Raw genomic sequence first — 57,671 nt, 5'->3', positions numbered from 1 at the left:
ACGTCCGGAAAAACCACAGGAACCTACTTTCGACGAGGAAGCATAGTTCCGGTGTTACAAACTGTTGATAACTGAAATTAGATAAAACAGGAAAGCAGTCTCCTTTTGGAGGCTGCTTTCTTATTTTAATCTTAATGTGAAATAAGTATGCGACTGGCAGGCGGTTACGGGCAATTGATTATATTTGCCGCCTATGTCACATATCGCTATTACGATACAGGTAGGACCGGAGCAAACCGACCTGTTGATTGCACAGTTGTCTGCTGCTGGTTTTGAAGGGTTTGAAGAACAGCCTGATCTCCTGATTGCCTACATTCCCGAAGCTGATTTTAATGAAGTTGTATTGAAAGATGTATTAGCGCCATACGGTGTCGCCTATACGCAGGAAACGATTCAGCAGGTCAACTGGAATGCGCTTTGGGAGAGCAATTTTGAACCGGTGCAGGTAGATGATTTCTGTGGCATCAGGGCTGCTTTTCACCCGCCCTTTTCACCCACGCCTACTTACGAAATAGTGATCACGCCTAAAATGGCTTTTGGTACGGGGCATCATGCCACTACTTCTTCCATGATCAAACTGATGCAGGGCTTGTCTTTCACGGGTAAAAGCGTGTTCGATTTCGGCACTGGTACCGGCATCCTCGCCATCCTGGCGGAAATGATGGGCGCTGCGAAGCTGGATGCAATTGATTATGATGAGTGGGCAGTGAATAACACGATGGAGAATATTGCTGCCAACAACACCCATAAAATACGTGTATGGCAGGCTGATAGCCTGGATGCTGTTACAGCTACCTACGATATTGTTCTTGCCAATATCAACTGCAATGTGCTGCTGCACTTTATGGCAGATATGCATCGCCTGCTGCAACCGGGCGGCATCCTGTTGCTGAGCGGGATATTGCCTTCCGATGAAGAACAGATCCTGGCGGCGGCAATTCCGGTGGGCTTCTCTCTACAGAAAAAAATTGAAAAAGATAACTGGCTGGCGATGCAGTTTGTGGCTTAGTGTGGATGATACATTAAAAAAAATATATAAAAAGTGTTGATAATCCAACTTTTGTGTTATAAACTTTTCTAATATTCCCTTAATTTTAACGCAGAATTTGTTATCTTAGCATTCCTAACTTATAGTGATGACAGAATTTTTATTGCTTATATGCGCTTATCTGATAGGATCTGTTCCTACAGCTGTTTGGGTAAGTAAAGGTGTTTTCGGCATGGATATCAGGGAGTATGGAAGTGGTAATGCCGGAGCTACCAACACATTCAGGGTTCTCGGACCTAAAGCTGGTACATTTGTGATGGTGGTGGATATGATGAAAGGCGTATTGGCAGTGCGGTTGGCCTACCTGGTACCTTATTATCACGATCCCGAACACCTGACACAGCTGGTTAATTTACAGATAGGACTGGGGCTTTCCGCAGTGGTAGGTCACATTTTTCCGATATGGGCAAACTTCAGGGGTGGTAAGGGAATTGCCACACTGTTTGGTTTGGTGCTGGCTATACAACCTTTAGTAGCACTGTGCTGTGTGGGCGTTTTCCTGATGATCCTCTTTTTAACCAGGTATGTATCATTGAGTTCTATCATTGCCAGTATCGCATTTCCGATATTGATCCTTTACATTTTCAATGAGCCTGAGATCTTTTACCGCATCTTTGCGATAGCAGTGGCATTGATGGTGGTATTAACCCATCAGAAGAACATTACACGGCTGTTGAAAGGCAGCGAGAGTAAAGTGCCCTTATTTAAGAACAGGAAAGAGAAAAACTAATTGTAGCTATAGACGTGAAGCATAAACCAGAAAGCAGGGCTCTTTAAAGTGTGCATGCTTTTTGCTTTATGCTTTTCGCATTTTAATAAATGATTCACCCATGAAAAAGATCGGATTCCTCTTTCCTGTATGCATTGGTTTAATAGCATCGTGTTCGCGCGTACCTATTACCGGCCGTAGCCAGTTAAACCTCCTCCCTGAAAGCACCATGCAATCTATGGCACTCCAGGAGTATCAAACATTTTTATCTTCCAATAAGGTCGTATCGCAGGGTACCAGCAAGGATGCGGATATGGTGAAGCGTGTTGGCCAACGTATCTCAGCGGCAGTTACGCGATATATGACCCAGCATAATATGGGCAATGAGGTAGCGAGTTACAAGTGGGAATTTAACCTGGTGAATAATAAGGAAGTGAATGCCTGGTGCATGCCGGGTGGTAAAGTAGTGGTGTACACCGGGTTATTGCCGGTAACACAGAACGAAACAGCACTGGCCTGTGTAATGGGACATGAAATAGCGCATGCCATTGCGCGTCATGGTAACGAGCGTATGAGTCAGGGCTTACTGGCGCAGGGTATACAGGTAGCCGGTTCCGTGGCATTGGGTAAAAATCCCACTGCAGTAAACATCTTTAACCAGGCAGTAGGCGTAGGCGGAAACGTAGGTATGCTGGCTTTTTCCCGTTCAAATGAGCTGGAAGCAGATCACCTGGGCATAATATTTATGGCGATGGCAGGATACAATCCGCAGGAAGCCGTTCCTTTCTGGCAGCGTATGGCCAATATGAGCACTGGTCAGAAGCCACCTGAATTCCTCAGCACGCACCCCAGCGATGCTACCCGCGTACAAAAATTACAACAGCTGATGCCGGAAGCGATGAAGTATTATACACCGGTGAAATAATATAAATATTTAGGGATTTACGGATTTTTTGATTTTGATATTTGAAATGCAGCGAAGATTATTAAATATTATAAATATCAGTCTTCGCTGCATTTCAAATATCAAAATCAAAAAATCCGTAAATCCCTAAATATTTATATCTATTACTTTCTTATTCTTCTGCACTTTGGTCTTCTCTGGTACATGTGCCAGTATTTCCTTCTTAAAGGCCTCAATAAGCGCCTGTTTTATGAAATGGCGATGTGTAACCAGACTGATCTCTCTTACTGGCTCAGGGGCCTTGAAATAGCGCACCATGTTAAGCTGGCGTGCAGACAGGTCCTGCAGGGAAAGTTCCGGTAAAATGGTATATCCTTCATTGAGGTCCACCATTCTTTTCAATGTTTCCACACTGCCGGTATTGTATTCGAGATTTTTGTGTTCCCCCATGGTGAATTTGTCGTTGCAGATATTCAGTACCTGGTTGCGCATACAGTGGCCTTCATTCAGCAACCATACGTCTTTGAGTTCCAGTTCTTCTGCCCGTACTATTTTCTTTTCATACAAGGGGTTACTTTTAGCCGTGTATACCACAAAGGATTCGTAGAACAGCGGATGTTCTTCCAAATGCGGATTATTCAGAGGAGTGGCCAGCAGACCGCAATCCAGCAACTCCTGTTTTAATTGTTGAATGATTTGTTCGGTAGGATATTCCCAGATTTCCAGCTTTACTTTCGGGTATTTTTTCATGAAGCCCGTCAGGATGCGGGGGAGGAGGTAAGGCGCCAGGGTAGGGATAATACCCACTTTAAGCGTTCCCTGTACTTCTTTCTTCTGGTCTGCAATTATTTCACGGATACGGGCATTTTCTTTCAGGATGATCCTTGCCTGTGAAATTACTGCGATGCCTATTTCTGTAGGTACTACCGGTAATTTACTCCGGTCAAATAATTTAATACCCAGTTCATCTTCCAACTTCTGTATCTGCATACTCAGTGTGGGCTGCGTTACAAAGCACTTTTCCGCCGCCATCACAAAACTTCTGTATGTTTCTACCGCAACAATGTACTCCAATTGAACTGTCGTCATTTCCCAATAATTAATCTGGTAAAGGTATTGAGAAAATCTATAGGAAAAAAGACCATGATATAGAGAACACCAGATTAACCGGATTTACGATTTTTTGATTTACGAATTTAGGGGATTTGAAATGCAGCGGAGATATATGACAATCTCCGCTGCATTTCAAATCCCCTAAATTCGTAAATCAAAAAATCGTAAATATTAGAATATTCTGTACCTGTACTTGATCTTCTCTGTATTGCTATACAGCTCCCGGATGTTAATAGAGGCTTGTATTTCCTGGACAGCATCCGTTTTCAGGCTGCGGAATTCCGCTTGCTTGGTATCGATGATGCTTTTGTCGGCGAGGCCGTTGTCCTGTGCAATTTTCAGGGAGTTATTCACTTTGCTGTAGTAAGAGTCGAGCAGTGTGAAGTATTCATTGTAAAGATTTTCGAAACGTTTTGTTTGCAGCACCAGGTCTTCCAGCTGATTGTTTACTTCTTTCAGGTTTGGATTCTCTCGCAGCAGGGATTCATAATCGATCCGTTTGCCTTTGGTATATTTCACTTCCAGCTGGTTGAAATATTCCACTACTTTTTCTTTCTTGAATTCGAAGAAGTATTCGTTCATGGTTTGGCTCAACGGCTTATTTCCTTTCTGTGGCGCCGGGAACTTCATGGAAGTAGCGGAAAACGACAGGTGATCGAACAGGTTGTCCTGTAAAAGGCTCAACTGATCTTTATTAAAGTTCAGGCCATATTCGAATTTCTGATTGGCGTCATTCAATGCCGTGTAATACACTACATATTTGTTGAGCTCTTTTTCGAAGTCCTGTAATGACTTCTGATTGATCTGTTTATTATTTACGCTTACACTGTGCAGGAAGTTCATGACAGAGTTGGCAATGGCCAGCGGTGGCGTAAGAGAGGTAAAGCTCTGGAAAATAGGGCTGTTAATAATAGATTTTGTGGATTCTACTATTTTAGAATTTTTTTCTCCCTTATCACCTTTATTTTTCAAGATAATTTTCTGTACCAGTTCTACGATGCGATCGCTCAATGAAAATCCCAATGCTTTACTTTCGGGGTTATTCAGGGAGGTGATAAATACATCGAGATTATTGGTCGTGGTACGTGATTTCAGATCGATGATCTTTTTATTCAGCAAATAATACGTTTCGCTGGCATTAACGATATTATTTTTGATCAATTCGTACTTACTGATATTATCTATCTCTTTACCCTGCAATAATGCCTGGATTGCATTGGAGTTCTGTTTATCGTTATCGGTGATTCTTTGCATTTCTTCCACAATTTTCTGGATAGTAGTATCCTGGGTTTTAATTGTGGGGGCAGTAATAGCTTTCAATTCAGGATCCTGCGCTTGTGCAGCCTGAAAGGTCAATAAAAAGAGGAATGGCGCTGGTAGCACTTTCATCCATTTAGATGACCAGGATTTTTCTGCGGACTGTACTAACGGTAATGACTCAATTTGCTTAGTGTTCAAGCTTTTACCATGCTTCATTTCCGTCGGTAGGTGTTTTAACATGTGCCTTTTGATTTTTGTTAACAAAAATTTATGAAAAAATGATGCCAAAAACTTCAGGGCGTAAAGATAAATAATTAATAACAGTTAAAATTAAATCATGATAAGTGGTGCTGTCGTGTATTTGCACAATATATTTTGAATTATCAGCAGGTAAATTACCTTTGCTCCCAAATTTGATCCACTTTCATGCTGAATAACAAAAAGATAGTGGTTGTATTACCGGCCTACAACGCAGCACTTACGCTGGAAAAAACATTCCGGGAAATCCCTTTTGAAATTGTTGATGATGTTGTACTGGTAGATGATGCCAGTAAAGATGAAACCCTTGCGGTAGGAAAACAATTGGGTATTAAACACCTGATCCGCCATGATGCCAACAAAGGTTATGGTGGTAACCAGAAGTCCTGTTATAACAAGGCGCTGGAGCTGGGAGCTGATATTGTAGTGATGTTACATCCTGATTATCAGTATACTCCAAAGCTTATTGTTGCCATGTGCAGTATTATTGCAAATGATGTATATCCGGTGGTATTTGGTTCCCGTATCCTGGGTAAAGGCGCCTTGAAAGGTGGCATGCCGATGTATAAGTATATATTTAATCGTTTCTTAACATTGACACAGAATATCCTGATCGGACAAAAGTTGAGTGAATATCATACCGGCTACAGAACTTTTTCTGCGGAAGTATTGCGCAACATCAATTATATGGCCGATAACGATGATTTTGTTTTTGATAATGAAATGGTATCGCAGATATTCATGAAAGGGTATGATATTGCAGAAGTAACCTGTCCTACTAAATATTTCGACGAAGCTTCCAGTATCAATTTCAAGCGTAGTGCGATTTATGGCCTGGGCGTATTGCGGGTATCATTGCAACACCGGTTGCATATGTGGGGAATTGTAAAAGGGAAGATCTATTAAAATTCGTATAGCCAGTGAGTTTAGCGCAACAATATAATTTAGCCAGCAGGTACCTGCGGTATTATTTTACCGCCGGAAACCGTCATGATGTACACTCTCCTTTCGTATTTGCGTTGATAGAAGACGTATTACGGGATAAGAAGCAACATGCCGCCTTTGGCGAAATAGAACAGCTGCGCAAACAATTGCTGAACAGCCAGGAAACCCTGCAGGTAACGGATCTGGGCGCCGGCTCGCTGATTTCAGCCGGTAATGAGCGTAAAGTGAGCGACATTACCCGCTACGCTGCGAAACAGCCTAAATTCGGGCAGTTATTTTACCGGCTGATCCAATACCTGCAACCTAAAAGAATCCTGGAACTGGGCACCTCTATGGGGCTTTCTACTGCCTATATGGCAAAAGCAGCACCCGATGCAACGGTGTATACTATTGAAGGTTGTCCTAATATAGCCGCCCGCGCCGCAAAAAACTTTGCATCGCTTCACCTCCGTAATATTATCCAGATCACCGGCAACTTCGACACAGTATTACCGGATGTATTAAAGCAAATACAGTTACCCGACTGGGTTTATATTGATGGAAACCACCGCAAAGAGCCTACCCTGGCTTATTTTGAGCAATGCCTGCAATTTGCGGATGAATACTCTCTCTTCATTTTTGATGATATTCACTGGACACCGGATATGGAAGCGGCCTGGCATACTATCCAGGACCATCCGCAGGTAACGATGACCATCGACCTGTTTTACATCGGGCTGGTATTTTTCCGCAAAGATTTTAAGATTAAACAACATTTTACGCTGAAATACTAGGCGGGAAGGTAGTATATTGGGTATAAAATCCCCCGTTATGCGTTACCTGAAACTTTTTATTTTATGTTGCCTGCTGGCCGGTGGTTTGCAAGCCATGGCACAGGTCCAGGACCTGAGTGCCTACAGCCAGGAGTTATATATCCGCAAGGGTGATACCCTGCGCTACCGCCTGCTCATGCCTGCCAATTACGATATTCATAAGAAGTATCCCCTGATCGTTTTCCTGCATGGTTCAGGTGAAAGAGGATGGGATAACAATGCACAGCTGTTGCACGGTGGAGAAATGTTCCTGAAGGATAGTATCCGGACCAATTACCCTGCCTTTGTACTGTTCCCGCAATGCCCCGGCAATACCATCTGGGCGCCCATGCAAATGGAGCGCGACAGTACTGGCAAAGTTATCAAGGCCGATTTTCCACTGGATGGACCACCCACCAAGCCCACCGCTTTATTGACAACATTGCTGGATAGTCTCCGGACAACCGGTAAGATCGATACCAAACGTATTTATATTGGCGGTTTGTCGCTGGGTGGCATGGGAACATTTTACATGATCTCGAAACATCCGGAAATGTTTGCAGCAGCGTTCCCCATCTGTGGTGGCGGTAACGTAGCAAAGGCAGGACGTTTTGCAAAGAAAGTACCTGTATGGATCTTCCACGGAGGCGCTGATCAGGTGGTGCCTGTAGAAGGATCCCGCGCCTACAATGAAAAATTAAAAGCACTGGGCTCCGAAGTAAAGTATACCGAATATCCCGGTGTAGGACATAATAGCTGGGATAACATGTTTGTGGAACCGGGGTTTTTTCAGTGGCTGTTTCAGCACAAAAAGAATTAAATATTTACGGATTTTTTGATTTACGGATTTAGGAATTTGAAATGCAGTGAAGAGATATCGGTAACCCGGGGTTTTAACCCCGGGAAGCAAGACAATCTCCGCTGCATTTCAAATTCCTAAATCCGTAAATCAAAAAATCCGTAAATATTTATCTCTATCTGTTTCCTCCCAGTGCACGATACAATGACACCATTCCCTGGTATACATTTCTTCTGGTGGTTACTAATGCCAGTTCTGCTTCCAATACACTTTTTTGCGCAGTGATCACTTCCAGGTAGTTAGCATAGCCTGTCGTGAAAAGTATGTTGGCCGTTGATACCGCTTCGCGGAGTACCAACACCTCTTTTGTTTTGAGGGAAAATGCCTGTTGCTGATTCTCCACTTTACTTAAAGCAGTCGCTACTTCCTGGTAGCCATTTACGATGGCTTGCTGATAATCATAAAAGGCGGTGTATGCACCTGCTTTACTGATGTTGTATTGCGCCTGTATTTGTTTTTTGTTGAAGATAGGCGCCGTGATATTGCCCAGTGCGCCCCAGGCGATAGATGCGGGGGACTTGAACAACAAACCGGCTTTGAATGCATTGAATCCTGCATAAGGCGTAATGGTTACGGCGGGCAGGAATGCAGCCCTGGCGGCCTGTACATCGGCTTTGGCGGCGGTGAGCTCCAGCTCGGCGCGCTGTACATCCGGTCTGTGTAGCAACAGACTGGCAGGTATACCATTTTTGATGGCATCCGGTAATGGCTGCTCATCCTTTATCACACTACGGACGATAGGCTGCGGCATTCTACCCATCAGGGCATTCAGCTGGTTTTCGAGTGCGGTAATCTCCTGCCTCACACCATATTCCAGCGCCTGTGTGCTCAGTAATTGCGCGGTGAACTGTTGTACAGCCAGCTCGGTGGCGCGTCCGCCTTCTTTTTGAATGGTTACAGTAGCCACCGCAGATTCCTGCAATTTGATGTTGCGCTGAATGATAGCGAGTTCACTATCCATGGCAACCAGTTCATAATATAAACCGGTTACGCCGGCTACTACTTGTGTGGAGAGCAGCCTGCGCCCCTGGCTGCTGGCCAGAAAGCGCGCGTAGGTAGCTTTTCGCTGTTGTTTTAATTTACCCCAGAGGTCAATTTCCCAGGAGCTTCTCAGCCCTGCAAAATATTCTGGCGTAGGACCGGGGATGCGCTGGTCTTTATTAATATTCGGCGACAGGTTGGTATCATAATTACCAACGCCATTCAGCGTATAATCCGCATAGCGGTCTACCCCGCCGGAGAGGGAAAGATTCACTGAGGGCAGCCAGGCATTCTTTGCCATCATGAGGTTGGCCTGTGCGGCAGCCACACGCTGGGCTGCCGATAACAGGTCATAATTATTGTGCAGGGCACTGTCTATCAGACCACCCAGGTAAGGATCGCTGAATATTGGTGCGAAGCCGGCAAGCGATAAAGTATCGTCTGCACTCCCGGTTGCCACGGGAACGGCTACACGTTCCGGCAGTACCATCTCCTTTTGCGTGGAGCAGGCAGTTGCTACGATAGCCAGGCAGGCGTATAAAGCGTATTGATATATTCGTTTATTCATTGGTGTAAGCTTTAAGTTCAACGGTTTTTTTTCTGGTCATACTGGCAAACAGCACATACAATCCGGGTATGATCACCACACCGAAAATGGTTCCTATCAACATACCACCAGCGGCGGCAGTACCGATGGAACGGTTGCCCATAGCGCCTGCACCGGAAGCGATACACAACGGGATCAACCCGGCGATAAAGGCGAAGGATGTCATCAGGATAGGCCGCAACCTGGAAACAGCTCCTTCTTTGGCGGCTTCCAGCACGGAAGCGCCGTGTTTGTTCCGCAGGATGGCAAATTCCACGATGAGGATTGCATTTTTTCCTAGCAGACCGATAAGCATTACCAAAGCTACCTGTGCGTAAATGTTATTTTCAAGTCCTAATAAACGAAGCGACAGGAAAGCGCCGAAGATCCCTGCCGGTAATGACAGGAGCACCGGTAAAGGCAGCAGGAAGCTTTCATATTGGGCAGCCAGCAACAGGTACACGAATACAAGTACCACCATAAAGATGTAAATGGCCTGGTTGCCGGACAGGATCTGTTCACGGGTCATACCACTCCATTCGTAACTAAAGCCACGCGGCAGTTCTTTCGCCGCCACTTCCTGAACGGCATCAATAGCCTGGCTGCTGCTGAAGCCGGATGCCGCGTCTCCATTGATCATGGCGGCGGTATACATGTTATATCGCGTTAGCTGTTCAGGACCGTATACGCGTTCCAGTTTCACGAAATCAGAATAGGATACCATCTCGCCCCGGTCATTCTTCACATGTAATCGTAAGAGGTCATCCGGTTTGGTCCTGTACCTGGGGTCTGCCTGTACCATTACTTTATACATCTGTCCGAACCGGATAAAGTTGGAGGCATAAAAGCTACCCATCAATGTTTGCAGGTTGCTCATGGCGTTTTCGATACTGACTCCTTTTTTCGCTGCCATGGCCTGGTCTACATGGATCATGTATTGCGGGAATTCCGCATCGAAGCTGGTGAAGGCACTGCCTATCTCCGGTCTTTGTTTCAGGGCTTCGATAAATTTATTGGTGACCTGGGCGGTTTGCCGTAAGTCGCCACTGCCGCTGCGATCCAGCAGACGTAATTCAAAACCGCTGGAGTTACCGAAACCGGGAACAGTAGGCGGTGGGAAGAATTCTATGCTTGCATCCGCGATGTTTGCCGTTAGTTTTTGCAGGCGCTCAATAATATCCTGTACAGATGCTTCCCGGTCGTCCCATGGTTTCAGGTTTACCATGCCCATGCCGTAAGAAGCACCGGCTACTTCATTCACCAGGCTGTAACCCGCCAGGGTGGATACTGATTCTACCTCACCCAGTTCAGCAGCAATAGCCTGTACCTGGTCGAGCACTTTTTCCGTACGTTCAACGGTGGCACCCGGAGGGGTGGTCACGTTGACGTAGATCATGCCCTGGTCTTCCGTAGGAATGAAGCCGGAAGGCAGGATAGCACTGACTCCCCAGGTAGCGGCAAAAAAGAAAAGCAGGCAGGCGAGGGTAATAATCCTTCTTCCTGCGATAAAGCTGATCAGCTTTGCATATTTATTTTCAGTAGCTGCATAGCCTTTGTTGAAACCATTGAAGAAGCGTTGCATCAGCGTCTTTTTAGGCGCTTTGCCGTGATTGTTCTTCAACATGATGGCACAGAGTGCAGGCGTTAACGTTACCGCATTAATACCGGAGATCACAATGGCAATAGCCAGTGTTAAAGAGAACTGCCTGTAGAATACACCCACCGGACCTGATAAAAATGCTACCGGGATAAATACGGCAGACATTACCAGGGTAATAGCCACCAGCGCGCCGCTGATCTCTTTCATGGCGGCGATGGTAGCTTCCATCGGCGGGAGGTGTTCTTCACTCATTTTTACATGGACGGCCTCCACCACCACAATCGCATTATCTACCACAATACCGATGGCCAGCACCAACGCAAACAGGGTCAGGAGGTTGATGGAGAAGCCCATCATCTGCATAAAAGCCAGCGTACCAATCAATGCTACCGGCACTGCCAACGCAGGAATAAGCGTAGAACGGAAATCCTGTAAGAAGATAAATACCACGATAAACACCAGGATGAACGCTTCAAATAAGGTGACTACTACCTCATGAATAGAAGCGTCCAGGAAGCGGGATACATCGTAGTTAAAGTTAAACGTCATGCCGGGAGGAAAAGAAGTCGCCTTCATTTCTTCCATCTTCATCTTCACATTATTAATAACCTCGCGGGCATTGGAGCCGGGCCTTTGTTTGAGCATGATAGAGGCAGATGGCTTACCATCTGTTTTAGATACCATGCTGTAGGTCAGCGAGCCGAATTCTACATCCGCCACATCTTTGAGATGTAATACAGAGCCGTCGTTTCCTGCGCGCAATACAATTTGCTGGTATTGTTCCGGCTCAAAGAACTTACCGGTATAGCGCAATACATATTGTAACAGTTGTGGGTCTTTGTCGGAGCTTTCGCCGGTTTTACCAGGCGCCGCTTCTATATTTTGTTTGCGGATAGCCTGGATCACTTCATCGGCGGATACGCTGTAAGCCAGCATGCGATCGGGTTTCAGCCACACACGCATAGCGTATTCCTTGGCGCCCATAATTTCTGCACGGCCTACACCATCGATACGTTTCAATTCCTGTAATACGTTGATGTCGGCAAAGTTGTAGATGAATTGTTCATCCAGCGTGGTGTCTTCACTCATCACGTTGAGGTACAGTAACATACTGTTTACCTCTTTCTCCGTGGTAACACCTGCCTTGATCACTTCTTCGGGCAACTCATCAATGATTGTAGCCACGCGGTTTTGCACGTTTACAGCTGCCTGGTCGGGATCAGTACCTACCTGGAAGAATACCTGTATAACGGTGATCCCATCGTTACTGGAAACGGACGACATATACGTCATGCCGGGTACCCCGTTGATAGCGCGTTCCAGCGGTGTGGAAACGGCTTTGGCGGATACTTCCGCATTCGCGCCGGTATATTTGGCGGTAACAGTAACGGAAGGGGGTACGATATCCGGGAACTGGGTTACGGGCAGTGTAAACAGCGCCAGTAAGCCTACCAATGTGATAATAAGCGATATGACCAGTGATAACACCGGTCGTTTTATAAAAATTTCAAACATCAGTTCTGATTTCAGCTAATAAGCAGGGTGATTATAAATTCAATAAACTATCCATCGGCACCATGCGTGGGGCTATCCGGATACCATCGCGGATATTACGCACACCTTCACATACAATGCGTTCACCTGGTTCGAGACCGGATTCAACGATGTAGAAATGTGAGAAGCGGGCCTGCGGAACAAAGTTTCTCATCTTCACATTGTTGGCTGCATCTACGATGAAAACATAGTTTTTATCCTGCATTTCAAACACTGCTTTTTGTGGAATGATCACGGCGTTATCCATATCGGTTGTGAGGCGAACCTTTCCGCTGGCGCCATGTTTAAGCAATTTGGCCGGATTGGGAAAACGGGCGCGGAACGCAATAGAGCCGGTGTTTTCCTCAAATTCACCTTCCATGGTTTCTATCTTTCCTGCATAATTATAATCACTGCCATCAGCGAGAATCAGCTGCACATGGTTATAGCTGTTATCTCCGCTGGATACGGCTTTACTATACTGCAAATATTCTGTTTCTGATACATTGAAATAAGCATATACATCCCGTGTATCCGATACCGTAGTAAGCAAGGTGCCCTCGTTGATCAGGCTTCCTTTCTTCAGGGGAATACGGTCTATGATGCCATCGAAAGGTGCGCGGATACTGGTGTATGACAGGCGCATTGCCGCATTGCTTTCAGCGGAGCGGGCTTCATCTATTTTTGCATGAGCGGCTGCGAGGCGGGCAGTGGCCACTTCGAGTTCGGAAGCAGCGATCACTTTTTTCTCTACCAGCATTTTTACACGCTCCAGTTCCAGTTCAGCAGATTTTGATTCGGCTACAACGCTGCTCAGTACTGCTTTTGCTTTGGCCAGTTCTGCACGGTATTCCGCATCATTGATACCGAAAAGCAGTTGTCCTTTTTTTACCTCCTGTCCTTCATCAATAAATATTTTATCCAGGAAACCATTTACGCGGGCACGTATTTCTACATTTTGTACCGCCTGTATATCCGTTACATAGGAGCGGTGCAGCAATGTATCCATGGCTACCAGCTTTGTTACGGGTAATGATTTCAGCTCTTCATTGTTTAAACTTTCTCCTTTGGTGGCGCATCCAGCCATAAAAAGAGCGATCAGTGATGTAAGAATCCCTGTATATTGACGCATAGAAATAACATATTACTCCCGGTAGCACCGGGAAAAGTGAATACAACACAAAGCGATCCCCTTCCCGCTATGGTAGCGGAAATGGTGGTCATCTTTCTAAAAAATTAAATTAAAAAAACGGGTGGTGGAGCATACTCAGAACGGGGTAAACCGGAAGAGGAAGGTATAGTAGGCTGGCAGAAATGCTTTCTGCTGGCCATACTCGCCGGTTTTGTTCTCCTGTATATAACAACTTTGCGCAAAGTTATAACTATCAATATAAGCAACGCGTGTAGCAAGACTGAATTGCTGGGAAGAAGCAGTCAGGTAATAACGTGTTTTACGCCGGTGCTTAGTAGTGTGTATTACTTCCGGTACATCTGCATCATCTGCTTCTACCTGAACGGGGATTCTTGTCAACAGGTTTTGCAGGTAATCCTGCGTTGCCATTTCGAGCGTAATCTCGTGCAACATCAGGTGACGATGGGCCGCAAAAGCGGGCACTATAGTGCTTCCCAGCTGTGTTAACAGCAGGATGCAGACATAGGTCCATCGTTTCCATATATGTTTGCGCTCGCTCATGAAGATGCAAAAGTAATTTTTTATTGCGTTTTCTGGTGATAAGTTTTTGTTATCATTTTGTTTAAATTGATGACCGGTAAAAAGAAAAAGGGTTGACCTTTTGGGGTCAACCCTACCACGCTGCACAGGATTGAATTGTTAACTATTTAATTGCCTGCATGGCAGATTTTGCTGCATTGATGGTAGCATCCAGTTCTTCGGTGGTGAGTGCATTGCACATGAACCAGCTTTCGAAGGCGGATGGCGGCAGATAAACACCACGTTCCAGCATGGCATGGAAGAAGTGTCTGAATAATTCGTTATTGGCTGCGGAAGCACCCGTAAAATCGATAATAGGATATTCGGTAAAGTGTACGCTCAACATAGACCCCAGGTTATTGATCTGGTGTACGAGTCCGGCGGCGCCAAATGCTTCCCGGAGGCCATTCACGAGGTAGCTGGCTTTTTCTTGCAGCTGCTGGTAAATAACAGGATTGTCGTTCAGTGTTTTCAGCAATGTATAACCGGCAATCATCGCAATGGGATTACCACTTAAAGTGCCTGCCTGGTATACTTTTCCGGCGGGAGCCAGGTGTTCCATGATTTCTCTCGGACCGGCTACTGCGCCTACAGGCATGCCGCCGCCAATGATCTTACCAAAGGTCACCAGGTCTGCTTTAATACCCAATAATTCCTGGGCGCCGCCTCTTGCCAACCGGAAACCGGTCATCACTTCATCGAAGATGAGGAGGATACCATTTTCATTGCATATTTCACGCAATCCTTCCAGGAAGCCCGGCTGTGGCAGGATACAGCCCATGTTACCGGCTACAGGTTCTACGATAATGGCTGCAATCTGATCCGGGTTGTCTGCTATCAGCTGTGCTACAGCAGGCAGGTTATTATAAGGTGCAGCCAGCGTATCATCGGCCACACTGGCCGTTACGCCGGGTACAGACTGGATGCCCAGCGTGGCAACACCGCTGCCGGCGCTTACCAGGAAAGCATCCGCATGCCCATGATAACAACCTTCAAATTTGATGAACTTATTACGGCCGGTATAACCTCTTGCCAGCCTGATGGCTGTCATGCAGGCTTCCGTGCCGGAATTCACCATCCGTATCATATCGATGTTGGGCACCATGCCCACAATCAGTTCTGCTATTTTTGTTTCCAGTTCTGTAGGTGCGCCAAAAGAAGTGGAGTAGGTGGCGTATTCCTGGATAGCTTTTACCACCGGCTCATAAGCATGGCCGAGGATCATGGGGCCCCAGGAGTTGATGTAGTCTATATATTTGTTGCCATCTACATCATACATATATGCGCCCTGCGCACGTTGCATAAATACGGGTGTGCCGCCTACGCTTTTAAATGCACGTACGGGAGAGTTAACACCGCCGGGGATTACCAGCTTTGCTTTCCCGAATAACATTTCACTTTTGCTGTACATCCTGGATTAGTTTGAAAATTTGTGATTTAAAGATTTAGCAATTTTACGGCATCTTTTGCAAAGTAAGTAGCGATCAGATCCGCGCCTGCGCGTTTAATGCTGGTCATGCTTTCGAGGATCGCTTTATTTTCATCGAGCCAGCCCATTTTTGCCGCTGCCTTGATCATGGCATATTCGCCACTTACATGGTAAGCACTAACGGGGATGGTTGTACGATCTTTCAGGATACGCATAATATCAAGGTAAGCCATCGCAGGCTTTACCATTACGATATCCGCACCTTCTTCAATATCCATTAATGTTTCCTTGATAGCTTCGCGGGAGTTGGCGTAGTCCATCTGGTATGTTTTTTTATCGCCGAAGCCGGGAGAAGAATCCAGCGCATCACGGAATGGACCGTAAAAACAGGATGCATATTTGGCGCTGTAAGCCATAATACCTGTTTTATCGAAACCATTTTCTTCCAGGATGTTACGGATCGCCAGGATGCGGCCATCCATCATATCGCTGGGGGCCACAAAGTCGGCGCCCGCCTGTGCATGACTGAGACTCATACGTGCCAGCACTTCTACGGTAGGATCGTTTACGATTTCCGTACCATCCACAATACCGTCATGACCATAAGAAGAATACGGGTCAAGGGCTACGTCTGTCATCACCACCATTTCCGGAATCGCATTTTTGATACCGCGGATAGTGCGCTGCATCAGTCCATCCGGATTAACGGCTTCTGTTCCTTTATTATCTTTAACACTATCCGGTGCTTTCACAAACAATAAAACACTTTTGATCCCCATGCTCCACAATTCCTTTGCCTCTTTAATAGTGAGGTCTAAAGAATACCTGAAATATCCGGGCATAGAACTGATCTCTTCCTGCACATTCTCTCCTTCCGTAACAAATAAAGGCGCAATAAAATCGCTTGGCTTTAATACGGTTTCTGCTACCATTGCACGAATGGCGGGAGACACTCTTAAAATTCGGTTCCTTCTTATCATGATGTATTTACGAATTTTGTGATTTACGAATTTTGCGATTTTGTTTTGACTAAATTGTCTTTGGCCGTCTTATCAGTTGCATTAAAAATTAAAACTAATTCTGTTGCTTCTTTTAATAAATGATCTGCCGAAGATGCTGTTACAATTTTTGTTTCTTTCAAAATCTCCAACCAGTATAATGATTCGTCTGCTTCTTCGAGTACAACTTTTATTTGTAAATAAAATCTACTCTTGATTTTGCCCTGCAGGCCGCCCTATAATTAGCTCCTACACTGCCAGCAGAACGAATTAATTGTTTTGCTATTTCGAATGCTGCCGCATTTCTTGGTAATTTTTCACATAGCTGAATGATGGCTATATGAAATTTCTTTGTTCTATCCTGTAAATGATATTTATCCATGTTTCGGGTATGGTGGGTTAACAAATTCTTATCTTGATAAATTTATCAAATTTATCTTCACCAATCAAATCCCAACATTCCAAAACCAGAAAATCAATAAATTCAAAATCCCCCAATCCCAAATATTTATCCCCTTTCAATCATCCCCAAAATCCGAAAATCAAAAAATCAAAAAATCCCTAAATATTTATCCAGTCTCTCGGCTTCAGGAATTCCACCAGTTGCGCTTCGGGACTGCCTGCTTCCGGATGGAAGTCGTATTCCCAGCGGGCTACGGGCGGCAGGCTCATTAAGATGGATTCTGTGCGGCCATTGGTTTTTAGACCAAATAAAGTGCCTCTGTCGTGAATGAGATTGAACTCAACATAACGTCCACGTCTATACGCTTGCCAGCTTCTGTGGGCAGCTGTGTAGGGGATGTCTTTTGTTTTTTCTACCAGTGGCAGGTATGCTTTCAGGAATGCCTTGCCATTGGCTGTGGAAAAGTTTAACAACTCCGCTGCGCTTTTGTTTTCATCGGGGCGGAGGTAGTCATAAAAGATGCCGCCTATGCCGCGTGCTTCGTTGTTACGGTGTTTGTTGACAAAATATTCATCGCAATGTTTTTTATACCTGGGATACAGTTCTGTGCCGAAAGGGTCACAGGCATCTTTGAACATCTGGTGAAAATGACGGCCATCTTTTTCTTCCAGGTAGTAGGGCGTGAGATCTGCGCCACCACCAAACCAGCTGTCTTTCAGTGTTCCATCCTGGTCGTACAATTCAAAGTAACGGAAGTTAGCGTGTACGGTGGGTACAAACGGATTCAAAGGATGGATCACCAAAGAGATGCCACAGGCCATGAAGGTACTGTTGGTAACACCAAATTGCTGTGCCATGGCTTCGGGAAGTACACCGTGTACAATGGATGTACTGACGCCGCCTTTTTCAAACACGGCGCCATCCGCTATTACGCGGGATTTTCCACCGCCACCACCGGGACGTTCCCAGATATCTTCCCGGAAACGCGCCTTGCCGTCTATGTTTTCCAGCGCCCCGCATATTTCATCCTGGAGGCTGTGTATAAATGCTATGAAATCGTTTTTAATGCTCATGGTTATATTAGCCGTGTGCTTTAACTGTTTCTACAAATGCTCTCGCATGATCTGCCGATACATTTGGTAAAATACCGTGGCCCAGGTTAGCAATATAACGCTGCCTGCCAAAGCCTTTCAGCATTTCCTTTGTGGCCTTTTCTATTTCAGGAATAGGCGCCAGCAATTTAGCCGGATCAAAGTTACCTTGTAATGTAATGTTACTGCCGGCAAACTGACGTGCCAGTTCAGGTTTGATACACCAGTCGATCCCCAGTCCGTGCGCGCCGGTAGCGGCCATGTCTTCCAGTGCAAACCAGGCACCTTTTGCAAACACGATGGTAGGACAAACATCCTTCATCGCGGCCACTATCTGGCGGATGTATTGTAAAGAGAATATTTCGAAATCCTTTGGACTGAGTAAACCGCCCCATGAGTCAAATATCTGTACGGTGTCGGCGCCTGCGGCTACCTGTGCTTTCAGGTAGGCGATGGTGGTATCGGTGATCATTTGCAACAATTGATGTGCTACTGCCGGTTGCTGATAGCAGAATGCTTTTGCTTCATCAAATGTTTTGGAACCTTTTCCCTGTACCATGTAGCAGAGTAATGTCCAGGGGGCGCCACCAAAGCCGATCAGCGGCACGCGGCCGTCGAGTGTCTTTTTGGTGAGCTGCAGGGCTTCAAATACATAATGTAACCTTTCCTGTACATCTGGAACGCATAAACGTTGTAAGTCGTTTGCATTTTTGATCGGATCGGGGAGCAGGGGACCTATCTTTTCTATCAGTTGTACTTCCATGCCCATGGCCTGTGGTACTACCAGGATATCGGAAAAGATGATGGCTGCATCTACACCTACCTGATCAACAGGCATTACGGTTATTTCAGTAGCCAGTTCAGGATTTTCGCAGCGTTCAAAGAACGTATATTTATCACGTAGTTTGATATAATCCGGTAAATAGCGGCCTGCCTGACGCATCATCCATACGGGGGTGCGGGATACAGTTTCACCTTTAAGGGCTTTTAGCAATAAATCGTTCTTCAATGCGCTCATTCTTTGCAGTTAATGTTGTTAAAATATAATATAGCTGTTTGCACCATGCTATCCTCGCTGGTAGCGGTGCTCATAATGATCTTGCCGGTGGTATTGCCCTGCAGGGAATCCGCGGTGGTAGTGCCGATAGCAAAACAAACTGTTTTGCCGGGAAGCCTGTTTGCCGACAGGTAACTCTTTACGGCACTGGGACTGAAAAACATAATCCCGTCATAATCGCCGTTTGTGATAACCGGCGTGGGAATGTTTTCATAAATCACATATTCGTGAACGTTAATACCTGCTGCTTTCAATATGCCTGGTAGTTCATCTCTCCGCTGATTGCCACAAAAGAAACTTACTTCGTGTATGCTTCCCAGTTGTATCATGGCAGTTGCAAGGTCTTTACCATAAGAAGCTTCCGCGAGGATAGTACAATCCGGGAAGGCTTTTTCTACGGCCTGTTTTGTGTTGCCGCCGATGCAGCATACCTGTGCGCGGGGAACCATGATGGAATGCCAGCCTGCAAGGTATCCTTCCGCCAGTATTTCTACTGCTTTGGCACTGGTGAATACCATTATCCTGCCGACGGCTGTATCCCTGTTTTCATATAGTGCCGGTAGCAGCAGTGGTCTTATCTGTATAAATTCCTGTACATCTATATCAATACCATTAGCGCCAGCCGCAGCTATTGAGCTGTCTGTAAGAGGTCTGGTACATAATATGCGGTATTTATCATTTGACATTTCTGATCTGTGCTACTATTTCAGCGCCGCCTTGTGCCATGATTTCATGTGCAGCAGCTTCTCCGAGTCCTGTTGCTTCGTCCAGCGGAACTTCGCGGGAGATGCTGAAAAACTTTGATCCATCCAGGCTGCAAAGCTCACCGCTAAAGTGTAAGGTACTGTTTATTATCTGTGCATATGCGCTGATAGGGGTGGTGCATCCGCCCATCAGGGTGCGCAGGAATGCGCGTTCTATTTGTGTTGCCAGGGCTGTATCTGCGTGATTAAATGGTGCGCAGGCTTCTCTGCAAAAAGTATCGTCTTCCCTGCACACGGCTACTACTGCGCCTTGTGCGGGAGCAGGCAGCATCCAGTCCAGATCTATGGAAGTAGCGGGGCGTACCTGGATTCTTTCCAGGCCAGCTACGGCGAAGATAGCGCCATCCCAGTTTTCTTCGGCCAGTTTGCGGAGACGTGTATTTACATTACCACGCAGGTTATGCAGTTGGTGATGCGGGTATTTGCGCAGCCATTGGGCTTTGCGGCGTACACTGCTGGTAGCAATATTGGCCACATAGTCCGGCTGATCCAGGAAATCGGTAGTTGTTTTATATACCAGCAAATCCTTTACAGGACCGCGTTCCAGTATAGCGGCATGTACAATTTGTGGGGGTAATTGTGTGGGAACATCTTTGAAAGAATGCACCGCAATATCTATACGGTTATTCAGTAGTGCCAGGTCCAGGCTTTTTGTGAAGATGCCCTGTACACCTATTTCATACAATGGTGTAACCAGGTCAATATCGCCTTCGCTTTTAATAGGCACCAGTTCTGTGCGGTATCCCTGTGCGGTCAGCAGGTTATTTACCTGGTGCGCCTGCCAGAGTGCCAGCTGGCTTTCTCTCGTACCTATCCTGATAACTTTTTCCATTGTTGTTAGTCCTGATTAACTCCTGTCTCGAAAATATCATTGATCATAGCGATGTACTGGTCACTCTTGTCAGTTTCCTTCCGTACTTTTCCTGCCATGAGATTGATCATCTTTTGAATGATCCGGGAAGATACCTGTTCTATATCTTCCATTTTATAGTTGGCGCCGTTTTTCTGCTGTTGTATTTCGCGCATATGTATTTCGTGCAGTTTTTCCTTTACGGCTTTCAGCACGACTGCATGTTTACGCATTTTGTACCAATAGAGGAACTCGGTCATATGTTCTTCTATGATGGCTATTGCCTTGGGAACCTCGCCCAGCCTGTTTTGCAGGGTTTCATCCTGTACTTTCGACAATTCATCTACATTCACCAGTGATATATGTGCCAGCTCACCAACGGCTGCTTCCACATTGAAAGGAATAGACAGATCGATGATAAGTTTGGGAGATGAATGGGTGAGATGATGTGCCAATACTGTTGGCTGTGGCGCGTTTGATGCAACAAGGATCACATCTGCCGACTGGATTTCGTTCACCATATTTTCATAAGGTGCAAACTGTAATCCGTGTTCGCTGGCAAATGCTGCTGCTACCTGCAAGGTGCGGTTAATGAGGGTGACCTCTTTTACGCCCAGGTATTCGATCATGTTTTTGCAGGTATTACGGCCTATTTTGCCCACACCCAGCAATACAATTTTCTTATCCCTGATATCGGGGCATTTGCGTTCCAGCATGCGTACGGTTGCAAATGCTACGGATACCGTGCCTTTGCTAAGACCCGTTTCTGTTTTAATGAGCTTAGAAACCTGCAATACACTATTGATCAGTCTTTCCAGGAAACTACCCAGGCAAAGCTGTGCTTTGGCAAATTTTGCGGCATTGCGTATCTGTCCGATGATTTCGTAGTCGCCCAGTATTTGTGAGTCGAGGCCGGTGCCAACCTGGTAAAGATGCCTGATTGCTTCTTCACCGGATTTGGTATAGGCCATTTCTTCCAGTTGTTCCCGGTCGCCGTTGGATTCCCTGCAAAGGAGGTCCATCAGCTCGCGGGGATTCCCTGCGAAACCATATATTTCTGTTCTGTTACAAGTGGAAAGTACAAAGAGATCGTCTAATTGCACAGTCCTGGCATGCTCCAGGAGGTGTTGGTATTGGGCCGGATTAATGGCGTATAATCCCCTGATAGCAGCGTCTGTTTTCTTATAGTTGATGCCAACGATATGAAAATTTGCTATTTCTTTTGAATGACTGACCTGCATGTTCTTATATAAAGCTTCCGGCTGCAAAAATACTTGCATACACCGCAAACAAAGGCTTTCAGCTGTCATTAGTTGGTCATTTCTCCTACTGGTAATCAATACGATGAAAAAATGATTTTTATCAGGTTTTGCGGATAGTACGTTTAAGTAGGATGATTTACACGAATATACGAAAAGAAGCAGTGAATCATTACAAACACATGACATAACCGGCGGGCGGCAGGCACACGCAGTTTGCAAAAGAGTTTTTTGTGTAATTAAGTTTTTACTTTTGCATCAATTTATAAAGCACATGGTATCTAAATCTGATGTTGGAATAATTTTGATGAACCTGGGCTCGCCGGATACAACGGCAGTACCGGATGTGAAGCGTTACCTGAATGAATTTCTGATGGATAAGCGCGTGATCGATTATCCGTGGTTGTTTCGGAAGATATTGATTGAAGGTATCATTGTTCCGAAACGTGCCGCACAATCCGCCAAGGCATATGCCTCTGTATGGTGGGATGAAGGCTCTCCACTGGTAGTGCTTACGAAACAATTACAAATGGCGGTACAGCATGATATGGACATTCCGGTGGAAATGGCCATGCGTTATGGCAATCCGCATCCGGAAGTGGCTTTTGAGAACCTGCTGAAGCAAAATCCTGATCTGAAGGAAGTGATTCTGCTGCCGTTATATCCGCATTATGCCATGTCTTCCTACGAAACAGCGGCAGAATATGCCAAAGAGATCTACAAAAAGAAGCATTATAAATTCAAGTTATCGCTGATACCACCGTTTTACGATGAGCCTGATTATATCAATGCCCTGACGGAAAGCATGCGTCCATACCTGCAACAGGAGTACGATTACATCCTGTTCAGCTATCATGGTTTACCGGAAAGACATATGCGTAAAGCAGATATCACCGGTAATCATTGTATGAAGGTGGCAGATTGTTGTCATGTTAAATCTCCCGCGCACGCGCATTGTTATCGGCATCAGATTACCGTTACTTCTGAGCTGGTAGCCGAAAAACTGGGATTACCCAAAGAGAAATGGGGTATTTCCTTCCAGTCGCGCCTGGGCCGCGAAGAATGGCTGAAGCCTTATACAGCCGGCCTGTTGGAAACATTGCCGAAAGAAGGAATAAAGAAACTGCTGATCGTATGTCCGGCCTTTGTTTCTGACTGCCTGGAAACACTGGAAGAAATTGCGGTAGAAGGAAAGCATTCCTTCCTGAGCAGCGGTGGTGATAGTTTTACGATGATCCCCTGTCTGAATATTCATCCGTTGTGGGTAAAGGCTGTTGTGAAGTATTGTAACCAGATCATACAGAAATAGATAACCGTATCATATGCCGCAAGAACCCGTTTTGATCATTGGCGCCGGTATTTCCGGGCTGAGCATCGCTTATGAGCTGCAAAAGCAGCAGGTGCCCTACCTGTTGATGGAAGCTGAAAGCTCTACGGGTGGCGTGATACAGTCGATCCATAAAGACGGTTTTGAGCTGGATGCAGGACCTAATTCACTCGCGGCATCACCGGAAACCTTGCAGTTTATCAGGGAGCTGGGATTGGAAAGTGACATATTGCAGGCATCAGCAGTTAGTAAAAACCGTTATCTCGTCAGGAATAACCAGTTACATCCTGTTTCCCCGCACCCATTGAAAATACTGGGTTCTCCGTATTTAAGCGGTAAAAGCAAATGGCGGCTGTTTACAGAGCGTTTCCGTAAACCAGTGCCGGCAGCAGAAGAGGAGACCGTTACCGCTTTTGTTACCAGGAGATTTAATAAAGAGATTGCCGATTATGTATTTGATCCGGTATTGTCGGGTATTTATGCTGGTAATCCTGATCTGATGAGCATCAACGAGGTATTGCCTGCGCTGCCGCGCTGGGAGCGGGAATACGGTAGTGTTACCAAAGGACTGATGAAAGATAAGGCGGCTATGGGCGGGCGGAAGATCATCAGTTTTAAAGGAGGCAACCAGTTGCTCACGACGCGTTTGCAGGAAATATTACATACACCGGTACGATTAAATTGTACCGTTAAAAATATAGCCGTTGCCGCAGCAGGATATGCGGTAGCGTATGAAGAAAATGGCGTGCCTGCTACTTTGCAGGCCAGCCAGGTGGTATTTGCTATGCCTGCTTACCGCACTGCAACCACAATTGCCCCGCTGGACGCCACTACGGCGGCGTTGCTACAGGAAGTACATTATCCGCGTATGGGCGTATTACACCTGGGTTTCGAGGCAAGCGCCATGCAACAGCCGCTGGAAGCTTTTGGCTTCCTCGTACCGAATGCGGAAAAGATGCATTTCCTCGGTGCTATCTGTAATTCGGCCATCTTTCCACAAAAAGCCCCGCAGGGGAAAATATTACTGACTGTTTTTTTAGGCGGCGCCAGACAGGAACAACTGTTTGATCAGTTGGGTGAAGAAGGGCTGCAACAGCAGGTGCTGCGCGAAATACAATCGCTGCTGGGATTATCAGCACCACCGGTTATGCAGCATTTCAGTTGCTGGCATAAAGCAATTCCGCAACTGAATACCGGGCATGCAAAGTTGCGTGTGGCAGTAGCAACCTTTGAAAAAAAATACCCTGGTCTGCATCTCAGTGGTAATTACCTCCAGGGGGTGGCTATACCTGCGCTGCTCCAGCATGCAGCTGCATTGGCAGCCATGCTGAAGAAAAATTAATCGCGAAAAATATCCTATTGTTGGCGTTTTTTCTTTAAATTTCGATATAAATTTCCACCAGATGATTGCAGGAGTTTTGAAAGAAAAAAACAACGAAACCAGGGTTTCCTTAGTCCCTGAAGTAGTCAGGCAATTACAGCAAATGTCGGTGACCGTGTGGGTGGAGCAGGGAGCTGGTGCAAATGCTTATTATAACGATGACGCCTATATGCAAGCAGGCGCTTTAATAAAAAATACGGCTGAAATCCTGTCACAGGCAGATGTTATCTTCACACTACAACCCCCTTCCAGAGAGCTTATAGACCAGATTCCTGCCGGTAAGATCATTATCGGGATGTTGCAACCCCTGTATCGTGTGGGTGAAGTGGAATACTGGGCTTCCAGGAATATCACAGCTTTCAGTCTTGATACTATTCCGCGTACTACCCGTGCGCAGGTGATGGATGTACTGAGTTCACAGGCAAATATTGCCGGTTATAAGGCGGTATTGCTGGCAGCGTATAGCTATTCCCGTTATTTCCCTATGCTGATGACAGCAGCCGGAAGTATTGCACCTGCCAAAGTGCTGATCCTGGGCGCCGGTGTGGCTGGCCTGCAGGCCATTGCTACTGCACGCCGCCTGGGCGCAGTGGTGGAAGTATTTGATACCCGACCGGCAGTAAAGGAAGAAGTGATGAGCCTCGGCGCTAAATTTGTGGAGGTAGACGGCGCCGCAGATGCTTCTGCCGCAGGCGGTTACGCAGTGGAACAAAGCGAAGCATACCAATTAAAACAACAACAGAAAATAGCGGAAAGCATTGCAAAAGCAGATATTGTGATCACCACCGCACAGATCCCCGGAAAAACAGCGCCGGTGCTGATTACCCAGCCTATGCTGGATCAGATGCGCGCCGGATCTGTTATTGTTGACCTGGCCGCTGCTACCGGTGGTAACACCAGCGTGACCAAAAATGATGAAACGGTGGATTATCATGGCGTTGCTATTATCGGCAATTCCAACCTGCCTGCTTCCATGCCGGCAGATGCCAGCAAGCTGTATGCAAAAAATGTTTTCAATTTTCTGAAACTGATCATCACAAAAGAAGGTGGTCTGCACCTGGATTTTGAAGATGATATTGTGAGCGGTGCCTGTATCACACACAAGGGTGAAATCGTGAACGACCGCGTGAAAGGCTTGATGCAGCTGGCATAAATGCCTGTTGACTTTGATTGAACGACGCATAAAAATATCCGGCTATATGGAACATCTGTTATCTTTTCTGCATCAGCATATTGAGTTGATCTATATCGTTATCCTATCCATTTTTTTAGGCGTAGAAGTCATTTCCCGGGTTCCTTCTGTATTGCATACCCCGCTGATGAGCGGCGCCAATGCGATTCATGGTGTTGTTATTATCGGCGCTATCATTGTAATGGGGAAGGCGGAACCTGATAACTACCTGGCGCTGATCCTGGGCTTTTTAGCGGTGATTCTGGGTACAATCAATGTGGTAGGTGGTTTTGTGGTAACAGACCGTATGCTGGAAATGTTCAAAGGCAAGAAGAAGTAACCGTTAGCGGTATCAGCTAACCACTAACAGCTCATAGCTAAAAGCGCAATAATATGGCATCCAGCATTTTATCCATTATCTACCTGATCGGCTCTGTTACATTTATTCTCGGACTAAAGATGTTGAGCAAACCCGATACTGCCCGCAAAGGCAATCTGATAGCGGCAGCCGGTATGACGCTGGCTATTCTGGGTACCATCTTTCTTTATCAAACAAACGGTAAGCATTTACATAATTACGGATGGATAGCCGCTGGTTTACTCATTGGTAGTGTGATCGGCGTAATGTCGGCGAAAAAAGTGAAGATGACGGCTATGCCGGAAATGGTGAGTATGTTTAATGGCATGGGAGGGGCCTGCGCGGCATTGATATCCATCGTGGAATTTAATCACCTGATTCATAAAAACTTTTGGGAAAATCTGTCTGCTACCTCACCGGAAGGGACTTTGAATAATTTATTGAAGCAGTTGATCCATTCCGGTAGCGATGAATTTGGGCGCACACTGGCCATGAACCTGCATACCGACTTACGGGGAGAGCTGCTGATCATTCTTCTTGGCCTGATCATCGGCGCTGTTTCTTTTGCAGGAAGTGTGATTGCATGGGGAAAACTCAACGGCAGCATCCGGGATTTTTCTTTCAAAGGACAACATGTAGTGAACCTTCTTGTGATGGCAGGTGTATTAATTGGTGGCATTGCTTTAATGATGATCATCAACGATAAAGCAGCCATAACAACCAGCAACACAGCACAGGAAAGCGGCCAGCTGCTTACTTTGAACCTGGTTTTTTATGCGGTGCTGTTTTGCTCCCTGGTATACGGGATATTGTTTGTGTTGCCCATTGGTGGTGCAGATATGCCCGTAGTGATTTCCCTGCTCAATTCTTTTACCGGCGTAGCGGCGGCCTGTGGCGGGTTTTTGTATGATAACCCGGTGATGCTTACAGGTGGTATTCTCGTTGGTTCTGCGGGCACGATCCTCACCATCCTCATGTGTAAAGCCATGAACAGGTCACTCAAAAATGTATTGATTGGTTCATTTGGCGGCGCAAAAGCTGCGGCTGCCGCGGGAAAAGAACAAGGATTATATAAAGAAATCAGTTTGCCGGATGCGGCGGTGGTACTGGCCTATGCACATAAAGTGATGATTGTGCCGGGATATGGATTGGCGGTAGCACAGGCCCAGCATGCCTGTCATGAGTTGGAGAAACTCCTGGAAGACAAGGGCGTGGAAGTGAAATATGCGATCCATCCTGTTGCAGGGCGTATGCCCGGACATATGAATGTATTGCTGGCGGAAGCGGATGTGCCCTATGAAAAATTACTGGAGATGGAAGACGCCAATGCGGAAATGCCCACAACAGATGTGGTGCTGATCCTGGGCGCCAATGACGTGGTGAATCCGGCGGCAAAGAATGACCCATCCAGCCCCATTTATGGTATGCCCATCCTGGAGGTGGAAAATGCAAAAATGGTGATTGTGAATAAACGTAGTATGAAACCTGGTTACGCAGGTATAGAGAACGATTTATTTTTTCAACCAAAAACTTCCATGCTGTTTGGCGATGCCAAACAGGTGCTGCAACATCTGGTGGCAGAAATTAAACAAGTATAAGTACCTTTTCGGTGCCTGTAAAGCTGTGTAAGCAGCAAAGATTGCAAAGATTTTACTATTTTCTTTTGCGACCTTTACTGCCTGTGCTGTTTTGCGGGCACTTTTTTTTATTTTTGTAGCACCTTGCCGTGTTGCATGTTGCCTGACCGTATGCACAACTACTATCTGAATGCCTGCCTTATTTTGAAAGATATTTCCAGGAGATGAAAAATATCCTGTTGCTGTTTATTCCTGCGCTGATTGCTTATGAAATGCGCTGCCAACGAGTGTTTGATGTGTGCCATGCAGGGAGCTGCGTATGCAGGCTCAAACAACAAAAAGCAGGTTTCTCCGTTTGTTTTATTAAATAAAATTGTCAATTTTAACGCATATATTCGTTGCCCGAAATAGTATAAACAGAGTTAGTATGGTAAAATCGATTCTATCAATTGCCTTGTTTGGTTTGAGTGCAGGAGTGGTGAAAGCACAGGACACGCTACAGGTACAGGGAACCTCACCGGCTCTTTACGTATCCCACACCGTGAAGAAGGGAGAAAATTTTTATAGCCTGAGCCGTGCTTACGGCATTCCCCCCAAAGAAATTGCTACCGCCAACAAGGTAACTATGGACCAGGGATTACAACTGGGTCATACACTACATATTCCGTTGACCACCGCCAATTTTTCTCAGAAAGCAAATGCTGTAGGTAAACCGGTATATCACAAAGTAGCCGATAAAGAAACCTTATATCGTGTAAGTGTCAACTTCAACAAAGTGCCGCTGGACAATATCCGGCATTGGAATAACTTCCAGGGCGACGGCTTGAAAAAAGACAGTTACATTATTGTGGGATTTCTGAAAGGTGCTGGTGGTACACCTGCACAACCTCGCACAGAAGTGGCGAAACAGGAAACGAAGATAGTGGAACCTATCAGCGAACCTATTAGTGCACCGGTGGCAGATACGCCTAAGAGAGAAGTCGTGAAAGTAGTGAAAAAGGAAGCAGAAGAACGGCCGGTAACTGATACCCAGGAATCAATACCTGCGCCGGCACCAGCAGCACCAACACCAACACCGGTAGCCAGTGCCAGCAGCGACTTTGAACAGATCTATGAGCAGCAAACAAATGGCGGCAAGAAAACCACTTCTGAAAAAGGACCTGGTACCTGGTTCAAAAGCAATGCAGTAGGTAAGTATTACGCACTGCATAACACCGCACCCCGTGGCACGATCATTAAAGTAACAAATCCCCTGAACGGTAAAGCTATTTATGCAAAAGTGTTGGATGTAATTCCGCAGATGAAATCCAATGCCGGCCTGATCATCAAACTGAGCGACAGCGCCATGCAGGCTTTAGGCAGCAATGAAACGAGGTTTTATTGTGAACTGAACTACGACCGGGATTAACCTGATTTTTTAAAAAAAGTAACCTGGTTGATTAATGAAGATATCATTCATTACTTAACCAGGTTTTTTTTATCAATTTGAGTCTGGTCTGTGCCCTCTCAGAAATGCCCCTATATCCATTCTCTTCTTGCCTTCCAGCTGTATTTCGTCGAGATGCAGGTACCCATCCGGGGTGGCTATTTTCATAAACGTTTTATGGTCTGTATCAAATTCACCGGGCGCCTTTGATGGGGTGATATGTTCTTTATGCGCTTTGTAGATCTTCAGGTTTTTGCCCTGGAAGGTAGTCCAGGCAGTGGGATAGGGACTTAAACCCCGTACGAGATTATACACTTTGTCCAGTGGTTGCTGCCAATCGATCTGACACGTTTCCTTGAAGATCTTGGGGGCGTGTTTAATATCTTCGGGGCTGATAGCTGCCTGTGGTGTTTCTTTTACCTCTCCGGCGGCAATAGCCTGTACCGTTTTTAATAATAGTCTGGCCCCGGTTTGCATGAGGCTATCATGGAGTTCGCCGGCGGTTTCATCTTCCCGGATCTCTACGCTATCATTGAATAAAATATCGCCGGTATCAATTTCGTGTTGCAGTTTGAAGGTGGTGACACCGGATGTTGTTTCACCATTGATGATAGCCCAGTTAATAGGAGCGGCTCCCCGGTAGTTGGGCAACAGGGAAGCATGTACATTAATGGTGCCTTCCGGGGGCATATTCCATACTATTTCTGGTAGCATACGGAAAGCTACTACCACCTGCAGATCGGCTTTCAGGGCGGCCAGTTCGGCTATGAACGCAGGATTTTTCAGTTTCTCCGGTTGCAAAATATGTAACCCCTTGCTCACCGCATATTTTTTCACGGCGCTTTCCTGTAGCTGTAATCCTCTGCCGGCGGGCTTGTCGGGTGCTGTGATCACACCTACTATGTTGAATCCGTTTTGCACCAATATATCCAGGGACGCTACTGCAAAATCAGGCGTGCCCATAAAAACAATCTTGAGATCTTTCGTCATAGGATGCAAAAATAATGAGGTTTATTAATACAGCAGGTATTTTGCACGGATCTCTTTAAACTTTGCCAATCCTGGCTCCCAGGTTTTACGGATTTCTTTTTCAGACATTCCCTTTTTAATCTGTTGTTGCAATTGTGCGTTGCCGGCGAGTTTATTAAAAAAGTTATTAAAGAATTTATCTTTCTCCGGGAATAACCGGTAGGCTTCCAGCAGCCATTTAATTTCCATCCGGCGGCCTTTTTCCGGGGTAGCTTCCGGGGCATTGCTCAGGTCAAAGCCGTAACACAGCTGATCTTTCAGTGGTGGGTTTTTCGCGCCTGCTACGCTGCGTGGCGTGAATGAAAACCCTTGCTTTGGAAATCCGGGCGCACCAAATAGCTGGAAAGGCTTGTCTGTACCACGACCCAGGCTTACATTGGTGCCTTCAAAAAAGCAGAGGGAAGGGTAGAGATTGATCGCTGCCATGTTGGGTAAATTGGGCGAAGGGCGTACCGGTAAACGGTAAAAGGTGTTGTGGGTATAGTTTTCACAAGGGATCACTATGATATTGCAGGGAACGCCGTTTTTCAGCCAGCGTTCTCCATTCAGCAGTTGCGCATATTCTCCTACCGTCATACCATGTACTACTGGTATGGGTTGCATGCCTACGAAGGAGCGGAAAGCGGTATCAAGAACGGGGCCGTCCACATAATCACCGTTGGGATTAGGGCGGTCGAGGATGAGTAATGTTTTATTATTTTCTGCGGCAGATTCCATTAGTTCCTGAAGAGAGGAAATGTATGTATAGAACCGCGTGCCTACGTCCTGGATATCAAAAATGAGGATATCTACATCCTGTAGATCGGCTGTGGTGGCTTTTCGGTGCTGACCATACAATGATACTACCGGCAGGCCGGTATGGGCATCGGTGCTGTTGCCTACTTTTTCGCCGGCGTCGGCATTCCCCCGGAAGCCGTGCTCCGGGCTAAAGATCTTCTGAATCTTCACCTGTAATTTCAGCAGGGAATCTACGAGATGTGTATTACCAATAGTCGCGGTCTGGTTGACCAGCAAGGCCACGCGCTTATTTTTCAGCAGTGGCAGATAGCGGCTTGTTTGTGCTGCGCCGGGAACCACGTTGGCGGAATATTGCGCCTGTGCAGCCGGAACCAGGAAACAAATAAGTGTGCAAATAAAGAGGATACGGTTCATGCCATTAAGATACATTAAAACCTGTACGGGGTGCAGGAAAAAGTGTTTGATTCTCGTCTGTTTTAGTATCTTGCACGGAATTATTAACACTAAACAATTAATTTTTATGCAAGCTGTTAAAAACGGGGATACAGTGAAGGTGCATTACCATGGCCGTTTAACGAATGGAACTACCTTTGATTCTTCTGAAGGTAGAGCTCCGTTGGAGTTCCAGGTAGGTGCTGGTATGGTTATCAAAGGTTTTGAGAATGGTGTGCTTGATATGAAGATCGGCGACAAGAAAACCATTCATATCCCTGTTGATCAGGCATATGGTCCCAAGAACGAAGAAATGATCATGGATTTTCCAAAAGAAAATATCCCGGCTGATCTGAAACCGGAAGTTGGTATGGAGTTGCAGATGAGCAACCCTGAAGGCCAGGTTTTCCAGGTAAAAGTAGCTGCTATCGGATCAGAATTTATCACCCTGGATGCTAACCATCCTTTGGCTGGTGAAGAACTGGTGTTCGACCTTGAACTGGTTGAGATAGGATAAAAATTTAGGGATTTTTTGATTTACGAATTTAGGAATTTAGAAATGCAGCGGAGATATAATTTTGTGATTTTTTTCATATGTTGATCTTTGCTGCATTTCTAAATTCCTAAATTCGTAAATCAAAAAATCCCTAAATATTTATTGCTGTCGGTTTCTTGTTTTCGTCTATCGCTACAAATGTAAAAGTACCGCTGATAGCCTTCTCTCGGTGATTCAGGTACATCTGCTCTACAAATACATCTACTTCTACTTTCAGGCTACTATTACCTACGTGTACAACTGTTCCCACCAGTTCAATAATGGTTCCGTGTGGTATCGGTTTCTTAAAATCAATCTTATCGGATGATACGGTTACGGTGCGCATCCTGGTAAAACGGGTGGCCGTAATAAACGCTACTTCATCCATCAGGGCCATAGCGGTACCGCCGAATAAGGTGTCGTAATGATTAACTGTATTGGGAAATACGGCTTTAAATATCCGTGTAACGGAATTGGCAATCTGTTCTTCGTAGGCCATAATATTTTTTTATGATGATGTATCCGGCAACTGGCAGGTTGCCTTCATTTCGCGTAAACAATCTGCACAAAGACAACCACTATACTGCTGCCCGATGAAGGTACGTTCTTCTGCGGTTAATGGAACATCCCTGCACTGGCAGTGGTGGATATCATCTACGCGGCATTCAAAGCTACGATGACAACGGGGACAGGAAGCATTGGGTTCGTACGAAAGCATAGTGCAAAATTACGGATCACACCGCTGATTAAACACATCCATCTGTTTTAATCAGCGGTGTGATTTGTAATGAGTTTAACCCGGTTGCAGTTCAACAGAAAACTCTTTCCGGACCTTAGCCGCTGCCAGCACCATGTTACGCAAGGCCATTTCCGTTTCCGGCCATTTCCTTGTTTTGAGGCCACAGTCGGGATTTACCCAGATGTTGCGTGGAGGCAGGAGCTGGGCTGCTTTGTGTAGTAGCTTTTCCATTTCCGCTACACCGGGTACACGTGGAGAGTGAATATCATATACGCCGGGACCCGTTTCATTCGGGTAGCGGAAGTGCGCAAACGCTTCCAGCAGCTCCATTTGTGAGCGGGATGTTTCGATGGTGATAACATCTGCATCCATGGCGGCGATGTGTTCTATGATATCATTGAATTCTGCATAGCACATGTGGGTGTGGATCTGCGTTTCATCTTTTACGGGGCTCACGGCCAGTTTGAATGCCTGTACGGATTGCTCCAGGTACGCCGCCCGCGGGGCTTTCCGGAGGGGGAGCCCTTCACGCAGCGCAGGTTCATCTACCTGGATAATACCGATACCGGCATCTTCCAGGTCTTTCACTTCATCACGGATGGCCAGTGCGAGCTGGAAGGCTGTCTGCATACGGGGTTGATCGTTGCGGACAAAAGACCATTGCAGAATCGTGATCGGACCGGTGAGCATACCTTTCACCGGCTTGGTGGTGAGCGACTGTGCATAGCTGCTCCAGGCTACTGTCATGGGTTGCGGGCGTTGTACATCACCATAAATGATAGGTGGTTTTACACAACGGGAGCCATAGCTCTGTACCCAGCCATGTTGTGTAAAGGCAAATCCCTGTAGTTGTTCCCCAAAATATTCCACCATATCATTCCGTTCAAATTCGCCATGTACCAATACATCCAGGCCCAGTGCTTCCTGCCAGTGAATGGCTTCGGTAATAGCGGTGCGTATGTCTGCATCATATTTTTCCGGTGAGATATTTCCCTTTTTAAGATTCGACCGGAGCTGCCGTATTTCTACAGTTTGCGGAAAAGATCCGATGGTCGTAGTAGGGAATAAAGGCAGCTGCAGCAAGGCATGTTGCAGTGATTGCCGTGCCGGGAAAGGCTGTCTGCGCGTCAGGTCGTCGTCCGTAATATTTTTCATACGCGCCTTTACTGCGGGGATATGTATACCTGCGGACGTTTGACGGCTGTTCATCACCTCCCTGTTTTCCTGTAGCAGTGTTGTGTTGCCGGAGAGAATTTGTTTTAATGCCACCACTTCTCCTACCTTCTGTTGAGCGAAGGCCATCCATTGTTTGATCTCCGGGTGCAGGGTTGTTTCATCGTCCAGGTTATACGGACTATGCAACAGGGAGCAGGAAGTGGCCAGTAGTATGCGTTCTGTGCCGATGGCCTGTATCGCTTGCTGTAATAAGGCAATGGAATGGGTGAAGTCATTTTTCCAGATATTGCGGCCATCTACTACGCCCAGTGAGAGCTGCATGGTTTCCGGCAGGGCTGCCAATACCGTATCCAGTTGTTCCGGAGCGCGTACCAGGTCAATATGCAGTGCCTGTACCGGCAGCTCTGTAACCAGGCTGGTATTGTCTTCCAGGCCACCGAAGTAAGTGGTCAGCATTATTTTCAACTGGGGCAATGCGGTATTGATGGCCGTATAGGCGGTGTTGTAAAGTGCTTTGGTGCCTGGTTCCAGGTCTGTTACGAGGGATGGCTCATCCAGTTGTACCCATTCCGCACCGGCTTCATAAAGTTCGGTGAACAGCTGGATGTATACTGGCAGGAGTCGCTCCAGTAGCAGGTTGTGGGTGAGCGTGGCGGATTTTATTTTACCGCTTAAAATATAGGTAACCGGACCAATGAGTACGGGTTTGGTCAGGATGCCAAGACTGCGGGCTTCTTTAAATTCATTCAGGCACTTGCGGGATTGAAGGGCATAAGTCTGCACTTCTTCAAATTCCGGTACGAGGTAATGATAGTTGGTATCAAACCATTTGGTCATTTCCAGGGCGATAATATCGAAGCCGTTTTTCTGGTAACCCCTTGCCATGGCGAAATATAGTTCCAGGCAGCCGGGGGTGACGAGTGTTTGTTGCAGCTCTCTGAAACGGGTAGGGATCACTCCAAGTGCCAGGCTCATATCCAGTACCTGGTCATAAAACGAAAAATCGTTGGAAGGTATCAGGTCGATGCCTGCCTCCTGTAAAGTCTGCCAGTTTTGTTTTCGTAGCTGCCTTGCCGTTAGTTCCAGCCTTTCCAGTGATATTTTTCCTGTCCAGTAGTTTTCGCAGGCCTTTTTCAGTTCCCGCTGGCTGCCAATCCGGGGGTAGCCAGGAATGTTTGTGCGCATATATAGGATGGTTTATTATTCTGTACAAACCTATCATTATAATACCTTTGTTCGATATAACTAACAAAATTTGGTGTTTTGTCTTAGTTTTATCTGTAAAAAAAGAAAATATTACTTTTAAGATACTGTGGGAGACGGTAAAACAGCATATTCTACGGCAGAAGTGTACATGCGTTTTTTCCTTACGTTTGCAATATGTTTACAAACTATCAATATACGGTTGACACACGCTTCATGCGTTACGTGCAAATAGATACACAATCAGATCCGATGAGCACCAGTTTTCCGACAACGGAAAAGCAGAAAGATTTATCGCGCTTATTGGTAAAAGAATTACAGGAAATGGGCATCACGGATGTGGAACTGGACCAGCATGGCTATGTGTATGCGACCATCCCGGCCAATACAGATAAAAAAGTACCGGTCATCTGTTTTTGTTCACATGTTGATACTTCTTCCGATAGCAGTGGTACAGGGGTTAAGCCGCTGGTACACAAACAATATGATGGCGGCGATATTGTACTGCCTGATGATGAAACGGTGGTGATCAGCGCCAAGGAACATCCTTACCTAGCCGGCAAAAAGGGCGACGATATTATTACGGCCAGCGGTACTACCTTGCTGGGCGCGGATGACAAGGCAGGGGTGGCGGAAATTATGGATGCTGCCAACTTCCTGATGACGCACCCGGAAGTGAAACATGGTGCTATCCGTATCCTGTTTACCCCTGATGAAGAAGTAGGCCGCGGGGTGGAAAAAGTGAACATGGAAAAACTGGCGGCACAATTTGGCTATACCATGGATGGCGGTGAACTGGGTTCCCTGGAAGATGAAAATTTTTCTGCTGATGGCGCCAGGATCACGATCTATGGCATCAGCGCGCATCCCGGCTCCGCGAAGGATAAGTTGGTAAGTGCCATCAAAATTGCGGGTGAAATCGTAGATGCGTTACCGAAAGACAGCCTCTCCCCGGAAACAACAGAAGACCGCGAAGGCTTTATTCACCCGCTTCGTATACACGGCACCGTAGAAAAAGCCGAGATTGATTTTATAATCCGTGATTTCGAAACCTCCAGCCTGGAAGCGCATGAAACTTACCTGCGCCGTATTATGGAAAGAGTGATGGACCGCTACCATGGCGCAAAGGCTACGCTGAAGGTAACAGAACAGTACCGCAATATGAAAGAGGTACTGGATCAATATCCACAGGTAACGGCGCATGCCGCAGAAGCTATCCGCCGGGCGGGCATACAGCCGCTAAAAATGAGTATTCGTGGTGGAACAGACGGTTCCCGTCTTTCTTTTATGGGTCTGCCATGCCCCAATATTTTTACCGGTGAAATGGCCCTGCACAGCAAACAGGAGTACGTCAGTATTCAGGATATGAAGAAAGCGGTGCAAACAATTGTTTATCTGGCACAGGTTTGGGAAGAAAGATCATAAAGGAATTCGTAATTATTTACTATTTTAACCGTTAATAGAAGAAAATCCATCATGATATTAGGTCTTATTACGTTATTACAGGATTCATTATTACATCCCGTGGTTGATTCATTGGCCGCAGGCGCAAACGCAGCTGGGCCACAGCAGCAGATCCATCTGATAGATATGTTGATGAAAGGTGGTGTACTGATGATTCCTTTAGGCATTCTTTCCCTGATTGCTGTATATGTATTTGTGGAAAGATATATTACCATCGCAAAGGCTGGCAAGCTGGAAGATAACTTTATGCCGATGATCCGCGATCAGATCACTACCGGTAATATCCAGAGCGCCCGTTCCCTCGCCAAAAATACCGTGGGACCTATTGCACGTATGATCGATAAAGGATTACAGCGTATTGGTAAACCTATTGACAACATTGAGAAATCAATGGAAAATGTGGGCAAGCTGGAAATTTACCGCATGGAGAAGAACCTGGTGATCCTGTCTATTATAGCAGGTATTGCGCCAATGTTCGGCTTCCTGGGTACGATTGCAGGTATGATCCAGACATTCTTCAACATCTCTATCACTTCCGATATTACACTGGGCACCATTGCCGGCGGTATTTATGTGAAGATGGTGACTTCCGCCACAGGGCTGATTATTGGGATCATCGCTTTCATTTTCTACAGCTATTTGAATGCACAGATTGATAAGGTAGTTAACAAGATGGAAGGCGCTTCAGCAGAATTTATAGACATCCTGCAGGAACCGACCCGCTAAAACAACAGAAAATGAATTTACGCAGGCGAAATAAGAAACAAGTGGAATTGCACAACTCTGCATTGAATGATATCCTGTTCATTCTGCTGTTGTTCTTCCTCATTGTTTCCACACTGGCTAATCCCAATGTCATTAAACTGATATTGCCTAAAGCCCAGAGTAACACCAAGGCTAAACAAACCGTGGTGGTGAGTATTAATGAAAAGCGTGAGTTTTTTGTAGGCACTAACAAAATTCCTTTCGAAGGACTTAAACAGGCCCTCGCACCGGCTGTTGGCAATGAAAAGGTAGATCCTACCATTGTCATCAATGCGGAGAAATCTGTTCCTATTGAAGACGTGGTGAGTGTGATGGAAGTGGCAAAACAAATAGGCGCAAAAGTAGTGCTGGCAACAGCTAAAAAATAAACGGGCATTAAAGGGTTAACAGGGTTTTCCTGTTAACCCTTTAATCCAGCTCACCTTTGACCATCCGGTCTTTTCCAAACATATCCTGCTTCAGTATTACTTTTTTAAAGCCGTGTTCTTCCATCAGGGCGACCACTTCTTTGCCCAGTGCTTCATTGATTTCGAAGTAGAGGGCGCCGCCGGGGTGCAGTTTGTTTTTTGCCAGCAGGATAATGTGACGGTAAAACAGCAGGGCGTCGTTGTCCGGTACAAACAGTGCCAGTGTGGGTTCAAAGCCCCATACCTGTTCCTGCATATCTGTTTGTTCGCTTTGTGTGATATAGGGAGGGTTGCTCACGATAACATCAAAGGAGGGGAGTTCGGCCATTTGTGCTGTATCCAGTGCATCCATGCGGAAGAAGTTTATTTCCAGCCGTTGACGGGCGGCATTAATGCGGGCTACGGTGAGGGCGGGTTCACTCACATCTATGGCGGATACCTGGGCAGAGTGGAGTGATTTCTTCAGTGCCAGGGGGATGCATCCGCTGCCGGTGCCGATGTCCAGCATATGCAGGCGGTGCCTGCCTGCTGCATCCTGGACGATCCATTCCACCAGTTCCTCCGTTTCGGGCCGTGGAATGAGTACATCGCGGGTTACCATCAGTTCCATACCGTAAAACCAGCTGCTGCCGGTAATATATTGTACGGGTTCAACACGTTGCAGGGCTTCGATGGCTGTTTTTAAGCGGGTATTCTGATCGGGCGTGAGGATTTTTGTCTTGTGAACGATCCTGTCCAGCTTGTTCATGCCTGTGAGGTGTTCCAGGACAATATGGGCTATGTTGGCGGCTTCCCGCTCATCATAGAGTTCACCGATAGCGCCGGTAATATAGGTAAAAGCCGTTTGTATTGTCAAAATGTATAATTTAAGGTAGTGACCTGAAAAATGCTAACCTGGGGGAGTTGGCATTTTCCGACGGCTAAAAACGATATTTTTGCAAAAATATTACATCGCGGGGTATTATGGATAGCACGTTCAATGAATTTTTTATGAGACGTTGCCTGGAATTGGCAGCTATGGGAGCAGGGCAGGTGGCACCTAATCCTATGGTAGGTGCTGTGCTGGTGCACCAGGAACGGATCATCGGGGAGGGCTATCACCGCCAGTACGGCCAGGCGCATGCGGAAGTGAACTGTGTAAACAGTGTGCAGGCGGAAGACCGGTCGCTGATTCCATTGGCGACCATGTACGTAAGCCTGGAACCCTGTGCACACCATGGTAAAACACCGCCCTGTGCAGACCTGATCTTATCCCAGGGCATTAAACAGGTAGTGATCGGCTGTGTGGACTCTTTTTCGGCAGTAGCTGGCAAAGGAATTGCAAAGCTGCAACAGGCAGGGGTTACCGTTCATACAGGCATGCTGGAAGCCGCCTGCAGACAACTCAACCGCCGTTTCTTTACCTTCCATGAAAAGAAACGCCCTTATATTGTGCTGAAGTGGGCGCAAAGCAGCAACGGCTTCATGGCCAGCAGCAGCGGAGCGCCGGTACGGTTGTCAAATACTTACAGCGACCGCCTGGTACACAAATGGCGCAGCGAAGAAATGGCGATCCTGGTAGGCACCCGCACCGCTATATTAGACAATCCCAGATTGAATAACCGCCTGTGGACAGGCAAAGACCCCGTGAGGCTGGTGATAGACCGCGCTTTGCAGGTACCACGCACCCACCATCTATGGGACGGCAGTATTCCTACGGTGTTTATTACTGCAGCAGCTACAGATACCAATGGCTTAACAGAAACGTTGCAGCTCGACTTCCGCGGAGAACTGTTACCACAGCTGATGGAAAAGCTGCATCACCGCCAGGTACAGAGCGTATTGGTAGAAGGCGGCGCCTATGTATTGCAGCGTTTTATTGAAACAGGACTATGGGATGAAGCCCGCATCATAACGGGAACGGTTACACTGCCTGGAGGACAGGCAGCCCCGGTACTCACCCATGCTTCGCTGGAGCATACCATGCACCTGGATGGTGATCGCATCGGCTTTTACAGCCGCGTGTAGTTTTTTAATATTTGGTTTTTCTAAATTATATAGATGGAGGTTTATTTTACAATCGATAAAACCGCTGTAGCAGAGTTTAAGGACAGGGGCAGCAAATTTCTGGCATATGCTTTTCCTGTTAAAACCCCCGAAGCTGTTAAAGAATGTTTACTGGAAGTGAAGAAAGAGCATCCCAAAGCAACGCATCACTGCTATGCTTACCGGCTTGGTACCGGCGGATTGCAGTTTCGCGCCAACGATGATGGAGAGCCTTCCGGTTCAGCAGGCAAACCCATTCTGGGTCAGATAGACAGCAAGCAACTGACGGATGTACTGATTGTAGTAGTGCGTTATTTTGGCGGCACCCTGCTGGGTGTTCCCGGTTTGATTAACGCCTATAAAATGAGTGCTTCCATGGTGATGCAACTCGTTCCTGCTATCCAGAAAAATATAGAGTCAACTTATCATCTCAGCTTTGACTATACGATTATGAATGATATCATGATTGTTGTCAAACAAAATAATTGTACCATCATAAAACAGGAATTACAACTCTTCTGTTCTATGGATATTGGTGTGCCCAAATCCGGGGAGGAGTTGTGTTTGCTGCGGTTACGGGATATTCATGGGCTGGAAATAAAACAAATAAAATAGGTTGTTGATAGCCGGGGTGGTAATCCCCGGCTATCAACTGCCAGGCTATTTAAACCGCTCACTCACTACGAGGTCTTTACTACCTGCGGTATATTTATAAAATCCTTCTCCACTTTTTGCACCAAGATAACCTGCGGTAACCATGTTTACCAGCAATGGGCAGGGCGCATATTTCGGGTTGCCGAATCCATCGTGCAGCACATGCAGGATAGACAGGCATACATCGAGCCCGATGAAATCAGCCAGCTGCAAGGGTCCCATTGGATGCGCCATTCCGAGTTTCATCACCGTATCAATTTCTGCTACACCGGCTACACCTTCAAAGAGGGAGCAGATGGCTTCGTTTATCATCGGCATGAGGATGCGGTTAGCAATAAATCCGGGGTAATCGTTTACTACACAGGGAACTTTATCCAGTTTTTCAGCAAGGGTAACGATATGTTCCGTGACACTTTTATCTGTTGCGTAACCGTTGATGATTTCCACCAGCTTCATAACAGGTACCGGGTTCATGAAATGCATGCCTATCACCTTTGCCGGGCGTTTGGTGGCAGCGGCTATTTTTGTGATAGAAATAGAGGAAGTATTGGTAGCCAGGATAGCGTCGGGATGGGCATGTTGATCGAGGTCCTGGAATATTTTCAGTTTCAATGCAATATTTTCAGTAGCAGCTTCCACTACCAGTGAAACATCTTTTACGCCTGTTGCCAGGTCTGTTTGCAGGGAGATATTGGCGAGTGTAGTTGTTTTAACGGCTGCTGTGATGGCTTCTTTGGCCAGTTGCCGGTCAAGATTCCTGGTAATGGTTTGCAACGCCTTTTGCAGGGCGGGTTCCGATACATCGATCAGGTTAACGGCGTAGCCATTCTGAGCAAATACGTGGGCAATACCATTTCCCATGGTGCCTGCGCCGATTACCGCTATTTTTTGCATGGTGTATTTTTTTCACGCAAAGTAACAAAGAGTGTAAAGAGCGCAAAGTAAATATTAATAATCGTCCTTCCGTTTGAAGTCACCTTGCTTCCAGGCCTGTATGAACTGGGCCCATGCCAGCGGGTTGAAGATATTTTGCGGAGGTCTTTGACCTGCGTAATAGAGTGATTGGGCCTGTTTGTTGAGATATTGATTGGTGGCTTCTCCGCCATCTACCGGTGTATAACGGGTCATGGCGCGTATCCGGGCGTTCTCCGTATTCTTGCGCGCTACTTCATACGCATCATCCGGAATGTCCATATTGGCGAAGGCGCGTTCAAATTCCTGTTTTGAAAGATAAGGTTTGATGATGGTAACAGGTAGATAAGTAGTGTCTTCTACCATCAGCTGGATCAGGGAAAAATTATTTCCTTTGATATCGACGGGTACTTTATAATCCTGTTTTTTAAAGCCTACCGCACTGAAACTAAGCGTATCTCCTTTAAATAATACAATGGAAAATATACCAGCCGTGTTGGAGATGGTACCTCTTCCTTGTCCTTTTACCAGGATACTTACTGCGGGAATAGCGCGTAAACTGTCTGCCGTCATGGTAAGACCTGATATTTGTATAACGCTGTCTCTAAATTCCGAAATCTGTGCTTTCAGAAAGAAAGGAGATAAAAGGAAAACAACTAAAAGTGACAGTATGTAGGATCTTTTCTGATGCATGCCGGCCCTAAGATATAGAAATTTAATTTACATTTTCCCAGGCAGTTGCTGGCTGCGAAGGAGAAATTGTAAATTAAATCTCAATTGGGTTAACTTTGTGTTCTGTAATCAAATTTTAACAACAATTTATGATGACGAAAGAGCAGATTTTACAGGCCCTGAGCAACGTGGAAGAACCTGATCTGGGGAAGGATCTGGTGACGCTGAACATGGTAAAAGATATAGAGATTAATGGCAATAAAGTGAAGTTTACAGTCATACTCACCACCCCTGCCTGCCCGTTGAAGGAATTGATCCGCAACGCTTGTATCAATGCCATCCACCTGACCGTAAATAAAGAAGCGGAAGTGGAAGTGTTGATGACAGCCAACGTGAGCACCAAACGCAAGGATGGTCAAGGGGCATTGCCAAATGTTAAGAATATCATTGTAGTGGCTTCTGGAAAAGGCGGTGTGGGTAAATCCACGGTAGCTGCCAATCTGGCGCTGGCATTGGGTCGCGACGGCGCAAAAGTAGGTCTGATGGACGCTGATATTTACGGTCCTTCCGTACCTATCATGTTCGGCTTACGTGGCGAAAGACCCATGATGGTGAATGTGGAAGGCAAAGGCATGATCCAGCCGATGGAGAAATTCGGTATCAAGGTAATGTCTATTGGCTTACTCATCGATGAGAAACAGGCAGTGGTATGGCGTGGGCCGATGGTCAGCAGTGCCCTGAAACAATTTATCACCGATGTTTTCTGGGATGAACTGGACTACCTGATCATTGATATGCCGCCCGGAACCGGTGATATTCACCTCACACTGGTACAAACCGTACCTGTTACCGGTGCTATTATCGTTACCACACCACAGGACGTTGCCCTGGTGGATGCCCAGAAAGGGATCGCAATGTTCAACGGACAACAGATCAATGTACCGATTATCGGACTGGTTGAAAATATGGCCTATTTTACGCCCGCTGAGCTGCCGGATAACAAATACTACATCTTTGGTAAGGAAGGCGGTAAAAAGCTGGCAGAAGACCTGGAAATACCTTTCCTGGGGCAAATACCATTGGTACAGAGTATCCGTGAAGGTGGCGATGCAGGTGTACCTGCTATGGCCAGTGATGATAAGATTACCCGCAAAGCATTCCTGGATGTTGCCGGTGCAGCTGCAAGAAGCATTGCCATGCGCAACGCAAATATTGCAGCAACCAGGATCGTGGATATTATCGTTTAAAAATAATTGCAGACCCGGGATAATACTGCCTGATTGGATGCCGTATTATCCCGGCCTGTTCTTCAGCTCTATGTTTACACCAAGGATTAACAAAGAAACCAACTGGGATACAATCGCCGCTTTTATCAGGGAAAATGCTTTTGGTATGCTGGTAAACGTAGACGATGCCGGCACACCCCATGCTACGCACATCCCCGTGACGCTGGTGGAAAAAAAGGATGGCAGATTTGTCCTGCATGGACATATCGCTAAAGAAAACCCGCAGTGGAACTGGTTTACACGCGGTACCGCACTCATGGTCTTTACCGCTCCCCACGCCTACATTTCTTCTTCCTGGTATGAAAAAGAAAAGATCCCAACCTGGAATTATATCGCAGTACATATACACGGCGCCATGCGTATCATGGATGAAGCCACCTTATTGCAGTCGCTGGAAGTATTGATGGATCACTATGAAGCGCCATCAGCCTGCCCCGTACATATAAGCGATATCACGCCGAAGTCATTGGAAAATAATATGAAGGCGATTGTTGGTTTTGAAATGGACGTGCAGGAAGTGAATGCGCGTTTCAAACTAAGTCAGAATAAAAATGACCATGACTATTTTAGTGTGATAACCCACCTGCGTGCCCGTGGAGACGAAAACTCCCGCCGGATTGCAGCAGAAATGGAGGTGCGCAGACCACCCGCCGGATAGCCCGGAATATTTTAAGCCGTTGTTTGGAATCATCTCAAAATGAAATATCTTTAATAACCCCTTCTGCATTAAAGACATGGCGGGATTGCCTGTAAAGGCAACTACCACAATAATAATAGCGCGTCATCTTAATTACAAGTAATCATAATATGTTTAAACTGCGTCAATGCTAAGTTTTACTTAACTTTGCGCCCCAAATAAACCGACTATGAATCGACAGGAATTGGTGAATCTGATTAAGGAAAAGAGATCTTATCTGTGTGTAGGATTGGACACAGACATACAAAAGATTCCAAAACACCTGCTGTCTCATGCAGATCCGGTGTTTGCCTTTAACAAGGCTATAATTGACGCAACCAAAGACCTTTGTGTTGCCTATAAAATTAATACGGCCTTTTACGAAAGTATGGGTATCCGGGGATGGGAAAGCCTGCAACGCACGGTAGACTACATTCCAGCCGGCATCTTTACGATCGCCGACGCCAAACGGGGGGATATTGGCAACACTTCCACCCAATACGCGAAAACTTTTTTTGATACATACAAATTTGATTCCGTAACAGTGGCGCCTTACATGGGGAAAGACAGTGTAACCCCCTTTTTGCAATTCTCTGATAAATGGGCGATTATGCTGGGACTTACTTCCAATGAAGGCAGCCAGGATTTTCAGTTGCAACAAGCGGGTGATGAACTGCTGTTTGAAAAAGTGTTGAAAGCCGGTATGGAATGGGGTACCCCGGAAAACCTGATGTTTGTGATCGGCGCTACGCAGTCTTCACAACTGGCTTATATCCGTAAACTGGTGCCGGATCATTTCTTCCTGGTACCGGGCGTAGGTGCACAGGGCGGCAGCCTCGCAGAAATTTCCAAACAGGCTATGAATAAGGATTGCGGCTTACTGGTAAACGCCAGCCGCGCAATTATCTATGCAGGAAACGGAGAAGATTTTGCAACAGATGCCCGCAATGTGGCTCAACAATACCAACAGGAAATGGCCACCTATAGACCAGGATTACAGGATTAACAGGATTTATAGGATGGGTGTTTTGTTAGGTAGAAAGATAAAAAAGATTGCCGGAGATAAAAGCGCAGATTACGCTGATATCTGCGGCAATTTTTTATACCTAACAAAACACCCATCCTATAAATCCTGTTAATCCTGTAATCCTGGTCAGTTACTGGAAAAGACAATTTTTCTCCGTCCACCAGGGTTTGATAATAAAGCTTAGTCTGCCTGACTGAACAGCAGGATCTGAATTTATCAGCGTTACCGCTTCGATACTGTCTTTACAGTCCATTATAAATATTCCGCGTAAGTCTTCATCATTACCGAATGGCCCTGCCAGTACTATTTTCCGCGCTTTAGCCAGGCGTGTAATATTATTTATATGCCCGCGCTGGATCTCTTCCGCCTCCGCTTCGCTTTGGTTGCGTTGCGGTCCTTTTTTTAAAAACACCATCCAGTAACGTTTTACAGCAGGCTCACCACCCAATGTTTGCCTGGCGGGTTGTACAGATAATGCAATAGTTTTTAACGGAGTAGTGGGGTGGAAAGAGATAATCACAACGACCAGGAAACCCAACAGCAAAAGTGCGGGGACTACTTTGCTTGCCATAACACTCGAATTTGTATTAAAGTTACTAAGTTTGATGAAGATTTGACCAGGATTAAAGGATAATAGGATTTATAGGATGGAACTGGTAAATAAAAGCGAAGTTTATCTACCAGTCCTATCTTTATCTACTAGTTCCATCCTATAAATCCTATTATCCTTTAATCCTGGTCCGGGTTATCAATCTAAACCAAAACTGTGGTCACATGCTACAAGATCTGTTTCAGTCCCCCGATTATTTTGCTGTAGATAGTTTGTTGACAGAAGAACACCTGTTAATCCGCGATGCTGTCCGGCAGTGGGTAAAGAAAGATGTATCACCGGTAATTGAAGATTACTGTCAGCGGGCAGCCTTCCCTACGCAAATTATAAAAAGCCTGGGTGAGCTGGGATGTTTTGGTCCTACTATCCCGGTTGAATATGGCGGTGGTGGCATGGACCATATTGCATATGGATTGATGATGCAGGAACTGGAGCGTGGTGATAGCGGGATACGTTCTACCGCATCGGTGCAGGGATCTTTGGTGATGTATCCTATCTTTACTTTCGGAAGTGAAGCGCAGAAAAAAAAGTATCTTCCCAAACTGGCTACAGGAGAGTGGATGGGCTGTTTCGGATTAACAGAACCTGATCACGGTTCCAATCCTGCCGGCATGATCACCAACTTCCGGGAAGAGGGTGACCATGTAATTTTAAATGGCGCCAAAATGTGGATTTCCAATGCACCTTTTGCAGATATAGCCGTAGTGTGGGCAAAAGATGAAGCAGGAGAGATCCGGGGTATCATTGTGGAAAGAGGTATGGAAGGCTTTACCACCCCTGAAACCAAAGGAAAGTGGAGCCTTCGTGCAAGTGCTACCGGCGAACTTGTATTCGACCAGGTAAAAGTGCCGAAAGGAAATATCCTGCCCGGCGTAAAAGGACTGAAAGGACCGCTGAGTTGTTTATCATCCGCCCGCTACGGGATTGCATGGGGTGTAATTGGTGCTGCTATGGATTGTTATGATACGGCTTTGCGGTATGCTAAAGAGCGTATCCAGTTTGACCGCCCTATCGGTGGCTTCCAGCTGACACAGAAGAAGCTGGCGGAAATGATCACGGAAATTACCAAAGCCCAGCTGATGAACTGGCGTTTAGGTGTGTTGAAAAACGAAGGAAAAGCAACGCCCGCACAGATCTCTATGGCCAAACGCAATGCCTGTGAAGTAGCCTCCAATATAGCCCGCGATGCACGTTCCATTTTGGGCGGTATGGGTATTACAGGCGAATTTCCGGTGATGCGGCATATGATGAACCTTGAGAGTGTGAGCACTTATGAAGGCACACACGAAATACATTTGCTGATTACAGGCATGGATGTGACGGGACTGGATGCGTTTAAATAAAAGAAATAGTAAGCAAGGAATGAGATTTTTTTTAGTAATGGCAGGCCTCCTAACGGCCATGAGTATACGTGCACAACAGTCGCCTGCGCTTAAACTGGTAGCCTGTGAAGGAAAAGCCCAGGGGACGTATTATATAGTCAAATATTTATCCGCAGATACTGCGTCGCTGGAAAGCCGCATAGATTCTGTGTTCGGGGTAATAGATCAGTCATTGTCGCTGTATAAACCCGGCTCGCTGATCAATCAGTTTAATGCTACCGGTCATGTACGTATGGATGAACATATGCGGACGGTTTTGCAGCAGGCCATATTTACCAGCAAAGCTACCGGCGGCATCTTTGATATCACGGTAAAGCCGCTGGTGTATTTATGGGGCTTCGGTGTTACCAAGCCTTCTTTCAAAGGCATTCCTCCTGCCGATAGTATCAAGAAAACAATGCCGTATATAGGTTACCGTTATTTGCGGATAAAAGGTGATCATCTCTCTACAACAAAAAAAGGGGTACAGATAGATTGTAATGGTATTGCGCAAGGCTATACCGTAGACGTGCTGGGCAGATTCCTGGAACAGCAGGGAATAGAAAATTACCTGGTGGATGTAGGCGGGGAATTATGTGCGAAAGGATATAACCAGCAACATAAAATATGGAGTGTGGGTATAGAACGACCATCGCAGGGAGATACCACTTACGAGCCTGTTCAGGGACTGGTAAGACTTCCCGGCAAAGGCATTGCTACCAGTGGTAATTACCGCCGCTTTTTTGACCAGGGCCAAACCCGTTTTGCACATACTATTCACCCGATAACCGGCCAGGCTTTACACAACAATATTATCAGTGTAACCGTGATTGCGAAAGACTGTTTTACCGCTGATGCATTTGATAACCCGCTTATCCTGATGGGAGTGGAAGAAGGGCTGCGTTATATTGCAAAACACCCGGAATACGGACTGGAAGCGACTTACATTTATAAAGACAAAGATGGTGGTATTAAGGAAGCATTCAGTGACGGTTTTAAAGCGTATATGGAATTTTAAAAAAAATCCCGCCTCGTAAATACGAGACGGGACACATCCTCACTTTTTCGCTTTCATTAATATGGATAAAATAATTTAGTTCAGGTGGAACTTGAATCCGATATTACCCTGTACTGAATTGAAATTAGTAATCTCATTATACTTGTAAGGCGAATAATTGTAGCGCACATTTGCATTAAACATCACGGGTGAGTATTTGCCGAAAGGCACGTTGATGCCTACTTCGGGGCTCACCATGAATTGCCAGCTGTTATTCTTCTCTACAAATTGCCCCCAGTATTTTTCATAGTTCATATTGGCTGCACCCACACCCAGGTTACCGTAAGGAATGACGGTGCTTCCTGGTTTAGTGAAAGCATAACTGATGGTTGCCTGAACGGGGATAGATTGCAGCGTACGTGATTGTACGGCAGAAACATCGCCTGTTTTATCAGGATAAAGAGCACGGGGCAATCTTTCATAGTAGTCCTGGAATCCGGTGCGGATACCTACAGACAACTGATCATTCAGCATATATTGTAACCCGGCACTCCAGCCGCGGAAACTTGTTTTATTACTATAGTCTTTCAAAGAACCCAGCGGTTGCGCGATAGAATAATTCACATCTACGGACAATGGCGGACGGCTTTGTGCAGACACTGCCTGTGCTGCGATACAGCCTGCGAAAATCAATATCCAGTTTTTTATCTTTTTCATCTTCCTATCAATTTTAATTTTCGAAATCAACATTAATTGCTTTTGGTCAGGTAGGGAGATTGTGCAAAAGATGTTTGCACCATCGTATCCACATTATTGATGTCCCATACGCCTGAACCACGCCACAGGGCATTCCATACGGCGGTCAGCTTGTTGTCTTTCGGATTTTTAAGATCAAATACATCGATGGCAGTTTGTCTTTCATTTACCTGGTATACCGTGTAGTAAGAAGGCCAGAACCAGCCACCACCAGGGTATCCCCAGTATCCGGGATCCCAGTATCCAACACCGCCCCACCATCCGGGGTTCCAGGATATATTGGTGAACGAGTTGTCGATACGGGTGAGGTTCACGCCCAGATCGGGTTTGGCGGCTTTATTCACCAGTGTGTAACCTCTTTGTTGCATAGATGCAGTAACTGATGCAATCAGTTTCTTATCATAGTCTGTTAGTGCTTTCTTTGCGGAATCACTGCGACTGCTGAGTACTGCTACTGAGTCTACAATGCTGAAAGTTGAATATGAGCTAAAGTTTGTGCTGCTATCATGATTGGTGATATAAATCCGTGATTCCTCATTGGACATATCTTTTAAGGGATCCTTGCGACAGCCACTAAACGACATCATAGCCACTACTGCTGCGGCAGTGCTTAATAAAAACAATGTTTTTTTCATATCCTCGCGTATTAATTTAAAAAAAATGGTCACATCCAAAGGGTTAACAGCATAATGCTTGCCATGTTAACAAATAAGAGCCGGCCGATGGCGCAATGCTGAAGTTCCCGTTTATTTACCGTTGAACGTGTTTGATAGGAAGATGTTACAGCGAGTTTAGTGGAGAAGTGTTAAGGTTTACTTAAAGTAGAAACGGGGTTAACAGTAACAGTTTTTTATAAAGATGATTAGCTTAATATATTTTTATTTAATAATTCTTTTTTAAGTTGATCAGGATGATTGAAATGGATGCTGTCTATTCCATATTCCTGCGCAGCCTTTATATTACGGAGGTTATCATCTATAAACAGGGCTTTTTCAGCGGCTACCTGGTATCTGTCCAGCAGCAGCTGGTAGAAGGCCGGAGATGGCTTCCGTTGCTTTTCTTTACCGGATACAACGATGCCGTCAAACAGCTGAAGAAAGGGGTACTCGACCAGCGCCAGCGGAAAGGTTTCGTTTGACCAGTTTGTGAGTGCGTACAATTTATATTTACCGCTGTTTTTCAGTTGTTGTAATACCTGTACCGTACCTTCAATAGCACCGCCCAGCATTTCTTTCCAGCGGCCGTAGAAGGCGCGGATCTGTGCTTCATACTGCGGATGCGCAGCTACCAGTAATGCGGTGCCTTCTTCCAGGCTTCTGCCGGCATCCTGTTCTTCATTCCAGTCTGCTGTGCAGACGTGTTGCAGGAAATGAGCTACTTCTTCTTCTGATGTGAATATTTTCCGGTACAGATAGCGTGGATCCCAATCTATCAGAACGGCTCCAAGATCAAAAATGATGGTATTATAAGTGGTATGTAACGGATTTTTCATGGGTCGAAAGTAGTAAACGAATCAGATATTCTTTGAATTAATATGAATTAGTCCATTAATTCATCTGCGGCATCTTCGAGCAATTTCAGGTCTACAGAGTCGCTACCGGCAATACCTTCGATGGAGCCTTTGATATGGGCGGCGTTGAGCAATACCTTCTCCAGTTGCTTTTCGCGTGCCTTCCATAATTTTTCCATGGCATCGCGTTCGCGCTGGATAGATAATTTCATGGCCATAAAGCCTTCGCGGATCGCTTTCCATTGCTCTGCAAACTCGCCACTGGTAAGGTATGCATAGAGCATGTGCATTTTGTCGCCCTTATTTTCCTGTGTGCGCAGGGAGCTGGAAATTTTGATGATACCATCGCGGAGTACGTAGGCCAATGCTTTTACTTCTGCAAAGGTACAGATCCAGATGCCTTCCTTGTCGCCGAAGCGGTCCATATCTTTCGGCATGGTTTGCGTAACGAGGATGGCTACATCTACGCCCTGGCTGCGCATATCGGCTTTGAGCTTTTCTACCCAGTCCTTTACAAATTCTTTAGTGCGCTTGCTTTCATAAATGATGCGTCCGCATTCCTGTCCGAGTGAATTGCGGATCAGCTGAATACAATCGGCGCCTTTTACGCCTTTGCCTACGGGCGTTACTTCATCGAAGGGGAAGCTGAGGCGCAGCATTTCTTCCAGCACAAGTTCCTGTGCTTCACCCTGCAATTGTGTGGAGCCTTGCTCAGCGCGGCGTTTCATCTCTTCGGCCAGTTTGCGCTGGTCTTCCAGTTGTTTTTCCAGTTCGCGCAGGCGGAGTTGGTGTTCCGTATCTTTCAGGATGTTGCGGTCTGTTTCTTCCTTGCGGATCTTTTCTGATAACTCGCTGCGTGCTTCCAATAATTTTTTCTGCAGATCGATTTCCAGTTCCTGTTCTTTACTTTTCAGCTCCTGCTCTTTCCGCAAAAAGTCCAGTTCCTGTTTGCGTGCTTCTTTCAGCTTTGCTTCCTGGTCCTGGTTCGTTTCCCTGAGCATCGCCAGCTGGTTATCGAAATCTGCTGTAATAGATTTACGCAGATCGTCTGTGAGGCTTTCCTGGAGATGTTTTTTTTCCGCCTGCACACGTTTTACTATTTCTTCTTCCTGGAGTTGTTTGAGCGTTTCAATTTGCTGACGCTCCTGCGCCATCTTGCTTTTTTCAGAAAGCAGCGAGTTTTTTTCCGCCTGCAAAGCATCCAGGCGCTTGCGCCATTCAGACTCCATTTTACCCCGCATTTCTTTTTCGATGTCTGCTGCAAAAGCATCCTCCATTACAAACTGGTGTTTGCAATTGGGACAGGTGATAGATGTACCCATAGTTTCAGTAAAAAAATTACGTAAAGATAGCGTTTAGGGTGGGGAAGAATAAAAAAAGGAGCGAACAGGGTTTCCTTCTTTTATGGAAGGGGTACGATTTGCAATGGCACTAACCATGTGGATATACTATATAATAGCCCTGAGACTGACGATTTCGCCTGCACTCATCAAGACAATTGTAGCGCACTGTTTTTTATTAAAATGTTGATTTTAAGCTGTTTATGATACATAGGCTTATGTTATTTCCACTAATGTGCTCATTTTTACTTTTAGCATTGCAAAGTCTCATAATTGTGTTTATCTTTGCATTATCTCAATGACCACGTGTCAAAGGAGTTACGAAGTCGTTAGGAGTTTCTCCCTGGCGATTTCTGCGTTTTAAGCCATACCTCATACTCCTTTTGCTTTTTTCTTTTCTCATGAGGATATTGGGGGGCGAAAGCGGTCCACAACAGTTTGTAATTATCTCTTACTTCAAGAATAACAATGTAATCCGGTTCATTTTGTAACTCAAGCCAAATACATAATCTGTCTTTAATACCACCTTTGCCTTGTCTTTGTTGTGGCCAAATCTTCAAACTCCAGGTATCGCACTTCTCAATTGTAGGATTAGTCCAAGGCATTCTCTCACATCTTCTTAAATCAGGCAACCTGTTTTGTTCATCCTCACCTGTATGTGTTATGTGATAGAATGTATATGCTTTGTCCTGATAGATAGGGTGCCATTTTAATTTTAGCACCTCACCTCTGAATTTAGTTTTGTTAGTTACAAAATCCCGCTTAAAAATCTCGTAAACTGCTTCAATGTATTGAGCGTAGTCGCCTCCATAATTGTTGAGTAATAACAACTCGGGTAATTCTACAATATTATTATTCATTTGTTAAGGTTCTCGGTTTCCAAATAAATACGTTCATCTTATTCTCCTTGTATAAAGTGGATTTCATCAAGGTATAACCAGATCTTTCTTTGATTTTTTCAATTAATTTAACCTTAGCAGTATTTCCCTGTAAGCCTCTGTGCAAATAACCAATAGCACCTGTCAGCAGGTCTGTTATTTGCAATAACTCTACTTCATGTGAATGCACCTGCTGTATCTTTTTGATTATCTGGTCATGGTAATCATAATGACTATTGCGAAGAACATTACACAATTCATCTACTTTATTTTGGCTACGGGTATCTTTTATATCAATGTAGATGTTGTAAGAACAATCGGGAGAAAGAATGACTTTGAGTAAATCGAAATACATCTTGTAGTAAAAGGCATCGTGATCCTGATTGAAGGCCAGGTGATCCAAAATGGTTTTATCCGGTATAACCAAAGCCCTGAAATGCAAATCATCATCATCAAAAAAATAATTCACTAAATCAAGATAAAAGTCTGTTTTAGCCGGTGATACCTTGTTCCACTTTATTTCAAATTCCTGCTTTAGGCCATGCTTTGTTTTTATTTCACGGATGCGTTTGAATGTTTCGTGCCTCTTTGACTTTTGACACCAAATGGCACCTAAAACCATTGCTTTACCCGTGTTATGCATCAGGTGGCAGCTTTCATCGCAGTATATGTTGTATTCTATTCTCATCAATGTCTATGGTTTTTACAACGTGAGCATGTGTTTTTTGAAATAAACTGTATTCCTCTTTATTACCGGGTATTCGTACTAAAGAATTAATAATCGCAGGAAGGAATAATTCCAATAGAAATAAAAGGTTCTTCATAAGGAGCCTGTGGTTAATACAGGTTTCGATTATTGAGGTTAAATTTTTTGAGTAATTAAATATAGTAAATCTTTTAAATTAAAAGGATCGGAATGGGAGCTAAGAGGTTAAATATTTTGAAGATAATCCAGACCCACTATAGTACTATTAAGCCGTAAAAAAAATGGGAAAGTCGTACACTACGACTTTCCCATTGTGGTGCGAAGGAGGAGATTCGAACTCCCAAGCCCTTTCAGGCACTACCACCTCAAAGTAGCGCGTCTACCAATTTCGCCACCTTCGCATCTGGTAGATTGGGGTGCAAAAATAATGGCTTTTTCAAAATAAGCAAATTTATTTATTCGTATTTCCGGGAAGCCGGTATTATTTCCGCAGCAGAATGCGGAAAGTAGTGCCTTTGTTTAGTTCGGAAGATTTTACATAGAGCCTTCCCTTATGATATTCTTCGATGATGCGCTTGGCGAGGGAAAGGCCCAGGCCCCATCCGCGCTTTTTCGTGCTGAAACCGGGTTTGAATACTTTTTCGAAGTTTATTTTAGAGATGCCTTTACCCGTATCCGTGATGTCGATAGTGGTGAAAGTGAGATGGCTTTCTATGTTGATATCTATCTTCCCGGTACCTTCCATGGCGTCCAGTGCATTCTTCAATAAATTTTCCACTACCCAGTCAAAAAGCGGTGGGGAGATCATGGCCGACAGCTCTTTTTCTTTGGAATGAACGGCAAACTGCACTTTCTGCGGGGCTCTTTTGCGGATGTAGCTGGTCATGTTTTCGATTTGCTGCACGATGTCTTTTTCTTCCAGTTTGGGAACGCTGCCTATTTTAGAAAACCGGTCGGTGATCAGTTTGAGCCGGTCCACATCTTTACCCAGCTCTGTAACCATCATGGTGTTGGCCTCGTTTTCCCGGAGTATTTCCAGCCATGCCTCCATGGAGGAGAGGGGCGTGCCCAGCTGGTGGGCTGTTTCCTTGGCCAGTCCTACCCATACCTGGTTCTGGGTGGCACGGTTGGTGCTGGACAGGGCAAAGAGTACGATGGCAATAAACAGGGTCACTACTATCAGCTGGACGTATGGATAGTAGCGGATCTGTTTCAGGATCAGGGAGTCGCCATAATAGATGTAGTTATTGATTTTATGTTTGGCATCTACCTCCATGATGAAGGGCGGGTGTTGTTTTTTCAGGTCTTTCAACACGCTTGGGAGGTAGCCCGGATTTTGTGCAATGTGGAGGGAGTCCAGGTTGCGGCTGTCCAGTATGTTGCCACTTTCATCGGTCAGGATGAGCGGGATGGTGGTATTGGTGGTCACTATTTCCACTGCCAGGTTCAGGTTGGCTTCGGGGCTGGCCCGCAGCAGTTCGCGGTTGGCTTCTACCCAGGTGGCTACTTTTTTTCGTTCTTCTTCCTGTATTTTTCTCGACAGGTTGCTGACAAACCATATAGTGGTCACGATGATGATCACTGCTATGGAGGCCAGTACGAACTTCCACCCGATATACTGTTTAAACATAGTTCTAATTTAAGCTTATTCCGCTTTCGTGTTGCTGTAAATTTGATTAGCAAATATTAAAATCCTTTGTCGCATATTTGCATCTCCTGAAATTATTATTCACGCATAAACGTAATATCAGTTGCCCGTATTGCCATCAGTTGCAGTTGTTATTTTAAATTGGAACGGAAAGTCTTTCCTGGAGAAATTCCTGCCATCTGTTTGCCGTTCTACTTATGGCAATTTACAGCTGGTGCTGGCAGATAATGCATCCTCCGATGATAGTGTTGCTTTTGTAAAGGAGCATTATCCCCGGATCCGGATCATTTGTAATCAACGGAATGACGGCTTTGCCGGCGGCTATAATGATGCCCTGGCGCATGTACAGGCTGATATTTATGTTTTGCTGAACCAGGATGTGGAGGTGGAATCGGGCTGGATAGAGCCGGTGATCGACATGATGACCAAGAATCCGGCTATTGCTGCCTGTCAACCCAAAATGCGGGCTTACAATCAACCGGATGAATTTGAATATGCCGGCGCCGCCGGGGGATGGATGGATATCCTGGGCTACACCTTTTGCCGGGGTCGGATCTTGTATACCACGGAAAAGGACCAGGGCCAGTATGACGACGCACAGGACATTTTCTGGGCTACCGGCGCCGCCCTCTTTATACGTGCCGCCTGTTTTCATGAAGTAGGTGGTTTTGACCGTGACTTTTTTGCACATATGGAGGAGGTAGACCTTTGCTGGCGGCTCCAAAGGGCCGGATACCGCATTTGCTATTGTCCCGATTCCAAAGTATTTCACGTAGGAGGGGGGAGCCTGCCACAGGGAAACCCCCGTAAACTGTATCTCAACTTCAGGAATAACCTGATGATGCTGTGGAAGAACCTGCACAGTGAAGACCGGTGGATCGTGCTCTCCCAGCGTTTTTTCCTGGATATGCTGGCAGCTGCAAAAAGCCTGGTGGCAGGAAAACCGAAAGATATGGCCGCCATTATCCGGGCTTACCGGGATTATTACCGCTGGCGTAGTAAATATGTGAAACAGGATCAGCTGCCGGAGAAGAAATTACTGAAGATGAGTGGTGTTTTTCACGGAATTATGATCTGGCGCTATTATTTCCTGCGACATAAAAAATTCTCGCAGCTTCAGAAATGACGGGAAAACCACCCTTTCCAGGTAGTGCCAGCAGCCTTCTGCATAGCAAGATCAAAAAATCAAAAAATCAAAAAATCCCAAAATATTTATGTAGGTTTGCAACGGAAATAAACTGAATATGGAACAGAATACAGTAGAAAATAAGAATGATATTACCCTGAACAGGGTTTCCCGCTCTCGCTTCCTGTTTTACATACAATTATTTTGTATGCTTGCGTTTATGCTTGGCGGTTGCTATAGCCTTTACAAACATAGCTATGCAGGTAAGCCGAATGTAGCTGTACCAGAAAGCTCGCTTTACAGTCCAAAATATAAATAAGCTACTGCTTCAACATACTTATCCGGGAGGCTGTCTCAACAATGAGATAGCCTCTTTTTTTATTTATACCCCCTTTTTCTTTCCCTTTTGCGTAAATCAAATTCCCGATAGGAGTATGAAATAAGATCATTTCCGGTGATTTTTGTATGGTAAAATGTACCCTTCAGGTACGTGATACCGGTTATACTATGATGGTCAAACGGAAAAAGGAAGCAAAACAACAAAAAAAATCGTTACTACGTATAGTTGTGGATAAGCTGCATCTCTGGCTGGGATTGGCTTCAGGGATTATTGTGCTGATTGTGAGCGTTACCGGTTGTTTGTTTGTTTTTCAGAAAGAGATCAACGAAAAGATTTACCATAAGGAGATCTTTGTGACGCCGGAAACGAAGGGCGTACTGCCCCTGAGCGTATTGCGGCAGCGGGCACAGGAGGCGCTGGGGCCCGATAAGCCCGTATCCTATATCACCACCTGGAAAGACGCGGATCGTGCCTGGGAATTCATGACCTATAAAGGAAATGATACTGCCCTGACCTATTTCGGAACTGTTGAATATTATGAATCTGTCATGGTCAACCCCTATACCGGGCAGGTAACAGGTATCATCGATTATAAAAACAACTTCTTCTCTATTGTAAAGTATATCCACTGGAGCTTATTGCTGAATACCGCTTACGGGCAGCCCATTGTGGGGTGGAGTACCTTCATTTTTGTGATCCTGCTCATCACCGGTCTGATCATGTGGTGGCCAAAGCGGTGGACGAAAGCCAGCCGGCAGCAAAGTTTTAAAATCAAGTGGAAGGCCAGCTTTAAGCGGGTGAATTATGACCTGCATAATGTGCTCGGATTTTATAGTTTGCTGATTGCATTGGTGATCGCATTAACAGGCATGGTATGGTCATTTCAGTGGTTTGAGGCAACCGTGTATGCAGTAGCTTCGGGTACCGTTACGCCGCCGCAAATAAAGCAGCCGGAGTCTGTAAAAACGGCTGTCACCGTTACTGGTGATCCGCTGGATATCGCTTTCCAGGCGGCTTTGCCGGTTTTAAAAGATGCAAAACGTATTTTCGTATATCCGGCAGCGTATCCTACCGGTGTGAACACAGTTGGTGGCTATAAAGGCAAAGAAACTTACTATGGTGCTGATGAACTGAAATTTGACCAGTACACCGGAAAGCTGCTGGGGAGGCGGAACGACACGCACAGAAACCGCGGCGAAAAGCTGATAAATATGAATTACGACATTCATGTAGGCGCTATTGGCGGATTACCCGGAAAAATACTGGCCTT

Annotated in this window: 56 protein-coding genes, 1 tRNA gene and 1 pseudogene (2 of these 58 running past the window's edge); 27 read left to right on the top strand and 31 right to left on the bottom strand. The window is 45.8% G+C overall.

All coding sequences use genetic code 11. From position 1 onward, the window contains the following. The 4 genes from ABQ275_RS17990 to ABQ275_RS17975 form a co-directional block, all read left to right on the top strand. On the top strand, positions 1-46 hold the 3' end of the coding sequence (locus ABQ275_RS17990) for a polyribonucleotide nucleotidyltransferase (protein ID WP_349314540.1). It extends 2,297 nt beyond the left edge of the window; the window shows 46 of its 2,343 coding nt (coding positions 2,298-2,343); the start codon falls outside the window, past its left edge; the stop codon is at positions 44-46. Positions 47-193: 147 nt separating this feature from the next. After that, entirely contained in the window at positions 194-1,009 is an 816-nt protein-coding gene (prmA, locus tag ABQ275_RS17985; RefSeq protein ID WP_349314539.1) for a 50S ribosomal protein L11 methyltransferase, read from the top strand. 127 nt (positions 1,010-1,136) lie between these two features. Further along, positions 1,137-1,778 (top strand): glycerol-3-phosphate 1-O-acyltransferase PlsY, encoded by a 642-nt coding sequence (gene plsY / locus ABQ275_RS17980; protein ID WP_349314538.1) that lies wholly within the window; start codon positions 1,137-1,139, stop codon positions 1,776-1,778. A gap of 100 nt (positions 1,779-1,878) precedes the next feature. Beyond that, entirely contained in the window at positions 1,879-2,682 is an 804-nt protein-coding gene (locus ABQ275_RS17975; RefSeq protein ID WP_349314537.1) for a M48 family metallopeptidase, read from the top strand. 126 nt (positions 2,683-2,808) lie between these two features. On the opposite strand, the gene ABQ275_RS17970 is transcribed toward ABQ275_RS17975, so the two are convergent. Together ABQ275_RS17970 and ABQ275_RS17965 are read right to left on the bottom strand one after the other, a co-directional pair. After that, positions 2,809-3,750 (bottom strand): LysR substrate-binding domain-containing protein, encoded by a 942-nt coding sequence (locus ABQ275_RS17970; protein ID WP_349314536.1) that lies wholly within the window; start codon positions 3,748-3,750, stop codon positions 2,809-2,811. Between the two features lie 195 nt (positions 3,751-3,945). Then, positions 3,946-5,163 (bottom strand): hypothetical protein, encoded by a 1,218-nt coding sequence (locus tag ABQ275_RS17965; protein WP_349314535.1) that lies wholly within the window; start codon positions 5,161-5,163, stop codon positions 3,946-3,948. Between the two features lie 297 nt (positions 5,164-5,460). Here ABQ275_RS17965 and ABQ275_RS17960 point away from each other — a divergent pair, with 297 nt between their 5' ends. Genes ABQ275_RS17960 through ABQ275_RS17950 form a run of 3 tightly spaced genes read left to right on the top strand, consistent with a single transcriptional unit; the run spans position 5,461 to position 7,848 of the window. Then, positions 5,461-6,198, top strand: coding sequence for a glycosyltransferase family 2 protein (locus ABQ275_RS17960; RefSeq protein ID WP_349314534.1), 738 nt, complete (start codon positions 5,461-5,463; stop codon positions 6,196-6,198). Between the two features lie 14 nt (positions 6,199-6,212). Beyond that, positions 6,213-7,010 carry a class I SAM-dependent methyltransferase gene (locus tag ABQ275_RS17955; protein WP_349314533.1) on the top strand — a complete coding sequence of 266 codons (798 nt, stop codon included), beginning with the start codon at positions 6,213-6,215 and terminating at the stop codon, positions 7,008-7,010. Between the two features lie 37 nt (positions 7,011-7,047). Beyond that, a complete protein-coding gene (locus ABQ275_RS17950) occupies positions 7,048-7,848 on the top strand; it encodes a dienelactone hydrolase family protein (protein ID WP_349314532.1) in 801 nt (266 codons plus the stop codon). Positions 7,849-8,002: 154 nt separating this feature from the next. Here ABQ275_RS17950 and ABQ275_RS17945 read toward each other — a convergent pair whose 3' ends face one another. The 12 genes and pseudogenes from ABQ275_RS17945 to hemA form a co-directional block, all read right to left on the bottom strand. After that, positions 8,003-9,436 carry a TolC family protein gene (locus tag ABQ275_RS17945; protein WP_349314531.1) on the bottom strand — a complete coding sequence of 478 codons (1,434 nt, stop codon included), beginning with the start codon at positions 9,434-9,436 and terminating at the stop codon, positions 8,003-8,005. Further along, positions 9,429-12,569, bottom strand: coding sequence for an efflux RND transporter permease subunit (locus tag ABQ275_RS17940; protein ID WP_349314530.1), 3,141 nt, complete (start codon positions 12,567-12,569; stop codon positions 9,429-9,431). The genes ABQ275_RS17945 and ABQ275_RS17940 overlap by 8 nt, the downstream gene beginning before the upstream one ends. A 31-nt stretch (positions 12,570-12,600) precedes the next feature. Beyond that, positions 12,601-13,719 carry an efflux RND transporter periplasmic adaptor subunit gene (locus tag ABQ275_RS17935; protein WP_349314529.1) on the bottom strand — a complete coding sequence of 373 codons (1,119 nt, stop codon included), beginning with the start codon at positions 13,717-13,719 and terminating at the stop codon, positions 12,601-12,603. A gap of 135 nt (positions 13,720-13,854) precedes the next feature. After that, on the bottom strand, positions 13,855-14,280 hold the full coding sequence (locus ABQ275_RS17930; RefSeq protein ID WP_349314528.1) for a hypothetical protein: 426 nt from the start codon (positions 14,278-14,280) through the stop codon (positions 13,855-13,857). Positions 14,281-14,422: 142 nt separating this feature from the next. After that, entirely contained in the window at positions 14,423-15,709 is a 1,287-nt protein-coding gene (hemL, locus tag ABQ275_RS17925; protein ID WP_349314527.1) for a glutamate-1-semialdehyde 2,1-aminomutase, read from the bottom strand. 26 nt (positions 15,710-15,735) lie between these two features. Continuing rightward, on the bottom strand, positions 15,736-16,707 hold the full coding sequence (hemB, locus tag ABQ275_RS17920) for a porphobilinogen synthase (protein WP_349314526.1): 972 nt from the start codon (positions 16,705-16,707) through the stop codon (positions 15,736-15,738). Between the two features lie 23 nt (positions 16,708-16,730). Then, positions 16,731-17,107 (bottom strand): annotated as a pseudogene (locus ABQ275_RS17915) (four helix bundle protein). Positions 17,108-17,286: 179 nt separating this feature from the next. Beyond that, positions 17,287-18,201, bottom strand: a complete 915-nt coding sequence (gene hemF, locus ABQ275_RS17910; RefSeq protein ID WP_349314525.1) for an oxygen-dependent coproporphyrinogen oxidase — start codon at positions 18,199-18,201, stop codon at positions 17,287-17,289. A 7-nt stretch (positions 18,202-18,208) separates the two neighbouring features. Beyond that, the gene (gene hemE, locus ABQ275_RS17905; RefSeq protein ID WP_349314524.1) at positions 18,209-19,237 is read right to left on the bottom strand and encodes a uroporphyrinogen decarboxylase; all 1,029 of its coding nucleotides are present in this window, start codon (positions 19,235-19,237) and stop codon (positions 18,209-18,211) included. Further along, positions 19,234-19,962, bottom strand: coding sequence for a uroporphyrinogen-III synthase (locus ABQ275_RS17900; protein ID WP_349314523.1), 729 nt, complete (start codon positions 19,960-19,962; stop codon positions 19,234-19,236). The genes hemE and ABQ275_RS17900 overlap by 4 nt, the downstream gene beginning before the upstream one ends. Further along, entirely contained in the window at positions 19,952-20,872 is a 921-nt protein-coding gene (gene hemC, locus ABQ275_RS17895) for a hydroxymethylbilane synthase (protein ID WP_349314522.1), read from the bottom strand. Before hemC ends, ABQ275_RS17900 begins: the two co-directional genes overlap by 11 nt. Positions 20,873-20,877: 5 nt before the next feature. Then, positions 20,878-22,170, bottom strand: a complete 1,293-nt coding sequence (gene hemA, locus ABQ275_RS17890) for a glutamyl-tRNA reductase (protein WP_349314521.1) — start codon at positions 22,168-22,170, stop codon at positions 20,878-20,880. Positions 22,171-22,423: 253 nt separating this feature from the next. On the opposite strand from hemA, the gene hemH reads away from it, so the two are divergent. From hemH to ABQ275_RS17860, 6 genes are all read left to right on the top strand, one after another. Then, the gene (hemH, locus tag ABQ275_RS17885; protein ID WP_349314520.1) at positions 22,424-23,458 is read left to right on the top strand and encodes a ferrochelatase; all 1,035 of its coding nucleotides are present in this window, start codon (positions 22,424-22,426) and stop codon (positions 23,456-23,458) included. 13 nt (positions 23,459-23,471) lie between these two features. Continuing rightward, complete coding sequence (gene hemG, locus ABQ275_RS17880) at positions 23,472-24,818, top strand: protoporphyrinogen oxidase (protein ID WP_349314519.1); 1,347 nt, start codon at positions 23,472-23,474, stop codon at positions 24,816-24,818. Positions 24,819-24,879: 61 nt separating this feature from the next. Further along, the gene (locus ABQ275_RS17875; RefSeq protein ID WP_349314518.1) at positions 24,880-26,010 is read left to right on the top strand and encodes a Re/Si-specific NAD(P)(+) transhydrogenase subunit alpha; all 1,131 of its coding nucleotides are present in this window, start codon (positions 24,880-24,882) and stop codon (positions 26,008-26,010) included. A gap of 46 nt (positions 26,011-26,056) precedes the next feature. Continuing rightward, positions 26,057-26,368: an NAD(P) transhydrogenase subunit alpha gene (locus tag ABQ275_RS17870; RefSeq protein ID WP_349314517.1), complete on the top strand. Its 312-nt coding sequence runs from the start codon at positions 26,057-26,059 to the stop codon at positions 26,366-26,368. Between the two features lie 53 nt (positions 26,369-26,421). Further along, entirely contained in the window at positions 26,422-27,984 is a 1,563-nt protein-coding gene (locus tag ABQ275_RS17865) for an NAD(P)(+) transhydrogenase (Re/Si-specific) subunit beta (protein WP_349314516.1), read from the top strand. Between the two features lie 406 nt (positions 27,985-28,390). Then, positions 28,391-29,371, top strand: a complete 981-nt coding sequence (locus tag ABQ275_RS17860) for a LysM peptidoglycan-binding domain-containing protein (RefSeq protein WP_349314515.1) — start codon at positions 28,391-28,393, stop codon at positions 29,369-29,371. A gap of 72 nt (positions 29,372-29,443) precedes the next feature. Here the strand turns inward: ABQ275_RS17860 and fmt are convergent, their stop codons facing one another. Together fmt and ABQ275_RS17850 are read right to left on the bottom strand one after the other, a co-directional pair. Then, on the bottom strand, positions 29,444-30,379 hold the full coding sequence (gene fmt, locus ABQ275_RS17855) for a methionyl-tRNA formyltransferase (RefSeq protein ID WP_349314514.1): 936 nt from the start codon (positions 30,377-30,379) through the stop codon (positions 29,444-29,446). Positions 30,380-30,403: 24 nt separating this feature from the next. Then, on the bottom strand, positions 30,404-31,570 hold the full coding sequence (locus tag ABQ275_RS17850) for a DUF1343 domain-containing protein (protein ID WP_349314513.1): 1,167 nt from the start codon (positions 31,568-31,570) through the stop codon (positions 30,404-30,406). Between the two features lie 106 nt (positions 31,571-31,676). Here ABQ275_RS17850 and ABQ275_RS17845 point away from each other — a divergent pair, with 106 nt between their 5' ends. Next, positions 31,677-32,105, top strand: coding sequence for a peptidylprolyl isomerase (locus ABQ275_RS17845; RefSeq protein WP_349314512.1), 429 nt, complete (start codon positions 31,677-31,679; stop codon positions 32,103-32,105). Between the two features lie 130 nt (positions 32,106-32,235). On the opposite strand, the gene ABQ275_RS17840 is transcribed toward ABQ275_RS17845, so the two are convergent. The 3 genes from ABQ275_RS17840 to metE all read right to left on the bottom strand — a co-directional run bounded on the left by ABQ275_RS17840 (position 32,236) and on the right by metE (position 35,223). Beyond that, positions 32,236-32,622, bottom strand: coding sequence for an acyl-CoA thioesterase (locus ABQ275_RS17840; RefSeq protein WP_349314511.1), 387 nt, complete (start codon positions 32,620-32,622; stop codon positions 32,236-32,238). Positions 32,623-32,631: 9 nt separating this feature from the next. Then, positions 32,632-32,841, bottom strand: coding sequence for a cysteine-rich CWC family protein (locus tag ABQ275_RS17835; protein ID WP_349314510.1), 210 nt, complete (start codon positions 32,839-32,841; stop codon positions 32,632-32,634). 75 nt (positions 32,842-32,916) lie between these two features. Beyond that, positions 32,917-35,223 (bottom strand): 5-methyltetrahydropteroyltriglutamate--homocysteine S-methyltransferase, encoded by a 2,307-nt coding sequence (gene metE, locus ABQ275_RS17830; RefSeq protein ID WP_349314509.1) that lies wholly within the window; start codon positions 35,221-35,223, stop codon positions 32,917-32,919. 195 nt (positions 35,224-35,418) lie between these two features. Between metE and pepT the strand changes: the two genes are divergently transcribed. From pepT to ABQ275_RS17815, 3 genes are read left to right on the top strand one after another with little or no spacing between them, the layout of a single operon-like run. Then, on the top strand, positions 35,419-36,666 hold the full coding sequence (gene pepT, locus ABQ275_RS17825; protein ID WP_349314508.1) for a peptidase T: 1,248 nt from the start codon (positions 35,419-35,421) through the stop codon (positions 36,664-36,666). Positions 36,667-36,717: 51 nt separating this feature from the next. Beyond that, positions 36,718-37,431, top strand: coding sequence for a MotA/TolQ/ExbB proton channel family protein (locus ABQ275_RS17820; protein WP_349314507.1), 714 nt, complete (start codon positions 36,718-36,720; stop codon positions 37,429-37,431). Between the two features lie 11 nt (positions 37,432-37,442). Continuing rightward, positions 37,443-37,838, top strand: coding sequence for a biopolymer transporter ExbD (locus ABQ275_RS17815; protein WP_349314506.1), 396 nt, complete (start codon positions 37,443-37,445; stop codon positions 37,836-37,838). A gap of 40 nt (positions 37,839-37,878) precedes the next feature. Here ABQ275_RS17815 and prmC read toward each other — a convergent pair whose 3' ends face one another. Further along, positions 37,879-38,733 (bottom strand): peptide chain release factor N(5)-glutamine methyltransferase, encoded by an 855-nt coding sequence (prmC, locus tag ABQ275_RS17810; RefSeq protein ID WP_349314505.1) that lies wholly within the window; start codon positions 38,731-38,733, stop codon positions 37,879-37,881. Between the two features lie 134 nt (positions 38,734-38,867). Here prmC and ribD point away from each other — a divergent pair, with 134 nt between their 5' ends. Next, positions 38,868-39,884 carry a bifunctional diaminohydroxyphosphoribosylaminopyrimidine deaminase/5-amino-6-(5-phosphoribosylamino)uracil reductase RibD gene (gene ribD / locus ABQ275_RS17805; protein ID WP_349314504.1) on the top strand — a complete coding sequence of 339 codons (1,017 nt, stop codon included), beginning with the start codon at positions 38,868-38,870 and terminating at the stop codon, positions 39,882-39,884. 33 nt (positions 39,885-39,917) lie between these two features. Further along, positions 39,918-40,517, top strand: coding sequence for a YigZ family protein (locus ABQ275_RS17800; protein ID WP_349314503.1), 600 nt, complete (start codon positions 39,918-39,920; stop codon positions 40,515-40,517). A gap of 45 nt (positions 40,518-40,562) precedes the next feature. On the opposite strand, the gene ABQ275_RS17795 is transcribed toward ABQ275_RS17800, so the two are convergent. Continuing rightward, entirely contained in the window at positions 40,563-41,450 is an 888-nt protein-coding gene (locus tag ABQ275_RS17795) for a 3-hydroxybutyryl-CoA dehydrogenase (protein WP_349314502.1), read from the bottom strand. Between the two features lie 54 nt (positions 41,451-41,504). Next, positions 41,505-42,161, bottom strand: a complete 657-nt coding sequence (locus ABQ275_RS17790) for a carboxypeptidase-like regulatory domain-containing protein (RefSeq protein ID WP_349314501.1) — start codon at positions 42,159-42,161, stop codon at positions 41,505-41,507. A gap of 128 nt (positions 42,162-42,289) precedes the next feature. Here ABQ275_RS17790 and ABQ275_RS17785 point away from each other — a divergent pair, with 128 nt between their 5' ends. The 3 genes from ABQ275_RS17785 to pyrF all read left to right on the top strand — a co-directional run bounded on the left by ABQ275_RS17785 (position 42,290) and on the right by pyrF (position 45,108). Further along, entirely contained in the window at positions 42,290-43,387 is a 1,098-nt protein-coding gene (locus ABQ275_RS17785) for an Mrp/NBP35 family ATP-binding protein (protein WP_349314500.1), read from the top strand. A 37-nt stretch (positions 43,388-43,424) separates the two neighbouring features. Next, positions 43,425-44,084 (top strand): FMN-binding negative transcriptional regulator, encoded by a 660-nt coding sequence (locus ABQ275_RS17780; RefSeq protein WP_349314499.1) that lies wholly within the window; start codon positions 43,425-43,427, stop codon positions 44,082-44,084. Between the two features lie 208 nt (positions 44,085-44,292). After that, positions 44,293-45,108, top strand: a complete 816-nt coding sequence (gene pyrF, locus ABQ275_RS17775) for an orotidine-5'-phosphate decarboxylase (protein WP_349314498.1) — start codon at positions 44,293-44,295, stop codon at positions 45,106-45,108. A 151-nt stretch (positions 45,109-45,259) separates the two neighbouring features. Here pyrF and ABQ275_RS17770 read toward each other — a convergent pair whose 3' ends face one another. Beyond that, a complete protein-coding gene (locus ABQ275_RS17770) occupies positions 45,260-45,700 on the bottom strand; it encodes a YciI family protein (protein ID WP_349314497.1) in 441 nt (146 codons plus the stop codon). Between the two features lie 203 nt (positions 45,701-45,903). On the opposite strand from ABQ275_RS17770, the gene ABQ275_RS17765 reads away from it, so the two are divergent. Together ABQ275_RS17765 and ABQ275_RS17760 are read left to right on the top strand one after the other, a co-directional pair. Then, positions 45,904-47,082, top strand: coding sequence for an acyl-CoA dehydrogenase family protein (locus ABQ275_RS17765; RefSeq protein ID WP_349314496.1), 1,179 nt, complete (start codon positions 45,904-45,906; stop codon positions 47,080-47,082). A gap of 19 nt (positions 47,083-47,101) precedes the next feature. After that, complete coding sequence (locus tag ABQ275_RS17760; RefSeq protein WP_349314495.1) at positions 47,102-48,118, top strand: FAD:protein FMN transferase; 1,017 nt, start codon at positions 47,102-47,104, stop codon at positions 48,116-48,118. 75 nt (positions 48,119-48,193) lie between these two features. On the opposite strand, the gene ABQ275_RS17755 is transcribed toward ABQ275_RS17760, so the two are convergent. The 8 genes from ABQ275_RS17755 to ABQ275_RS17720 form a co-directional block, all read right to left on the bottom strand. Next, the gene (locus tag ABQ275_RS17755) at positions 48,194-48,814 is read right to left on the bottom strand and encodes an outer membrane beta-barrel protein (protein WP_349314494.1); all 621 of its coding nucleotides are present in this window, start codon (positions 48,812-48,814) and stop codon (positions 48,194-48,196) included. 32 nt (positions 48,815-48,846) lie between these two features. Further along, positions 48,847-49,488, bottom strand: coding sequence for a DUF4136 domain-containing protein (locus ABQ275_RS17750; protein WP_349314493.1), 642 nt, complete (start codon positions 49,486-49,488; stop codon positions 48,847-48,849). A gap of 227 nt (positions 49,489-49,715) precedes the next feature. Then, on the bottom strand, positions 49,716-50,345 hold the full coding sequence (locus ABQ275_RS17745; RefSeq protein ID WP_349314492.1) for an HAD family phosphatase: 630 nt from the start codon (positions 50,343-50,345) through the stop codon (positions 49,716-49,718). A gap of 47 nt (positions 50,346-50,392) precedes the next feature. After that, positions 50,393-51,685: a DUF2130 domain-containing protein gene (locus tag ABQ275_RS17740; RefSeq protein ID WP_349314491.1), complete on the bottom strand. Its 1,293-nt coding sequence runs from the start codon at positions 51,683-51,685 to the stop codon at positions 50,393-50,395. Between the two features lie 347 nt (positions 51,686-52,032). Further along, positions 52,033-52,563, bottom strand: coding sequence for a hypothetical protein (locus ABQ275_RS17735; protein ID WP_349314490.1), 531 nt, complete (start codon positions 52,561-52,563; stop codon positions 52,033-52,035). Continuing rightward, positions 52,556-53,269 (bottom strand): DUF3800 domain-containing protein, encoded by a 714-nt coding sequence (locus ABQ275_RS17730; protein WP_349314489.1) that lies wholly within the window; start codon positions 53,267-53,269, stop codon positions 52,556-52,558. Before ABQ275_RS17730 ends, ABQ275_RS17735 begins: the two co-directional genes overlap by 8 nt. 332 nt (positions 53,270-53,601) lie before the next feature. Beyond that, positions 53,602-53,688 (bottom strand) — tRNA-Leu (locus ABQ275_RS17725). 80 nt (positions 53,689-53,768) lie between these two features. Beyond that, complete coding sequence (locus tag ABQ275_RS17720; RefSeq protein ID WP_349314488.1) at positions 53,769-54,917, bottom strand: ATP-binding protein; 1,149 nt, start codon at positions 54,915-54,917, stop codon at positions 53,769-53,771. Positions 54,918-55,047: 130 nt separating this feature from the next. On the opposite strand from ABQ275_RS17720, the gene ABQ275_RS17715 reads away from it, so the two are divergent. From ABQ275_RS17715 to ABQ275_RS17705, 3 genes are all read left to right on the top strand, one after another. Beyond that, complete coding sequence (locus ABQ275_RS17715; protein ID WP_349314487.1) at positions 55,048-56,061, top strand: glycosyltransferase family 2 protein; 1,014 nt, start codon at positions 55,048-55,050, stop codon at positions 56,059-56,061. Positions 56,062-56,179: 118 nt separating this feature from the next. Beyond that, positions 56,180-56,380 carry a hypothetical protein gene (locus tag ABQ275_RS17710; protein WP_349314486.1) on the top strand — a complete coding sequence of 67 codons (201 nt, stop codon included), beginning with the start codon at positions 56,180-56,182 and terminating at the stop codon, positions 56,378-56,380. A gap of 146 nt (positions 56,381-56,526) precedes the next feature. Then, positions 56,527-57,671, top strand: partial view of a PepSY-associated TM helix domain-containing protein gene (locus ABQ275_RS17705; RefSeq protein ID WP_349314485.1) — the 5' portion only. It continues 124 nt past the right edge of the window; only the first 1,145 of its 1,269 coding nucleotides appear in the window; the start codon lies at positions 56,527-56,529; its stop codon lies off the right edge, out of view.

The organism is Chitinophaga sp. MM2321 (assembly GCF_964033635.1).
Lineage (GTDB): Bacteria > Bacteroidota > Bacteroidia > Chitinophagales > Chitinophagaceae > Chitinophaga.
This window is presented reverse-complemented; position numbering and strand designations above follow the sequence as displayed.

Excerpts from the sequence above, each read along its gene's own strand:
- ABQ275_RS17820 (WP_349314507.1), top strand. The coding sequence starts at position 36,718 with ATGATATTAGGTCTTATTACGTTATTACAGGATTCATTATTACATCCC.
- ABQ275_RS17780 (WP_349314499.1), top strand. The coding sequence starts at position 43,425 with ATGCCGTATTATCCCGGCCTGTTCTTCAGCTCTATGTTTACACCAAGG.
- ABQ275_RS17760 (WP_349314495.1), top strand. The coding sequence starts at position 47,102 with ATGAGATTTTTTTTAGTAATGGCAGGCCTCCTAACGGCCATGAGTATA.
- ABQ275_RS17900 (WP_349314523.1), bottom strand. The coding sequence starts at position 19,962 with ATGTCAAATGATAAATACCGCATATTATGTACCAGACCTCTTACAGAC.
- ABQ275_RS17840 (WP_349314511.1), bottom strand. The coding sequence starts at position 32,622 with ATGGCCTACGAAGAACAGATTGCCAATTCCGTTACACGGATATTTAAA.
- ABQ275_RS17940 (WP_349314530.1), bottom strand. The coding sequence starts at position 12,569 with ATGTTTGAAATTTTTATAAAACGACCGGTGTTATCACTGGTCATATCG.
- metE (WP_349314509.1), bottom strand. The coding sequence starts at position 35,223 with ATGCGCACAAACATTCCTGGCTACCCCCGGATTGGCAGCCAGCGGGAA.
- ABQ275_RS17815 (WP_349314506.1), top strand. The coding sequence starts at position 37,443 with ATGAATTTACGCAGGCGAAATAAGAAACAAGTGGAATTGCACAACTCT.
- hemH (WP_349314520.1), top strand. The coding sequence starts at position 22,424 with ATGGTATCTAAATCTGATGTTGGAATAATTTTGATGAACCTGGGCTCG.
- ABQ275_RS17835 (WP_349314510.1), bottom strand. The coding sequence starts at position 32,841 with ATGCTTTCGTACGAACCCAATGCTTCCTGTCCCCGTTGTCATCGTAGC.
- ABQ275_RS17785 (WP_349314500.1), top strand. The coding sequence starts at position 42,290 with ATGATGACGAAAGAGCAGATTTTACAGGCCCTGAGCAACGTGGAAGAA.
- ABQ275_RS17935 (WP_349314529.1), bottom strand. The coding sequence starts at position 13,719 with ATGCGTCAATATACAGGGATTCTTACATCACTGATCGCTCTTTTTATG.
- ABQ275_RS17800 (WP_349314503.1), top strand. The coding sequence starts at position 39,918 with ATGGAGGTTTATTTTACAATCGATAAAACCGCTGTAGCAGAGTTTAAG.
- pepT (WP_349314508.1), top strand. The coding sequence starts at position 35,419 with ATGTTTACAAACTATCAATATACGGTTGACACACGCTTCATGCGTTAC.
- hemE (WP_349314524.1), bottom strand. The coding sequence starts at position 19,237 with ATGAGCGCATTGAAGAACGATTTATTGCTAAAAGCCCTTAAAGGTGAA.
- ABQ275_RS17945 (WP_349314531.1), bottom strand. The coding sequence starts at position 9,436 with ATGAATAAACGAATATATCAATACGCTTTATACGCCTGCCTGGCTATC.
- hemF (WP_349314525.1), bottom strand. The coding sequence starts at position 18,201 with ATGAGCATTAAAAACGATTTCATAGCATTTATACACAGCCTCCAGGAT.
- ABQ275_RS17970 (WP_349314536.1), bottom strand. The coding sequence starts at position 3,750 with ATGACGACAGTTCAATTGGAGTACATTGTTGCGGTAGAAACATACAGA.
- pyrF (WP_349314498.1), top strand. The coding sequence starts at position 44,293 with ATGAATCGACAGGAATTGGTGAATCTGATTAAGGAAAAGAGATCTTAT.
- hemL (WP_349314527.1), bottom strand. The coding sequence starts at position 15,709 with ATGTACAGCAAAAGTGAAATGTTATTCGGGAAAGCAAAGCTGGTAATC.
- hemB (WP_349314526.1), bottom strand. The coding sequence starts at position 16,707 with ATGATAAGAAGGAACCGAATTTTAAGAGTGTCTCCCGCCATTCGTGCA.
- ABQ275_RS17930 (WP_349314528.1), bottom strand. The coding sequence starts at position 14,280 with ATGAGCGAGCGCAAACATATATGGAAACGATGGACCTATGTCTGCATC.
- ABQ275_RS17795 (WP_349314502.1), bottom strand. The coding sequence starts at position 41,450 with ATGCAAAAAATAGCGGTAATCGGCGCAGGCACCATGGGAAATGGTATT.
- ABQ275_RS17710 (WP_349314486.1), top strand. The coding sequence starts at position 56,180 with ATGGAACAGAATACAGTAGAAAATAAGAATGATATTACCCTGAACAGG.
- ABQ275_RS17730 (WP_349314489.1), bottom strand. The coding sequence starts at position 53,269 with ATGAGAATAGAATACAACATATACTGCGATGAAAGCTGCCACCTGATG.
- ABQ275_RS17750 (WP_349314493.1), bottom strand. The coding sequence starts at position 49,488 with ATGAAAAAAACATTGTTTTTATTAAGCACTGCCGCAGCAGTAGTGGCT.
- ABQ275_RS17790 (WP_349314501.1), bottom strand. The coding sequence starts at position 42,161 with ATGCATCAGAAAAGATCCTACATACTGTCACTTTTAGTTGTTTTCCTT.
- hemC (WP_349314522.1), bottom strand. The coding sequence starts at position 20,872 with ATGGAAAAAGTTATCAGGATAGGTACGAGAGAAAGCCAGCTGGCACTC.
- hemA (WP_349314521.1), bottom strand. The coding sequence starts at position 22,170 with ATGCAAGTATTTTTGCAGCCGGAAGCTTTATATAAGAACATGCAGGTC.
- ribD (WP_349314504.1), top strand. The coding sequence starts at position 38,868 with ATGAGACGTTGCCTGGAATTGGCAGCTATGGGAGCAGGGCAGGTGGCA.
- ABQ275_RS17860 (WP_349314515.1), top strand. The coding sequence starts at position 28,391 with ATGGTAAAATCGATTCTATCAATTGCCTTGTTTGGTTTGAGTGCAGGA.
- ABQ275_RS17720 (WP_349314488.1), bottom strand. The coding sequence starts at position 54,917 with ATGTTTAAACAGTATATCGGGTGGAAGTTCGTACTGGCCTCCATAGCA.
- ABQ275_RS17960 (WP_349314534.1), top strand. The coding sequence starts at position 5,461 with ATGCTGAATAACAAAAAGATAGTGGTTGTATTACCGGCCTACAACGCA.
- ABQ275_RS17765 (WP_349314496.1), top strand. The coding sequence starts at position 45,904 with ATGCTACAAGATCTGTTTCAGTCCCCCGATTATTTTGCTGTAGATAGT.
- ABQ275_RS17865 (WP_349314516.1), top strand. The coding sequence starts at position 26,422 with ATGGCATCCAGCATTTTATCCATTATCTACCTGATCGGCTCTGTTACA.
- ABQ275_RS17740 (WP_349314491.1), bottom strand. The coding sequence starts at position 51,685 with ATGGGTACATCTATCACCTGTCCCAATTGCAAACACCAGTTTGTAATG.
- ABQ275_RS17850 (WP_349314513.1), bottom strand. The coding sequence starts at position 31,570 with ATGAACCGTATCCTCTTTATTTGCACACTTATTTGTTTCCTGGTTCCG.
- hemG (WP_349314519.1), top strand. The coding sequence starts at position 23,472 with ATGCCGCAAGAACCCGTTTTGATCATTGGCGCCGGTATTTCCGGGCTG.
- ABQ275_RS17770 (WP_349314497.1), bottom strand. The coding sequence starts at position 45,700 with ATGGCAAGCAAAGTAGTCCCCGCACTTTTGCTGTTGGGTTTCCTGGTC.
- ABQ275_RS17875 (WP_349314518.1), top strand. The coding sequence starts at position 24,880 with ATGATTGCAGGAGTTTTGAAAGAAAAAAACAACGAAACCAGGGTTTCC.
- prmA (WP_349314539.1), top strand. The coding sequence starts at position 194 with ATGTCACATATCGCTATTACGATACAGGTAGGACCGGAGCAAACCGAC.
- ABQ275_RS17975 (WP_349314537.1), top strand. The coding sequence starts at position 1,879 with ATGAAAAAGATCGGATTCCTCTTTCCTGTATGCATTGGTTTAATAGCA.
- ABQ275_RS17965 (WP_349314535.1), bottom strand. The coding sequence starts at position 5,163 with ATGAAAGTGCTACCAGCGCCATTCCTCTTTTTATTGACCTTTCAGGCT.
- fmt (WP_349314514.1), bottom strand. The coding sequence starts at position 30,379 with ATGACGAAAGATCTCAAGATTGTTTTTATGGGCACGCCTGATTTTGCA.
- ABQ275_RS17950 (WP_349314532.1), top strand. The coding sequence starts at position 7,048 with ATGCGTTACCTGAAACTTTTTATTTTATGTTGCCTGCTGGCCGGTGGT.
- ABQ275_RS17745 (WP_349314492.1), bottom strand. The coding sequence starts at position 50,345 with ATGAAAAATCCGTTACATACCACTTATAATACCATCATTTTTGATCTT.
- ABQ275_RS17845 (WP_349314512.1), top strand. The coding sequence starts at position 31,677 with ATGCAAGCTGTTAAAAACGGGGATACAGTGAAGGTGCATTACCATGGC.
- ABQ275_RS17755 (WP_349314494.1), bottom strand. The coding sequence starts at position 48,814 with ATGAAAAAGATAAAAAACTGGATATTGATTTTCGCAGGCTGTATCGCA.
- ABQ275_RS17735 (WP_349314490.1), bottom strand. The coding sequence starts at position 52,563 with ATGAATAATAATATTGTAGAATTACCCGAGTTGTTATTACTCAACAAT.
- plsY (WP_349314538.1), top strand. The coding sequence starts at position 1,137 with ATGACAGAATTTTTATTGCTTATATGCGCTTATCTGATAGGATCTGTT.
- ABQ275_RS17870 (WP_349314517.1), top strand. The coding sequence starts at position 26,057 with ATGGAACATCTGTTATCTTTTCTGCATCAGCATATTGAGTTGATCTAT.